This is a genomic window from uncultured Ferrimonas sp. (assembly GCF_947489035.1).
Lineage (GTDB): Bacteria > Pseudomonadota > Gammaproteobacteria > Enterobacterales > Shewanellaceae > Ferrimonas.
The window spans coordinates 56,870-112,622 of record NZ_CANLCI010000005.1 but is presented as its reverse complement, the minus strand read 5'-3'; the positions used below and the strand labels follow the sequence as shown (position 1 = coordinate 112,622).

The 55,753-nt window shown below is 52.0% G+C and carries 57 protein-coding genes (1 of these 57 only partly in view); 26 read left to right on the top strand and 31 right to left on the bottom strand.

Going from position 1 to position 55,753, the window contains the following annotated elements; all coding sequences use genetic code 11:
• From glnL to glnA, 3 genes are all read right to left on the bottom strand, one after another.
• Positions 1-970: the 5' portion of a nitrogen regulation protein NR(II) gene (glnL, locus tag Q0796_RS04995; RefSeq protein ID WP_298440772.1), read on the bottom strand. The gene continues 77 nt to the left of window position 1, outside the view; the window shows 970 of its 1,047 coding nt (coding positions 1-970); its start codon is at positions 968-970; its stop codon lies off the left edge, out of view.
• Positions 971-1,069: 99 nt separating this feature from the next.
• Entirely contained in the window at positions 1,070-1,600 is a 531-nt protein-coding gene (locus tag Q0796_RS04990; protein WP_298440770.1) for a DUF4124 domain-containing protein, read from the bottom strand.
• Between the two features lie 149 nt (positions 1,601-1,749).
• The gene (glnA, locus tag Q0796_RS04985) at positions 1,750-3,159 is read right to left on the bottom strand and encodes a glutamate--ammonia ligase (protein WP_298440768.1); all 1,410 of its coding nucleotides are present in this window, start codon (positions 3,157-3,159) and stop codon (positions 1,750-1,752) included.
• 473 nt (positions 3,160-3,632) lie between these two features.
• Between glnA and typA the strand changes: the two genes are divergently transcribed.
• Both typA and Q0796_RS04975 read left to right on the top strand, forming a co-directional pair.
• Positions 3,633-5,492, top strand: a complete 1,860-nt coding sequence (gene typA, locus Q0796_RS04980; protein WP_298440766.1) for a translational GTPase TypA — start codon at positions 3,633-3,635, stop codon at positions 5,490-5,492.
• A gap of 242 nt (positions 5,493-5,734) precedes the next feature.
• Positions 5,735-5,995 carry a hypothetical protein gene (locus Q0796_RS04975; RefSeq protein WP_298440764.1) on the top strand — a complete coding sequence of 87 codons (261 nt, stop codon included), beginning with the start codon at positions 5,735-5,737 and terminating at the stop codon, positions 5,993-5,995.
• Between the two features lie 236 nt (positions 5,996-6,231).
• On the opposite strand, the gene rluF is transcribed toward Q0796_RS04975, so the two are convergent.
• From rluF to Q0796_RS04960, 3 genes are all read right to left on the bottom strand, one after another.
• Positions 6,232-7,239 carry a 23S rRNA pseudouridine(2604) synthase RluF gene (gene rluF / locus Q0796_RS04970; RefSeq protein ID WP_298440873.1) on the bottom strand — a complete coding sequence of 336 codons (1,008 nt, stop codon included), beginning with the start codon at positions 7,237-7,239 and terminating at the stop codon, positions 6,232-6,234.
• 122 nt (positions 7,240-7,361) lie between these two features.
• A complete protein-coding gene (locus tag Q0796_RS04965) occupies positions 7,362-7,991 on the bottom strand; it encodes a DUF2959 domain-containing protein (protein WP_298440762.1) in 630 nt (209 codons plus the stop codon).
• Between the two features lie 10 nt (positions 7,992-8,001).
• The gene (locus Q0796_RS04960; protein ID WP_298440760.1) at positions 8,002-8,226 is read right to left on the bottom strand and encodes a hypothetical protein; all 225 of its coding nucleotides are present in this window, start codon (positions 8,224-8,226) and stop codon (positions 8,002-8,004) included.
• A 91-nt stretch (positions 8,227-8,317) separates the two neighbouring features.
• Between Q0796_RS04960 and Q0796_RS04955 the strand changes: the two genes are divergently transcribed.
• From Q0796_RS04955 to Q0796_RS04945, 3 genes are read left to right on the top strand one after another with little or no spacing between them, the layout of a single operon-like run.
• Positions 8,318-9,211, top strand: a complete 894-nt coding sequence (locus Q0796_RS04955) for a virulence factor BrkB family protein (protein WP_298440758.1) — start codon at positions 8,318-8,320, stop codon at positions 9,209-9,211.
• 32 nt (positions 9,212-9,243) lie between these two features.
• On the top strand, positions 9,244-9,681 hold the full coding sequence (dtd, locus tag Q0796_RS04950; protein ID WP_298440756.1) for a D-aminoacyl-tRNA deacylase: 438 nt from the start codon (positions 9,244-9,246) through the stop codon (positions 9,679-9,681).
• 2 nt (positions 9,682-9,683) lie between these two features.
• The gene (locus tag Q0796_RS04945) at positions 9,684-10,112 is read left to right on the top strand and encodes a YiiD C-terminal domain-containing protein (RefSeq protein WP_298440755.1); all 429 of its coding nucleotides are present in this window, start codon (positions 9,684-9,686) and stop codon (positions 10,110-10,112) included.
• A gap of 84 nt (positions 10,113-10,196) precedes the next feature.
• Here the strand turns inward: Q0796_RS04945 and Q0796_RS04940 are convergent, their stop codons facing one another.
• The 8 genes from Q0796_RS04940 to gmk all read right to left on the bottom strand — a co-directional run bounded on the left by Q0796_RS04940 (position 10,197) and on the right by gmk (position 19,499).
• The gene (locus tag Q0796_RS04940; RefSeq protein ID WP_298440754.1) at positions 10,197-11,072 is read right to left on the bottom strand and encodes a DUF3014 domain-containing protein; all 876 of its coding nucleotides are present in this window, start codon (positions 11,070-11,072) and stop codon (positions 10,197-10,199) included.
• Between the two features lie 89 nt (positions 11,073-11,161).
• Positions 11,162-13,249 carry an ATP-dependent DNA helicase RecG gene (recG, locus tag Q0796_RS04935; protein WP_298440752.1) on the bottom strand — a complete coding sequence of 696 codons (2,088 nt, stop codon included), beginning with the start codon at positions 13,247-13,249 and terminating at the stop codon, positions 11,162-11,164.
• Positions 13,250-13,332: 83 nt separating this feature from the next.
• Positions 13,333-14,982, bottom strand: a complete 1,650-nt coding sequence (locus Q0796_RS04930; RefSeq protein WP_298440751.1) for an AMP-binding protein — start codon at positions 14,980-14,982, stop codon at positions 13,333-13,335.
• Between the two features lie 182 nt (positions 14,983-15,164).
• Positions 15,165-15,893, bottom strand: coding sequence for a tRNA (guanosine(18)-2'-O)-methyltransferase TrmH (gene trmH, locus Q0796_RS04925; RefSeq protein ID WP_298440750.1), 729 nt, complete (start codon positions 15,891-15,893; stop codon positions 15,165-15,167).
• Between the two features lie 131 nt (positions 15,894-16,024).
• Positions 16,025-16,408, bottom strand: coding sequence for a RidA family protein (locus Q0796_RS04920; RefSeq protein ID WP_298440749.1), 384 nt, complete (start codon positions 16,406-16,408; stop codon positions 16,025-16,027).
• A gap of 9 nt (positions 16,409-16,417) precedes the next feature.
• Entirely contained in the window at positions 16,418-18,520 is a 2,103-nt protein-coding gene (spoT, locus tag Q0796_RS04915) for a bifunctional GTP diphosphokinase/guanosine-3',5'-bis pyrophosphate 3'-pyrophosphohydrolase (protein WP_298440747.1), read from the bottom strand.
• Positions 18,521-18,535: 15 nt separating this feature from the next.
• The gene (rpoZ, locus tag Q0796_RS04910; protein WP_298440745.1) at positions 18,536-18,814 is read right to left on the bottom strand and encodes a DNA-directed RNA polymerase subunit omega; all 279 of its coding nucleotides are present in this window, start codon (positions 18,812-18,814) and stop codon (positions 18,536-18,538) included.
• Positions 18,815-18,875: 61 nt separating this feature from the next.
• The gene (gene gmk, locus Q0796_RS04905; protein ID WP_298440743.1) at positions 18,876-19,499 is read right to left on the bottom strand and encodes a guanylate kinase; all 624 of its coding nucleotides are present in this window, start codon (positions 19,497-19,499) and stop codon (positions 18,876-18,878) included.
• 862 nt (positions 19,500-20,361) lie between these two features.
• On the opposite strand from gmk, the gene Q0796_RS04900 reads away from it, so the two are divergent.
• Positions 20,362-20,844 (top strand): Dps family protein, encoded by a 483-nt coding sequence (locus tag Q0796_RS04900; protein WP_298440741.1) that lies wholly within the window; start codon positions 20,362-20,364, stop codon positions 20,842-20,844.
• A gap of 61 nt (positions 20,845-20,905) precedes the next feature.
• Here the strand turns inward: Q0796_RS04900 and rmuC are convergent, their stop codons facing one another.
• From rmuC to Q0796_RS04875, 5 genes are all read right to left on the bottom strand, one after another.
• Positions 20,906-22,585: a DNA recombination protein RmuC gene (gene rmuC / locus Q0796_RS04895; RefSeq protein ID WP_298440739.1), complete on the bottom strand. Its 1,680-nt coding sequence runs from the start codon at positions 22,583-22,585 to the stop codon at positions 20,906-20,908.
• A 383-nt stretch (positions 22,586-22,968) separates the two neighbouring features.
• Positions 22,969-24,537, bottom strand: a complete 1,569-nt coding sequence (locus Q0796_RS04890; RefSeq protein WP_298440737.1) for a hypothetical protein — start codon at positions 24,535-24,537, stop codon at positions 22,969-22,971.
• Positions 24,538-24,559: 22 nt separating this feature from the next.
• On the bottom strand, positions 24,560-25,156 hold the full coding sequence (locus tag Q0796_RS04885; protein ID WP_298440735.1) for a class I SAM-dependent methyltransferase: 597 nt from the start codon (positions 25,154-25,156) through the stop codon (positions 24,560-24,562).
• On the bottom strand, positions 25,150-26,160 hold the full coding sequence (locus tag Q0796_RS04880; protein ID WP_298440733.1) for an HNH endonuclease domain-containing protein: 1,011 nt from the start codon (positions 26,158-26,160) through the stop codon (positions 25,150-25,152). Before Q0796_RS04880 ends, Q0796_RS04885 begins: the two co-directional genes overlap by 7 nt.
• Positions 26,161-26,501: 341 nt before the next feature.
• Entirely contained in the window at positions 26,502-27,362 is an 861-nt protein-coding gene (locus tag Q0796_RS04875) for a YicC/YloC family endoribonuclease (protein WP_298440731.1), read from the bottom strand.
• 199 nt (positions 27,363-27,561) lie between these two features.
• Here Q0796_RS04875 and Q0796_RS04870 point away from each other — a divergent pair, with 199 nt between their 5' ends.
• From Q0796_RS04870 to pyrE, 4 genes are all read left to right on the top strand, one after another.
• The gene (locus tag Q0796_RS04870; RefSeq protein ID WP_298440730.1) at positions 27,562-28,734 is read left to right on the top strand and encodes a M48 family metallopeptidase; all 1,173 of its coding nucleotides are present in this window, start codon (positions 27,562-27,564) and stop codon (positions 28,732-28,734) included.
• Between the two features lie 12 nt (positions 28,735-28,746).
• A complete protein-coding gene (locus Q0796_RS04865) occupies positions 28,747-29,526 on the top strand; it encodes a hypothetical protein (protein ID WP_298440729.1) in 780 nt (259 codons plus the stop codon).
• A 90-nt stretch (positions 29,527-29,616) separates the two neighbouring features.
• Positions 29,617-30,336 (top strand): ribonuclease PH, encoded by a 720-nt coding sequence (gene rph / locus Q0796_RS04860; RefSeq protein ID WP_298440728.1) that lies wholly within the window; start codon positions 29,617-29,619, stop codon positions 30,334-30,336.
• A gap of 68 nt (positions 30,337-30,404) precedes the next feature.
• The gene (gene pyrE / locus Q0796_RS04855; RefSeq protein WP_298440871.1) at positions 30,405-31,049 is read left to right on the top strand and encodes an orotate phosphoribosyltransferase; all 645 of its coding nucleotides are present in this window, start codon (positions 30,405-30,407) and stop codon (positions 31,047-31,049) included.
• A gap of 74 nt (positions 31,050-31,123) precedes the next feature.
• Here the strand turns inward: pyrE and slmA are convergent, their stop codons facing one another.
• From slmA to coaBC, 3 genes are read right to left on the bottom strand one after another with little or no spacing between them, the layout of a single operon-like run.
• Positions 31,124-31,720 (bottom strand): nucleoid occlusion factor SlmA, encoded by a 597-nt coding sequence (gene slmA, locus Q0796_RS04850; protein ID WP_298440726.1) that lies wholly within the window; start codon positions 31,718-31,720, stop codon positions 31,124-31,126.
• Between the two features lie 14 nt (positions 31,721-31,734).
• Positions 31,735-32,193 carry a dUTP diphosphatase gene (gene dut / locus Q0796_RS04845; RefSeq protein ID WP_298440725.1) on the bottom strand — a complete coding sequence of 153 codons (459 nt, stop codon included), beginning with the start codon at positions 32,191-32,193 and terminating at the stop codon, positions 31,735-31,737.
• Positions 32,177-33,388 carry a bifunctional phosphopantothenoylcysteine decarboxylase/phosphopantothenate--cysteine ligase CoaBC gene (gene coaBC / locus Q0796_RS04840; protein WP_298440724.1) on the bottom strand — a complete coding sequence of 404 codons (1,212 nt, stop codon included), beginning with the start codon at positions 33,386-33,388 and terminating at the stop codon, positions 32,177-32,179. The genes dut and coaBC overlap by 17 nt, the downstream gene beginning before the upstream one ends.
• 79 nt (positions 33,389-33,467) lie before the next feature.
• Here coaBC and radC point away from each other — a divergent pair, with 79 nt between their 5' ends.
• From radC to mutM, 5 genes are all read left to right on the top strand, one after another.
• Entirely contained in the window at positions 33,468-34,142 is a 675-nt protein-coding gene (radC, locus tag Q0796_RS04835; RefSeq protein ID WP_298440723.1) for a DNA repair protein RadC, read from the top strand.
• A 130-nt stretch (positions 34,143-34,272) separates the two neighbouring features.
• Entirely contained in the window at positions 34,273-34,509 is a 237-nt protein-coding gene (gene rpmB, locus Q0796_RS04830) for a 50S ribosomal protein L28 (RefSeq protein WP_168662216.1), read from the top strand.
• A gap of 11 nt (positions 34,510-34,520) precedes the next feature.
• On the top strand, positions 34,521-34,691 hold the full coding sequence (gene rpmG / locus Q0796_RS04825; protein WP_168662218.1) for a 50S ribosomal protein L33: 171 nt from the start codon (positions 34,521-34,523) through the stop codon (positions 34,689-34,691).
• A gap of 136 nt (positions 34,692-34,827) precedes the next feature.
• The gene (locus tag Q0796_RS04820; protein ID WP_298440720.1) at positions 34,828-35,274 is read left to right on the top strand and encodes a hypothetical protein; all 447 of its coding nucleotides are present in this window, start codon (positions 34,828-34,830) and stop codon (positions 35,272-35,274) included.
• Positions 35,275-36,087, top strand: a complete 813-nt coding sequence (mutM, locus tag Q0796_RS04815; RefSeq protein ID WP_298440719.1) for a bifunctional DNA-formamidopyrimidine glycosylase/DNA-(apurinic or apyrimidinic site) lyase — start codon at positions 35,275-35,277, stop codon at positions 36,085-36,087. It abuts the gene before it with no gap.
• On the opposite strand, the gene coaD is transcribed toward mutM, so the two are convergent.
• The gene (gene coaD / locus Q0796_RS04810) at positions 36,084-36,572 is read right to left on the bottom strand and encodes a pantetheine-phosphate adenylyltransferase (RefSeq protein ID WP_298440718.1); all 489 of its coding nucleotides are present in this window, start codon (positions 36,570-36,572) and stop codon (positions 36,084-36,086) included. The two genes, mutM and coaD, sit on opposite strands and share 4 nt — an antisense overlap.
• Before the next feature lie 358 nt (positions 36,573-36,930).
• Here coaD and Q0796_RS04805 point away from each other — a divergent pair, with 358 nt between their 5' ends.
• Together Q0796_RS04805 and Q0796_RS04800 are read left to right on the top strand one after the other, a co-directional pair.
• On the top strand, positions 36,931-38,565 hold the full coding sequence (locus tag Q0796_RS04805) for a glycosyltransferase (protein ID WP_298440716.1): 1,635 nt from the start codon (positions 36,931-36,933) through the stop codon (positions 38,563-38,565).
• Positions 38,566-38,576: 11 nt separating this feature from the next.
• The gene (locus tag Q0796_RS04800) at positions 38,577-39,635 is read left to right on the top strand and encodes an N-acetylneuraminate synthase family protein (RefSeq protein ID WP_298440714.1); all 1,059 of its coding nucleotides are present in this window, start codon (positions 38,577-38,579) and stop codon (positions 39,633-39,635) included.
• Between the two features lie 59 nt (positions 39,636-39,694).
• Here the strand turns inward: Q0796_RS04800 and Q0796_RS04795 are convergent, their stop codons facing one another.
• The 3 genes from Q0796_RS04795 to Q0796_RS04785 are packed head-to-tail and all read right to left on the bottom strand — an operon-like array spanning position 39,695 to position 42,919.
• Positions 39,695-40,762 carry a polysialyltransferase family glycosyltransferase gene (locus Q0796_RS04795; RefSeq protein WP_298440712.1) on the bottom strand — a complete coding sequence of 356 codons (1,068 nt, stop codon included), beginning with the start codon at positions 40,760-40,762 and terminating at the stop codon, positions 39,695-39,697.
• Between the two features lie 6 nt (positions 40,763-40,768).
• Positions 40,769-41,875, bottom strand: a complete 1,107-nt coding sequence (locus Q0796_RS04790; protein WP_298440710.1) for a glycosyltransferase — start codon at positions 41,873-41,875, stop codon at positions 40,769-40,771.
• Between the two features lie 9 nt (positions 41,876-41,884).
• A complete protein-coding gene (locus tag Q0796_RS04785) occupies positions 41,885-42,919 on the bottom strand; it encodes a CDP-glycerol glycerophosphotransferase family protein (RefSeq protein WP_298440869.1) in 1,035 nt (344 codons plus the stop codon).
• Between the two features lie 150 nt (positions 42,920-43,069).
• On the opposite strand from Q0796_RS04785, the gene lpcA reads away from it, so the two are divergent.
• Positions 43,070-43,696 (top strand): D-sedoheptulose 7-phosphate isomerase, encoded by a 627-nt coding sequence (gene lpcA / locus Q0796_RS04780; protein WP_298440709.1) that lies wholly within the window; start codon positions 43,070-43,072, stop codon positions 43,694-43,696.
• 65 nt (positions 43,697-43,761) lie between these two features.
• On the opposite strand, the gene Q0796_RS04775 is transcribed toward lpcA, so the two are convergent.
• Positions 43,762-45,231 carry a capsule assembly Wzi family protein gene (locus Q0796_RS04775; protein WP_298440707.1) on the bottom strand — a complete coding sequence of 490 codons (1,470 nt, stop codon included), beginning with the start codon at positions 45,229-45,231 and terminating at the stop codon, positions 43,762-43,764.
• A gap of 87 nt (positions 45,232-45,318) precedes the next feature.
• Entirely contained in the window at positions 45,319-46,347 is a 1,029-nt protein-coding gene (locus Q0796_RS04770) for a glycosyltransferase family 9 protein (protein WP_298440706.1), read from the bottom strand.
• A gap of 136 nt (positions 46,348-46,483) precedes the next feature.
• Here Q0796_RS04770 and Q0796_RS04765 point away from each other — a divergent pair, with 136 nt between their 5' ends.
• Positions 46,484-47,188, top strand: coding sequence for a 3-deoxy-D-manno-octulosonic acid kinase (locus Q0796_RS04765; protein WP_298440705.1), 705 nt, complete (start codon positions 46,484-46,486; stop codon positions 47,186-47,188).
• Here Q0796_RS04765 and waaA read toward each other — a convergent pair.
• Together waaA and Q0796_RS04755 are read right to left on the bottom strand one after the other, a co-directional pair.
• Positions 47,185-48,450 carry a lipid IV(A) 3-deoxy-D-manno-octulosonic acid transferase gene (gene waaA / locus Q0796_RS04760; RefSeq protein WP_298440704.1) on the bottom strand — a complete coding sequence of 422 codons (1,266 nt, stop codon included), beginning with the start codon at positions 48,448-48,450 and terminating at the stop codon, positions 47,185-47,187. The two genes, Q0796_RS04765 and waaA, sit on opposite strands and share 4 nt — an antisense overlap.
• Before the next feature lie 60 nt (positions 48,451-48,510).
• Complete coding sequence (locus Q0796_RS04755) at positions 48,511-49,503, bottom strand: NAD-dependent epimerase (protein ID WP_298440703.1); 993 nt, start codon at positions 49,501-49,503, stop codon at positions 48,511-48,513.
• Between the two features lie 416 nt (positions 49,504-49,919).
• Here Q0796_RS04755 and Q0796_RS04750 point away from each other — a divergent pair, with 416 nt between their 5' ends.
• The 5 genes from Q0796_RS04750 (at position 49,920) to glpG (ending at position 54,188) form a co-directional block, all read left to right on the top strand.
• Positions 49,920-50,573: a TetR/AcrR family transcriptional regulator gene (locus Q0796_RS04750; protein WP_298440701.1), complete on the top strand. Its 654-nt coding sequence runs from the start codon at positions 49,920-49,922 to the stop codon at positions 50,571-50,573.
• Positions 50,574-50,697: 124 nt separating this feature from the next.
• Positions 50,698-51,894 (top strand): glycine C-acetyltransferase, encoded by a 1,197-nt coding sequence (locus tag Q0796_RS04745; RefSeq protein ID WP_298440699.1) that lies wholly within the window; start codon positions 50,698-50,700, stop codon positions 51,892-51,894.
• A 9-nt stretch (positions 51,895-51,903) separates the two neighbouring features.
• Complete coding sequence (gene tdh / locus Q0796_RS04740; RefSeq protein WP_298440697.1) at positions 51,904-52,929, top strand: L-threonine 3-dehydrogenase; 1,026 nt, start codon at positions 51,904-51,906, stop codon at positions 52,927-52,929.
• Positions 52,930-53,034: 105 nt separating this feature from the next.
• On the top strand, positions 53,035-53,355 hold the full coding sequence (glpE, locus tag Q0796_RS04735) for a thiosulfate sulfurtransferase GlpE (RefSeq protein WP_298440696.1): 321 nt from the start codon (positions 53,035-53,037) through the stop codon (positions 53,353-53,355).
• A complete protein-coding gene (gene glpG, locus Q0796_RS04730) occupies positions 53,352-54,188 on the top strand; it encodes a rhomboid family intramembrane serine protease GlpG (RefSeq protein WP_298440694.1) in 837 nt (278 codons plus the stop codon). The genes glpE and glpG overlap by 4 nt, the downstream gene beginning before the upstream one ends.
• Before the next feature lie 38 nt (positions 54,189-54,226).
• Here glpG and Q0796_RS04725 read toward each other — a convergent pair whose 3' ends face one another.
• Positions 54,227-54,628 (bottom strand): flagellar basal body-associated protein FliL, encoded by a 402-nt coding sequence (locus Q0796_RS04725; RefSeq protein ID WP_298440692.1) that lies wholly within the window; start codon positions 54,626-54,628, stop codon positions 54,227-54,229.
• Positions 54,629-54,754: 126 nt separating this feature from the next.
• Here Q0796_RS04725 and Q0796_RS04720 point away from each other — a divergent pair, with 126 nt between their 5' ends.
• Both Q0796_RS04720 and Q0796_RS04715 read left to right on the top strand, forming a co-directional pair.
• On the top strand, positions 54,755-55,276 hold the full coding sequence (locus tag Q0796_RS04720; RefSeq protein ID WP_298440690.1) for a chorismate lyase: 522 nt from the start codon (positions 54,755-54,757) through the stop codon (positions 55,274-55,276).
• 109 nt (positions 55,277-55,385) lie between these two features.
• Positions 55,386-55,742, top strand: coding sequence for a hypothetical protein (locus Q0796_RS04715; RefSeq protein WP_298440688.1), 357 nt, complete (start codon positions 55,386-55,388; stop codon positions 55,740-55,742).
• The last annotated feature ends 11 nt before the right edge of the window (positions 55,743-55,753 follow it).

Below are 55,753 nucleotides of genomic sequence, written 5' to 3'. Positions count from 1 at the left end.
GACCTTGATGCTGGCTGACGATGTTCTGGGCGATGGACAGCCCCAGCCCGCTGCCGTCGGCTTTGTCGGTCACCATCGGGTAGAACAGGGTGTCGCGGATCTCGCGGGCGATGCCGGGGCCGCTGTCGCGAATCGACAGCGCTACCACTTGGCGGTGGCGAGTGCCAGCGATGGTCATGGCACCGTGGCTGCGGCTGCGTAACCGCAGCGTGCCCTGTTGTTGCATCGCTTGGCAGCCGTTACGCATGATGTTCAGCAGGGCTTGTTCCAGCTGGGCGGGATCCATCAAAAAATCGGGGATGGAGGGATCGTAATCGCGCTCAATCTCGATCTGGCCGTGGCTTTCGAGTTGGCACAATTGGCTGCTGGATTCTAACAGGCGGTGCACGTTGCCCAGCTGCCACTGCCCCGGATACTGCGGCCCCAGCAGCCGATCGACCAAATTACGCAGCCGATCCGCTTGCTCAATGATGATCTGGGTGAACTCGGTCAGTTCGTTGTCTTGCAGCTCCATCTGCAACAGCTGCGCTGCGCCACGCAGGCCGCCCAGTGGGTTTTTGATCTCGTGGGCCAGGCCGCGCACCAGCAGTTGCGCCGCATGGTGTTGGGCGTACTGCTGCAGCTCTTCGCTGATCCGTTGCTGCTGATCAATGGCACGGGCTTCAATCAAGATCTGCTGTTGCGGCAGCGGACTGATGCTGAGATCGATGGTGTGGTGTTGACCGTCGTGGGTGGCCAATGCCAGCGCGTACAAGGTTTGCAGCTGATTGCTGCCTAAGGCGCTGTTGAGGGTGTGGGCATCAACCGACAGATGCTGATAAAGCTCGCTTAAGGTGCAGCCACGCATGCGCCGCTGCCCCAAGCCAAACAGCTGTTCGGCGGCGCTGTTGGCGTAGGCCACTTGGCGACTGGGATCGAGCATCAATACCGCGGTGGCAAGATGATCGACGATGGGCGCAGAGAGTTCCATGCTGGTGTCCTTACAACGGGCTGACGCAGCCCAATCATTGCGTTAGTGCACCACCATAGACATTGCACCAGTTTGGTGCAATGACCGATCCGGTTGGATCTACTGAATGGAGCCGCTAGGCTGCGGCCCAGTAGGAAACAGCTGCGAATGGCGATGCAAAAAAACCGTCCTGCTCGGACTGGATGCAAGGACTTTGCCGTTTTTGTCGATCACCTGCGCTTGCAGCTGATGTTCGCCGCGATCGAGGTTATCCAAGGCGAAACTGCCGCCACTGCCAAGGGTGCGTACCGGCTTACCGTCCAGCAGCAGTTGCACCTTGTGCTGGCGGGCGAGCTCGGGCTCTAGGGCAATGGTCAGCGCTAACTGGCCACTGTTATTGCGTACGGTGGCGTTATCACTGGGGGCGCTGAAATCGATCTGGTAGGGCTGGCGGATGGGATCTTGCCGCGGTGGGGCTGGTGGATGGTTGCGGGCGGGAAGACTGACGGTGCTGGACTCTTTCGGCACCACGGCTTCGGCTCCGCTGACCGGTTTGTCGGAGTAATGCACCTTGCCATTGGCATCAACCCATTTGTAGATCTCGGCGCTGGCGGGTAGGGCCAACAGTAGAAGTAGCAACAGTGGCCGCATGGCAGGCTCCAATCAAAGATGAACCTTCAGTGTAGTGGTTTTAATGGTCAAAAAAAACCCACTCAATTAGGAGTGGGTTTTCCAAAGTTGCTCTTATGTTTTTGTTTTTATTAAGGGTACAGAGCGTTTCGTTAACTCAGTTGGCGCCTTTAGACGCTGTAGTACATTTCGAACTCTACCGGGTGAGTGGTCATGTTCAACCGCTCGATTTCAGCGTTTTTCAGCTCGATGTAGGAATCGATAAAGTCGTTGGAGAAGACGCCACCGGCCAGTAAGAATTCGCGGTCAGCATCCAAACAATCCAGTGCCTGCTCTAAGCTGGCGGCCACGGTTGGGATCTCGGCGGCTTCTTCGGCAGGCAAGTCGTACAAGTCTTTGTCCATCGCTTCGCCCGGGTGGATCTTGTTCTGAATGCCGTCAAGGCCGGCCATCAGCATGGCCGAGAACGCCAAGTATGGGTTGGCGGTTGGATCAGGGAAGCGCACTTCAATGCGGCGACCCTTAGGGTTTGGTACCACTGGGATGCGGATAGAAGCAGAGCGGTTACGGGCTGAGTAAGCCAGCATCACTGGGGCTTCGAAGCCAGGAACCAAGCGCTTGTAAGAGTTGGTTGAGGCGTTAGCGAAGGCGTTGATGGCGCGGGCGTGCTTGATGATGCCACCGATGTAGTGCAGTGCCATTTCAGACAGGCCGCCGTACTTATCGCCAGCAAACAGGTTAACGCCGTCTTTGCTTAGGCTCTGGTGACAGTGCATGCCGCTGCCGTTATCGCCAACCACGGGCTTAGGCATAAAGGTGGCGGACTTACCGTAAACGTGGGCAACGTTGTGGATCACGTACTTCATCACCTGAATTTCATCGGCCTTTTCAACAATGCTGTTGAACTGACAAGCGATTTCGTTCTGGCCGGCGGTGGCCACTTCGTGGTGGTGGGCTTCAACCACCTGACCCATCTCTTCCAATACCAAGCACATGGCCGAGCGGATGTCTTGGGCGGAATCGACAGGGGATACTGGGAAGTAACCGCCTTTCACGCCTGGGCGGTGGCCTTTGTTGCCGCCTTCGTAATGCTTGTCGCTGTTCCAAGCGGCTTCTTCTGCGTCGATGGAGTACATCGAACCGGACATGTCGGTTTTGTACTTCACGTCGTCAAACAGGAAGAACTCTGGCTCTGGGCCGAAGAAGACGTCGTCGGCGATGCCGGTAGACTGCATGAAGGCTTTGGCGCGCTTGGCGATGGAGCGCGGATCGCGGTCGTAGCCTTCCATGGTGGCGGGCTCGATGATGTCACAACGCACGTTTAACGTGGCTTCGTCGGTGAATGGGCACAGTACCGCGGTGGTGGCATCGGGCATCAGGATCATGTCGGACTCGTTGATCCCTTTCCAACCTTGGATAGAGGAGCCATCGAACATTTTGCCTTCTTCAAAAAAGTCAGCGTCAATCTGATTGGTCGGGATAGAGACGTGTTGCTCTTTACCCTTGGTATCGGTAAAGCGCAGATCAACAAACTTTACTTCGTTTTCTTCAATGAGTTGCAGTACGTTTTCGACAGACATCCTGTGTGCCTCCAATGGCATAATTCGTTAGGCAAACCAACTTGTTGGCCAGCATAAAGCGATAACCGTGCCAACAAGTTAAGTTATTGATATCGCATTGTTTGTCTTTTGGTGGAGGCGTCATAGCAGGGGTGGTTGCACTTGAATGGGGCATTCAACGGGGCGATTGCACCAAGATGGTGCGATAACTGGACCGTACAACGACTCATCCTATGAGCTCAACGTGACCAAAGACCGAGCATTCCTACTCGCGCCGCCAGTGTAGCACTGTGACTGATTAAACAATAATCGCGAATTGACGGTAAATTGTCGCAGTTTGGCCGCCATTCCAGTACACTTGCCGCCCAAAATAGCCAGCCACTTAAATCCCTTATCTTAAATTCAGTCTTTTGACTGCGATAGGGGAGGGTAAGTAGTGGCTGATTCTGTTGCCCCGCGAAGGGGTTGTCTTGTCGCGATAGCCTAAACTAGGCATGCGAATCCGTTCCCCTTTGCCCGGAGAGAGCACTTTGAGCATCCAAAATCTACGTAACGTGGCGATCATCGCCCACGTTGACCACGGTAAAACGACCTTGGTTGATAAACTGTTGGCCCAGTCTGGCACCCTCGACGATCGCGTTGATCTTGACGAACGTGTAATGGACTCCAACGATATTGAAAAAGAGCGTGGCATTACCATTCTGGCGAAAAACACCGCCATCAAATGGAATGACTACCGCATCAACATCGTTGACACCCCGGGACACGCCGACTTCGGTGGTGAAGTAGAGCGCGTACTGTCCATGGTTGACTCGGTTCTGTTGCTGGTTGATGCCCAAGAAGGCCCGATGCCACAAACCCGCTTCGTTACCCAAAAGGCATTTGCTCAGGGTCTGAAGCCAATCGTGGTAATCAACAAGATTGATAAGCCTGGTGCTCGTCCTGATTGGGTGATGGATCAAGTATTCGACCTGTTCGACAACTTGGGTGCCACCGACGAACAGCTGGACTTCAAAGTGGTTTACGCTTCTGCCCTGAACGGTTGGGCGTCGAATGTTGAAGGCGAAACCGCTGAAGACATGACCTCTTTGTTCCAAACCATCGTTGATGAAGTAGAAGCACCAGCGGGCGATCCAGAGGGTTCTTTCCAGATGCAGGTTTCGCAGCTGGACTACAACTCTTACGTTGGCGTTATCGGTGTTGGCCGTGTGTCTCGCGGTAAAGTGAAGGTTGGCCAACAGGTAACCATCGAATGTGCTGCAGGCCACACCCGTAACGGTAAAGTGGGTCAGGTACTGGGTTACATGGGTCTGGAGCGTCACGACGTACCAGAAGCAGAAGCGGGCGACATCATCGCCATCTCTGGTTTGGGCGAACTGAAGATCTCCGACACCATCTGTTGCCCACACGAAGTGGAAGCGTTGCCTGCTCTGTCTGTTGACGAGCCAACCGTAACCATGACCTTCCAGGTAAACACCTCACCGTTCTGTGGCCAAGAAGGCAAGTTCGTTACTTCCCGTAACATCCTTGAGCGTCTGCACAAAGAGCTGGTGCACAACGTGGCATTGCGCGTTGAAGAAACCGACAACCCAGATAAGTTTAAAGTGTCTGGCCGTGGTGAACTGCACCTGGGCATCCTGATTGAAAACATGCGTCGTGAAGGCTTCGAGCTGGCGGTATCCCGCCCAGAAGTGATCATGCGCGAAATCGACGGTGAAATCCAAGAACCGTACGAGACCGTAACCATCGATGTGGAAGAGCAGCATCAGGGTTCGATCATGGAGAAAATGGGTCTGCGTAAAGCCGAGCTGACCGACATGGCACCTGATGGTAAAGGCCGTATCCGTATGGACTTCATCATGCCTTCTCGTGGCCTGATTGGTTTCCAGACTGAGTTCATGACCCTGACCTCTGGTTCTGGTCTGATCTACCACACGTTCCTGCAGTACGGCCCGCACAAGGGTGGCGAAATTGGCCAACGTAGCAACGGTGTACTGATCGCGAATGCGACCGGTAAAGCACTGACCAACGCCATCTTCAACCTGCAAGAGCGCGGTCGTATGATGGTTGGTCACGGTACCGAAGTGTACGAAGGCATGGTTATCGGTATTCACTCTCGTGATAACGATCTGACCGTTAACGCCCTGAAGGGTAAGCAGCTGACCAACGTTCGTGCCTCTGGTACTGATGAAGCGCAGACGCTGACCCCAGCACTGAAGATGACCCTGGAACAAGCACTGGAATTCATCGATAACGATGAGCTGGTGGAAGTAACCCCAGAGAACATCCGCATTCGTAAGAAGTTGCTGACTGAAAACGAGCGTAAGCGCGATAACCGTCTAGCTAAGAAGTAATCACTGCTGACGGCTTATCTAAAAGGCACCTTCGGGTGCCTTTTTTGTTGCTCTGGGATGAAGAAAATTATCGGTAACGGCCAAATTCTGCGATTCGGATTTGTTATAATTGCCGCGTATTGACTCGTTCAATGCCATTAACAAGCTGTCTCAAGGAGCACCTTTGCGGTGCAAGAGAGTGTCCACCCCATGGATTGGGCCAGCCAGTCGGACAAACCTCCTTGCTTGTTACTGAGATCCCTATGCAACATTACCTCGCTGACGCTGTCGGCATGTGCGGCACTTTATTGGTTGTGGGGGCGTTTTTGCTCTTGCAGCTGGAACGTATTGACCCGAAACAACTGCCTTATAACCTACTGAACCTTACTGGCGCGGTGTTACTGCTGATCAGTCTGTGCATCAACTTTAATCTGGCCAGCTTCGTGATTGAGCTGTTTTGGATTGGTGCTTCCCTTGTTGGGTTATATCGCTACCGTTTCCGCACTACCGAATCGCTGGCTTGATATCAGCATACAAAAACGCGCCGAAGGGCGCGTTTTTTAGATCATGGGAACACCCCACACCTCACCCTCACACGCAAGACGCTACTCTAGGTGTTGGCAGCAGCGGGTTTGTACTTGCTTGAGGGCAGTGCTGTCGAAACGCGTGATTGGCCTTGGCGGGGCGAAATAAACACGGGCAGCCAATGGTTGCCCGTGTTGTTGTGGCTCGATGGGTAAACCGAAGCGCCGCCGCTGAGTTATTTGCGCTTCAGCTTTAAGGTGTTGCCGCCGCTTTTTGGCTTGGGTTTGCTGTTGCCTTTTGGGCTGCTGCCTTTAGGCGCGTTCGGGTTTACGTAAACCTTAGGGGCGCTGGGCTTGCTGCGGCCGCTGGCTGGGCGCTGGCCTTGGGGCTTATCCAACACACCGCGGCCTTCGCCTTGGCCGCTTGGGCGCCGAGGGTGACCAGAACGCTGCTCGGCTTGAGGCTTGATCCGGCGTGGTGCGGCGTAATCGGCTTTCGGCTGGGCAGTGCCCACCGCGGTTTTACTGGAGCCCGCCACAGCGTTATTGATGTCGGCCATCTCTTGTTCGGTCAGGTTGCGCCATGCGCCTGGCTTTAAGCCATCGATGCCGACGTTCATGATGCGGGTGCGCTTTAGTTTCACCACTTCATAATCCAAGTGTTCGCACATGCGGCGAATCTGGCGGTTAAGCCCTTGGGTTAAGATGATCTTAAACACAAAGCGGCTAACCACTTCACAGCGGCATGGCTTCGTTACGGTACCAAGGATCGGCACGCCGCGGCTCATGCGCTCTAAAAAGCGTTCGCTGACCGGCTTATCTACGGTCACCACGTACTCTTTGTCGTGGGCGTTTTCGGCACGCAAAATCTTGTTCACGATGTCGCCGTCAGAAGTTAAAAAGATCAGCCCTTCTGATGGCTTATCCAAACGGCCAATGGGGAAGATCCGCTGCTTGTGGCCGATGGCGTCAATGATGTTGCCGTAGACGTCGCGCTCGGTGGTACAGGTGATCCCAATCGGCTTGTTGTACGCAATGTAAACCCGATCGGCCTTGTTGCTGGCGCTGGCTTTAATGGTGCGGCCATCCACGGCAACGCGATCCCCAGGGCCCACCTTAGTGCCCAGCTCGGGGATCTGACCATTGATGGTAACTCGGCTCTGTTCAATCAGTTTGTCCGCTTCACGGCGGGAGCAAAAGCCGGATTCGCTGATAAATTTATTGAGGCGTTTTTCCATGGTCATCACTTCTTGGCTGGAGGTTGCAGGGCGCATTAGGCGGCGCAGTGTAGCGAGAAACCCCACTAAGTACACTTACTAAGTAATAAGGCGCCCTTAGGCGCCTTGGTGGTTACGGCACTCGCGGCTTATTTTAGGGTAGCAATAAACTGATCCGATTCGGCAATGGCACTGTTCATCTCTTTGATCAGGCGATTGATTTCGGTTTGCAAACTGGTGAATTCACCACCGATGGCACTGATGGCTGAGGCGTTCAGGTTGTGCTTTAGGTACAGCTGATTGTCGTTTAAGCGTTTGAGGATCGGTTCCATCTTCGCTTCCGCGCGGCGCATCGCTTTGAGCATGGTGTCGTACCGACGGCGAGTATCGCGCAGTTGCTTTTCGCTGCTGCGACGCAGATTGGCGGATTGATACTGCGCCAGTTCATCTTGCCATTCGTCAAACATCGCTTCGGCCACGCTATCAACCGCATCAATGCGGCTGCTGACCTCGTCGGCGGCGGCTTGGGCGTCGTCGTACTCGCCCTTGACGGTGTCGTACACATTTTCCAGATCGCCGCCATCAAAGGCCACTAAGGTTTTCAGCTGCTCTAGGGCGCTGCTGAACTGTTGCTGCGCTTCTTGCTGGCTCTCTTGGGTGTCTTCCACCCGATCGACCAGAATTTCGCGCTTATGGTAGCCCACCTTTTCGGCGGCGGCGTAGTAGGCGCTTTGGCAACCACTGAGGGTAAGCAACGCGGCTAAGATCAGAATTCGCATGGGGACTCCGTTACGGCTTAAATTTGGCGGCATCGATGATGCACCAGATGTGCAGCGGGATAACCACAATGTAGGGGATAAACAGCAGCCACGGACCAATGGCGTAGCCACCGGCGACGAAGATGAAGAACAGGATGGCGGCTAAAATACGCCCCTGCACCAATTGGCCGAGGCCGGGAAAGAAGAAGCTACAGATGGCGGCAATGACATTACCGGCGGAGCCTTGTTCAGCCATGACGTTGATTTCCTTATGTTCGCACACGCATTTAACGGATATGTTGCCTTAATGTTGTACACTGCGCCAGAGCAAATAAAGAGGTAAGAACATGGATTGGCGAACCCGGATCGGGCAGTGGCGCTGGCAACAACTGTTGGGCTTTGGCCCCTATGTGATTAAGCGCTGCCAAAACCACGGTTTGCAGATAACCGCCGGCCATTTGGCCTACGTTACTCTGCTGAGTTTGGTGCCGTTGTTGTCGGTGGGGTTGTCGATCTTTTCGGCGTTTCCTGGCTTTGCGGGCACTCGGGCGAAACTGGAAGGCTTTGTGTTTAACAACTTCATTCCCGCGGCGGGGGATGTAGTACAACAGTACATGGGCCAGTTTGTTGATAATGCCTCGAAGATGACCGCAGTGGGGGTGTTGTCGTTGGCGGTGATCGCGTTGTTGTTGATCGGCAACATCGATAAATCCCTGAATCGGATCTTTGCCATTAAACAGGCGCGACGCTGGGTGGTGTCGTTTTCGCTGTATTGGATGATCCTAACCATGGGCCCCATTTTGATTGGTGCCAGCATTGCCGCCACCACCTATGTGTTTTCCCTGCAGCTGTTTTTAGATCCGAATGTCTCTGGGCTCTACACCTTTTTGATCTCGAAACTGCCGTTCTTACTGTCGGTTAGCGCCTTCGGTTTGTTGTATCTGTTGGTGCCCAATACGCGGGTGCGGGTGTCGCATGCGGCGGTGGGGGCGGTTGTGGCGGCGTTGTTGTTTGAGGCCGGTAAGAAAGGCTTCGCGTGGTACGTCACGACCTTTCCCTCTTATGAAGCGATCTACGGGGCCCTCGCGGTCATCCCCATTTTATTTGTGTGGGTTTATCTGTCGTGGTTGATTGTGTTGTTTGGTGCCACGGTAACGGCGGCGTTACCGGAGTATTTTGCTAGCCGACCGAAAGATTTTGTTGAAGATCCACAGGCTCCCTCGACAAGCGTGCACCAATAGGCTGAAGATAGGCGCTTTTTAGGGGAAGCCGGATGATTGCGTTGATCCAGCGAGTGCGCCACGCCAAGGTGGAAGTGGCCGATGAAGTGGTGGGGCAAATTGATGGCGGCCTGCTGGTGCTACTGGGGGTAGAGCAGGGCGACGACGACGCCAAGCTGAAAAAGCTGGCGGATAAGGTCATGAAGTACCGGATCTTCGCTGATGCCGACGACAAGATGAACCTGAACGTGCGCCAAGCGGGCGGCAGTTTGTTGGTGGTGAGCCAGTTTACCTTGGCAGCCGACACCGAGCGCGGCCTGCGGCCGAGCTTTTCCTGCGCCGCTCACCCCAGTGACGCGCAGCGGATGTACGATAAGTTTGTTGCCTATTGCCGCAGCACCGACATGGGCGTGGCCACCGGCCAGTTTGGTGCCGACATGCAGGTGTCGCTGCAAAATGATGGCCCCGTAACCTTCAGCTTAAAGGTGTAATGATGGCGTCTGCGTTGCTGACTCAATTAACCCAGTTATGGCACGACGGGATCCCCTTGGCGAAAGCGATGGGGATCCGCGCCGACGCGTTTGAAGATGGCCGCTTTACCACCACGCTGCCGTTTGCGGCCAACCAAAACCACCATCAAAGCCAATTTGCGGGCAGCATCTACAGCCAGTGCACATTAACGGGCTGGGGCCGAGTGTGGTTGGCGCTGCAAGCGCAGGGGTTGGATGGCGCGATTGTGTTGGCCCATGGCGACATTCGTTACCGCAAGCCGGTGCTCAGCGCATTGCCTTGCGTGTGCACTGCTTCAGAGCTGGATCTCAGCGCCCTGCGAGCCGGTAGGAATGCCAAGATCAGCCTAACGGTGCAGATCGGCGATTGTGCCGAGTTTGTTGGTGATTACGTGGTGATGGCACCGCGTTAGTGTCGGCGCCACAGAGCAAACGAAAACGCCCCTTGAGTGATGGCACTCAAGGGGCGTTTTGGGTTTGAGGATCCGACCAAGCGGTTACTCGTTCAACGCGCCTTTAAAGCGGCTGAGCAGTGATTTGATCTTGCGGGTGTTGGTTGGCCCCATGCGGATCATCACTTTTTGCGCGTCGCTGCGGGCTTCCAGATCTTCATCCACAAACTGGTAGTTCACGCTGGGGCTGGTTAAGGCCAGCGGCTGATCCAGCTCTGGCGCATTGAGCACCTGATCCATGGCGCTAAACAGGGTGCTGCGAAATTGCCCTTGGGGGTAGCCCAGCTCTTGATAGGCTTGCTCTAACAGCGGTTCCAGCAGCAAAAACTGATCCCGCAGCTTGGTTTCATCCAATCGATACAGGAAGTCCGCCAGTTGATCGAAGCGGCGGTAGCCTTCGGGATCCAGATAGATGCCGTTGCTCAGCTCCAGCACCGGAAAGGGTTCGGTCATGCGGCTGAGCGGCCCTTGGGCCCGCATCACTTCACCGGCGGTTAAGTTATCGACAAACACCGCAATACGGCGCAGCAGGTTGTCTTGTTTTAGCGCGTTGCCAATTTGCATGCCGTCGGCCACCGCATCGATGGCATCCAGCGTGATGGGATCGGACTCGTTCAGCGAGGGCAGAGGTTCGGGCTCGGGCTCAGGCTCCGCTGCTACTGCGGGTTCGGGGGCGACGATCGCCACCGGTTCGGGCTCAGGCTCCGGTTCCGGTTCAATTACCGGCTCTACTGGCAGCGGTTCGATCGGCAGCGTTGGCTCGGCGATCACCACCGGGGCAATGGGCTCTGGGGTGGGGGCTGGCTCATCTTGGCCACTGAGAAAGTACCAGCCGACGCCACAGGCGATAGCGGTAAGCAGCAGGAAGCCCACTGCGATCTGACTGATGTTGCTGTTGGTGCTGTTGTCGTCTGAATACATACTTGAGGACTACCTGAGCAAAGATGAAGAACCATTGTGGCTAACTGATAGACACTGTCTAGCTGAAAGCGTTGCAAAATTTATCGTGATCACGCTTGAGAATAGATCTCTCGCCCCGCAAGCCAGCGGTCGATGATGGCTGGCACCCGCTCTGGGTGGTGGCTCATGATGTGGGCGGCCAGGCGCTGCACTTGCGGGATCAAGTCGGCATCGCGCACCAAATCGGCAATTTTCATCTCGGCCAAACCGGTTTGGCGCGTTCCCAGCACTTCACCGGGGCCGCGGATTTCCAGATCTCGCTGGGCGATCAGGAAGCCATCGTTACTTTGGCGCAGCACCCCTAAGCGCGCCTGAGCGGTTTTAGACAGCGGTGCGTGATACAGCAGCACGCAGTGGCTGGCGACACTGCCACGGCCTACGCGCCCCCGCAGCTGGTGCAGTTGCGCCAAGCCGAGCCGCTCTGGGTTTTCGATGATCATTAAGCTGGAGTTTGGCACATCCACCCCCACTTCAATCACGGTGGTGGCCACCAACAGGTGCAGTTCACCGGCTTTGAAGCGCTGCATCACCGCCTGTTTTTCATCGGCTTTCATGCGGCCGTGCACTAAGCCGATGTTGAGTTCACTCAGTCGTTCGGCCAGTTCGGTGGCGGTGTCTTCGGCGGCTTGGCATTGCAGCACGTCGGATTCGTCAATCAAGGTGCAAACCCAGTAGGCTTGGCGCCCGGCCACGCACGCTTGGCGCACCCGCTCGATGACGTCGTCGCGGCGGGTATCGCCAATGGCAACGGTGGTGATGGGGGTACGCCCCGGCGGCAGTTCATCGATCACCGACACATCCAGATCGGCGTAGGCGGTCATGGCAAGGGTGCGCGGAATGGGGGTGGCGGTCATGATCAGCTGATGGGGGTAACGCCCCTCTTTGTGGCCTTTCTCGCGCAGCTCAAGCCGCTGGTGCACCCCAAAACGGTGTTGTTCATCCACAATCGCCAGCGCGAGGTGATCAAACTCAACCTGCGCTTGGAAGATGGCGTGGGTGCCCACCACCATTTTGGCGCTGCCGGATTGGATCGCCTCCAATGCCGCTTGCCGCGCTTTGCCTTTCAACTTGCCCGCCAACCACGCCACTTCGATCCCAAGGGGTTCAAACCAATGACGAAAGGCGATGGCGTGTTGCTCGGCCAGCAGCTCGGTGGGCGCCATCAGTGCCACTTGATGGCCATTGCCGATCACCGTCAGCGCCGCTAAGGCCGCCACCAAGGTTTTGCCCGAGCCGACATCCCCTTGCACCAAGCGCATCATTGGTTCGGCAAGGCCAAGATCGGCACGAATGTCGGTCAGCACCCGCGCTTGAGCGCCGGTTGGGCTAAAGGGCAGCTGCGCTAAAAAGGCTTGCTCTAACTGGGGATCGAGCCGTTGTGGCAGCGCATGCTGGCCGCCACATTGTTGCCGCAGTTGCAGCATCGACAGGTTTTGCGCCAGTAACTCTTCCAAGGCCAAGCGTTGCTGCGCTGGGTGTTGGCCATCCAGCAGCAACTGCTGATCGGCGTCGGGATCTGGGCGGTGCACGTATTGCAGGGCTTGCGACAACGACAGTTGATCCGGATAGAGCCCTGCGGGCAGCAATTCGGGCAACGGGTGGTGTTTTAGCAGCAACAGCGCTTCGGTGGTGAGTTTACGCAGCCCCGCTTGCTTCAGCCCTTCGGTGCTGGGGTAGATCGGGGTTAGGGCGTCTTCCAACAGTGGGTGGGTGCGTTCGCCCAGAATGTGGTATTCCGGATGGACAATTTCAGCGCCCTTTTGGCCGGCGCGAATTTCGCCAAAGGCGCGCACCCGTGCGCCCACTTTAAAGCCCTCTTTTTGGGCGGCGGCAAAGTTAAAAAAGCGCAGGGTGATGCTGCCGCTGTCTTCCACCAACGTGACCGTAAGCATGCGCTTACGGCCGTAGCTGATGTGGGCATCCACCACGTCGCCTTCAACGGTGGAATGTTGCCCGGGCAGTACCGAGGCCACCGGCCACACTTGGGTGCGATCTTCGTAACGCAGCGGCAGATGGAACAGCAGATCCTGAACGGTACGCACCCCAAGGCGAGCCAGTTTTTCAGCCAGTTTGTCGCCCACGCCTTTTAAGGTGGTGATGGGCAGTTCCGCCAAGGCGTCGCTGGTGGCAGTGGTCACGGTGCGGTTCCAAATGTACTGTGTATTTATCCAGATAGTACCACTGCCGCTCAGTCAGATCAGCCCCTTATCTGAAGGTGCTGTTACTGTGTTTGCCAGCAGATCTGTTCTTGGCGAATGTCGCCAATCAAATCGGTAAAGCGCTGCTCCAGCACATGCCGTTTGATTTTTAGGGTGGGGGTAAGCACCTCGTTTTCGACTGTCCAAGGATCGGTGACCAGCAACGCGCCGCCTAAGGTGGCGTGGCTTTCCATCACTTGGTTGACTTGACGGATGGTGGCTTGCAGTGAGTTTTCGACCTCGGTTGGTGCCAGCAACTGCGCCCCTTCGGTTAATTGGATCAACGCCACGGGGTAGGGTTGGCCAGAGCCAATCACGCACACCAGCTCGATGTTGGGATCCTGCGCCAGCTGCCGCTCGATTGGCACTGGTGCAACGTATTTGCCCTTGGCGGTTTTGAAGTTGTCTTTAATGCGGCCGGTGATCGACATATAGCCATCGGCGTCGATCTGGGCTTGATCGCCGGTGCGAAAGAAGCCGTCGTCGTCAAAGGCCTCGGCGGTGGCAGCGTCGTTTTGGTAATAGCCGCTGAACAGTGCTGGGCTTTTAAACAGCAGTTCTTGATTGTCCCCCAGTTTGATTTCGCAGTGGCGCGGTGGCTTGCCCACGGTGCCAATTTTGTCTGCCCGAAAGGGGGCACTGAGGGTGCCAAGACCGGCGTTTTCGGTCATGCCCCAGGCTTCCGAGATGTCCATGCCGATGCGGCGATACCAATTCAGCAGTGCCGGCGAGACCGGCGCCGAGCCACAACCGAGCAAGCGCGCTTGATCCAGCCCCAGTTCTTTGCGAATTTTGGCCGCCACCAAGCCCTTGATCAGCGGCAGCGAAAGCGCCAGCTTTAACTTGCTGTGGCCCACCTTGTCGATGATGTTTTGGCGGAACACCGTCCATAACCGTGGTACCGACAGGAACAGTGTTGGGGTGGCGATCTGCACGTCTTCGACAAAGGTTTGCAGGCTTTCGACAAAAAATACGGTGGCGCCGCTGGCCAGGGCGCTGCCTTCGATGTAACTGCGCTCGGTGATGTGCGCTAACGGCAGGTAGCTGATCACTCGGTCGGTGCTGGTGGCTCCCAGCTCGGTGGCGATGATGTCGATGGCAAAGCTGTAAGCGCCGTAAGTGAGCAGGGCGCCTTTGGGGTTGCCGGTGCTGCCAGAGGTATAGATGATGGTCATCAGATCGGCGGGCATGGCGATGTCGGCGGTCATCGGCTCGGCCATGGTCAGCAGCTGCGACCATTGGTATTGGCATGGCAGCGTGGGGTGGTTCATGTCGAACCGCAGCATGCTGTCGGGGATCGCCGCTTGCAGGGCATCTGGGTTATCCAGCTTGCCCAAAAAAATCGCCTTGGCGCCGGAGTGATTCAACACATAACGAACGGTGTCGGCGCTGGCGGTGGGGTAGATCGGCACGCTGATGAAGCCACCGGCTTGTAAGGCCAGATCGGTAATAAACCATTCGGCGCAATTCTTCGACAGGATCGCCACTTTGTCGCCGGGCTGCAGCCCCAGTTGCTGCAGCGCCGCGGCCAGTGCGTTGACTTGCTGTTGGGCTTGGCCCCAAGTGGTGTCGTGCAGTTGGCGATCTCGGGGTTGGCGTAGCCAGATCTGATCCGGTTGTTGGGCAGCCCAATGGGCCAAACGTTGCAAAGGCAGTTGCGGTTGTGTGGTCATAAACCCTATCCGTGCTGATGTCGCCGCCATCGATGCATCATCGATAACACTGCCTAGCGAAAGTGAGTGGAGCCTTGTTGTACAACTAAAGTGCTACATCCACAGTCGCTTTGGCAATGGTTTCAGCCAGATAGATTAAAAAAGCGGCCATTTAGGCCGCTGTGTAAAGGGGTGAGCTTGGCTTAACGGTCGCCCTCGCTGGATTCGTCATCCAGGTGCTGCCACGCGTCTTTGTTCATCTGCACCTTTTGCCACCATTGCTCATCTGCCTCGATCTGCCCTTGTTCATCAATGCGTGGGTAGGGCAGCTGTTTTTGGCGACAGATCTTGGCAAAAATGGGGTGGCCGCCTTCAAACAAAATGCGCTGACAGCGGTCGTTATCGATGGTGCGCTTGCCGTATTGGCCGTTGTCGCTGCGCTGGCGTTGGGCTTCATACAAGATCAACGCCGCGGCCACAGACACGTTCAGCGATTGCACCATGCCCACCATCGGCACTATTACTTCGTGATCCGCGAGGCTCAGTGCTTCATCGCTGATGCCATCGCGTTCGTTGCCCATCATCAGCACCGTGGGTTTGGTGTAATCGATCTGGCGGTAATCCACGGCAGAGTCAGACAGGTTGGTTACCACCACCTGCATGCCTTGGGCTTTAAATTGCGCTACTGCAGCGGCGGTGCTGTGGTGGCTGTGGATGTCGATCCACTGACCCGAGCCCGAGGCTTTGTGGTTGGAGATCCGCTGGTACTCTTCGGCCCAGATGGCGTGCACATCGCTGATCCCAACCGCATCGGCGGTGCGAATGACTGCGGATAGGTTATGGGGTTTATGGATCTGCTCTAAGCATAGGGTTAGATCGATTTGGCGATTGTCGAGCATCGCGTTGATGCGGGCGAGGCGTTCTGGGCTCATGGTTTTTCCGTTGCGAGAGCCGATGCCGATAAGTCAGCGTGGGCTTCTTATGGGGATCGGTAACTGGGTTGCGAGAGTAAATACAATAACGGGGGCCGAAGCCCCCGTTATGCGCTGGATCGGGTGCGAAATTACAGCACCATTACGCCATCCATTTCGACCAATACGTCTTTTGGCAGCTGCTTTACGCCAATCGCGGCGCGAGCGGGGTAGGGCTGCTGGAAGTATTGGCTCATTACGTCGTTTACTTTGGCAAAGTTGGCCAAGTCCAACATGAAGATGTTCAGCTTAACGATGTCTTGCAAGGAACCGCCGGCGGCTTCACATACCGCTTTTAAGTTCTCGAATACCTGTACCACTTGGCTGTCAAAATCTTCACCGGCTTTTTCCATGGTCTTTGGATCCAAAGGGATCTGACCCGACAGGTAAACGGTGTCGTCTACCCGTACTGCTTGGGAGTAAGTACCAATCGCCGCAGGGGCGTTGTCGGTGGCGATAATCACTTTTTCTGCCATGTTGCTTCCTTAATTTCGGCTTCGAGACGCCTTGAGTACATCCGGCATCACCCGGATTTTACGCAATACGTTGGCCAAATGATCACGACCAGAAACGGTCAAGACCATGTTGATGGCGTAGGTACGGCCGTCTCGATCTTCAGTATTGAGATTTTGAATGTTGGCGTCGGTGCTGGCCACAACCGAGGTTAACTTGGCTAACACACCTTGGTGGTTGATGATCTCCACCCGCAGTTCCGTAAGATATTCTGCTTCTACGTCGTCCGTCCACTCTACCGGTAGGAATTTCTCCGGTTCGGTTTCCAGGTTTTTGACGATATTGCGACAGGTATCAATATGAACCACCAATCCTTTGCCGGGGCTGACGTGTGCCACGACGTCATCGCCTTCAATTGGGCGGCAACATTTGGCAAAGGTTACCAGCATCCCTTCGGCGCCTTTGATCGGCAGCTTATCTTTGCCGTTGGTGAGCATTTCGGTTTCGCCGCGCAATCGCTGCGCCACAACCAAGCTCATCACATCGCCTAAACCGATGGCCGACAGCAGATCGTCTTGGCTGCGATAGTTGTATTCGGCCAACACCGCATTGAGCTTATCGGGATCGATCTCGTCTAAGCGCACATCGCCCAAGGCGTGATTGAGCAGCCGCCGACCCAAGGTGACCGATTCGGTTTGTTCCACGCTTTTCAGTACATGGCGGATCTTGGCGCGGGCTTTACCGGTAACGGCAAAGTTAAGCCAAGCGGCGTTAGGACGAGCCCCAGGCGCGGTAATGATCTCAACGGTTTGGCCAGAGATCAGCGCCTTGGAAAGCGGGTAGGCTTGGCGGTTAACGCGCGCCCCCACGCATTCGTTGCCAACGTCGGTGTGGACCGCATAGGCAAAGTCGACCGCGGTGGCACCGGCAGGCAGTTCCAGAATTCGGCCTTTCGGGCTGAACACGTAGATCTCGTCTGGGAACATGTCGTTCTTAACGCTTTCGATGAATTCAAACGAGTTACCGGCGCTTTGTTGCAGCTCCAGCAGGGTTTGCATCCATTTGCGGGCGCGGATCTGGGCGGTGGTACCGGCGTTGTCTTCGTCGCTTTTGTACATCCAGTGGGCGGCAACGCCTCGATCGGCCATTTGATCCATGTCATCGGTACGGATCTGCACCTCGACTGGCACCTGATGGGGGCCAAATAATGAGGTGTGCAGGCTTTGGTAGCCGTTGGCTTTGGGGATGGCGATGTAATCTTTAAAGCGGCCCGGGCGCGGTTTGTAGAGGGTATGCATGGCACCTAAGACGCGATAACAGGTATCGATGTCGTCCACGGTGATCCGAAACGCGTAGATGTCCATCACGTCTTGGAACTGCAGCTCTTTGTTGACCATCTTGTTGTAGATGGAGAACAGGTTTTTTTCGCGGCCTTGCACGGTGGCGTTGATGGAAGCGTCTTCAAGGCGGCCACTGATGGCAGACTCGATGATGTTCATCAACTCTTTGCGATTACCCCGAGCGGCGGAAACCACCTCTTTAAGAACGCGGTAACGCATTGGGTAAAGTGCACGAAAACCCAGATCTTCCAGTTCGTTTTTAACGTTATGGATGCCGAGGCGATTGGCCAAGGGCACGTAGATCTCGAGGGTTTCACGGGCGATGCGGCGTTTTTTATCCGGGCGTAACGAGCCCAGCGTGCGCATGTTGTGTGTGCGGTCGGCGAGTTTGATCAAGATAACCCGAATGTCCTGCACCATGGCCATGACCATTTTGCGGAAGTTTTCGGCTTGAGCTTCTTCGCGATCGCGAAATTTGAGTTTATCGAGCTTGGATACCCCTTCCACCAATTCCGCTACGGCATCGCCAAACAGCGCGGCCAAATCTTCTTTGGTGGCGGGTGTATCTTCGATGACGTCGTGCAGCAAGGCCGCCATCAGCGTTTCGTGGTCTAAACGCATTTCACCCAGTATGCGGGCAACCGCAACTGGGTGAGTGATGTAGGGATCGCCACTGGAGCGCATCTGCCCATCGTGAGCGTCCCGGGCGGTGATGTAAGCTTGGGTAAGCTGCTCCACCTGCTCGGGTTCAAGATAACTGGCGGCCAGTTCCTTTAGGCTTTCAAACAGGTACAACGGCGACCTCCCAAATTACAGAGTACGACCCTCTGCAATTGCAGCTACGGCAGCCAGTTCAGCGGCTTCTTTTTCGCGCTCAGCTTGGCGCTCTTGTTCGTCCAGAGTGCTGGAGGTGATCAAGCCTTGCTCGATCTCACGCAGTGCCACCACGGTGGACTTGTCGTTTTCCTCATCAACCAACGCTTCTTTGCCTTGTACAGACAGTTGGCGGGCGCGGCGAGCAGCGACCAGGATCAGGTCAAAACGGTTGCCGATTTGATTTACGGCGTCTTCTACAGTAACCCGTGCCATTACGAGGAACTCCTGTGTCTAAACGATTAAAAAAATGACGCAAAAGTGTACATGAAAAGCGTTATTGCGACAATAACTCTGCAAGCATAACACTGTGCGCTTCCGCCTGCCTAGCCAAGCGGTTACGTTGGGTTTGAACGATGGCCTGCAGTTCGGTCAGGGCCACGTCAAAATCTTCGTTGACGATGACGTAATCAAACTCATCGAAGTGGGACATCTCTGCCACCGCTTCTGCCATCCGTCCTGCAATCACTTCGGCGCTGTCTTGGCCGCGGCTGTTCAGCCGACGTTCCAACTCAACGCGTGATGGTGGCAGAATAAACACCCCAACCGCATCCGGTAGCAGCGTTGTTACTTGGCGGGCACCCTGCCAATCAATGTCTAAAAACACATCAATGCCATTGTCCAGTGTCTGTTCAATGGTGACTTTAGAGGTGCCGTAATAGTTGCCAAATACTTCGGCGTATTCGAAGAAGTTACCCTGTTCGATCTGCGCTTTAAACTGCTCTACCGAAACAAAATGGTAGTGCACGCCGTCAACTTCACCGGGGCGTGGGGCACGAGTGGTGTGCGACACGGACACTTGCATGTCGGCGGGTTGGTCTTTCAGCAATGCGCTGATCAGTGATGATTTGCCTGCGCCACTGGGGGCGGCAAGAATAAACAGGTTGCCACGACGAGCCATGGTGAATGCGATCCTGACGTTTTGGGCTTAAGAGTAAGCCGTGCAAAGTCCCATTCCGAGCGCTTGGTGCTTGGAATAAAATAAAGCGCGCAACTTTACCACGGGCGGCGGCATTGACCAACCGCTGTGGTGGGCTTTCGTGCTGAGAATGCGCGCCCGCCGTTGTGTTATCAGTATATGTGCCCTAACGGCGGTTGCTGCGTGGTGCCTGCAACGAAGAGCAAACCGTTGGCTGGTCTGGCTATGGTTACTGGGAGTTGCGCTGCCGAGCGAGGCTGAAAAAAGCTCGAACCGGAATGCATGGCTTTATCGATAACGGCGATTGAAATTGTCGGTTTTATCAGCAGCGCGCAAGCCGGTTATGATGGCGCCATTGAACAGCATTAATCGGTTTCAGTGCATGCGCCGAGTCTGTATCAACAGCCATCCCTTGGTAAAAGAGCTGCGTTTTTCGCGGCTCTTTTTTTGGTTATGGGCTGAGGCTAATTCGAATTAGTTGGCAGTGAAAAGTCGATAACCGTGATTGATATTGTTGATTTTACCAACAATCAAAGTTTGAGTACTCTGCCGTTATCGAAGCAAACGCGGTCAACGTCAGCAGCGTAGTTACCTTGTTTAGTTAAGATCATCATCTCCGTGTCGAAGAAAATACCAGCCATTGTGCTGGTATTTTTTTGCCTGATTTTTAGCTTCAGGGGGCAATTTGCGGTGACGTTAGCAGTAAAGGCGCTGCCATGATCTAAATCATGTTTTGGGGTTAAGAGTGGCAGTGTAAATCGATTATGGTGATTCAAAGCCTCCGTTATCGTCTGCGACCCCCCTTGGGTAAGCTAGCGACCATTCAAAATGAGCAACGGAACCGATGATGACCACTAACTTAATTGGCCTTGACCAACAAGGCGCGACCCAACTGGCCACCAACCTCAACCAGCTGCTGGCAAACTACCAAGTGTTGTATATGAACGTGCGTGGTTTCCATTGGAATGTGCGCGGTGCAAACTTCTTTGAACTGCACGCCAAGTTTGAAGAGATCTACGATCAGTTGCTGCTAAAAGTGGATGAACTGGCGGAGCGGATTTTGACCTTGGGGGGCGAGCCACTGCATGGCTTCTCTGACTACTTGGTGTTGGCGCAGATTGCGGAAAGCAAAGACGTGTCCGATGGCCACGTGGCGATTGAACACATCTTGGCGGCCTATCAGTTGCTGCTGACCCAGCAGCGACGGTTGTTGGCGCAAGCGGGAGAATTAGGCGATGAAGGCACCGCGGCTCTGCTGGGGGATTACGTGAGCCAGCAAGAGAAAGAGATCTGGATGCTGGCTGCTTACCAGGGGCGCCGTGCCTAAGCGCGGCGGTTGAACCGAGCGGCAATCAAAAACGCCCCAGCATGCTGGGGCGCTTTGCGGGTTAACTAACGCTGGCAGGCAGTGCGGCGGGATCGCTGCTGGCCAACTCCAGTTGGGCTTTATCCACCATCTCCGCAGGCAACTCTTTGCTGACCGATACGCCCAGATCCTTAAACTCCGCCGCTTGTTTGATCAGGTTGCCACGGCCGTGATACAGCTGCCCCAACGCTTTATCGTAACTGCTGCGGGCGTTGTCCATCTGCTTGCCAACTTGCTCCATCGACACCAAGAATGTGCGCAGTTTGTCGTAGAACTTCTCGGCGCGATTGGCCAATTCGGCGGTGTGTTTGTTTTGATCTTCAAAGCGCCACAACTGCCGCACAATGTTAAGGCTGGTCAGCAAGGTGGTTGGGGTCGCCACCAAGATGTTTTGCTCCAGCGCCCGCTGGAACAGGGTTTCATCGGCTTTGAGCGCTTCGACGTAGGCCGATTCCACCGGAATAAACATGATCACCACCTCGGGCGAATTCAGCCCCGGCAGCTTGCAGTAGTTTTTGCTGGCCAGTTCGCTGATCCGATCTTGCACCGCTTCCGCATGCTGCTTCAGCGCAGTGCTGCGCGCCAGCTCATCTTCGGTGTTGACGTAGCGGGTGTAGGCGTTAAGCGAGGTTTTGGCGTCGATCACCAGATGCTTATCTTGCGGCAGGTACACCACCGCATCTGGGCGCAGGCGGCCTTCGTCGGTATTGAAGCTTTGCTCGCGTTGATAATCGGTGCCCAACCGCAGCCCGGCGTTATCAAGCACGTTTTCCAGCATCAGCTCGCCCCAGTTGCCCTGCACCTTCTTTTGCCCTTGCAGTGCCGTGGTGAGTCGATCCGCCTGTTGGTTGATCGCTTGGTTGAGCTGCTGCAGGTTTTCCAGTTCGGTGCGCAGCTTGGTGCGTTGCTCGGTTTCTTGGGTGTGGATGGTTTCCACTTTCTCTTTAAAGCCTTTTAGCTCGGCGTGGATCGGCGACAAGATATTGGCCATGCTCTCTTTGTTCATGGCGCTAAAGGCTTGGCCTTTTCGGTCTAAGATCTCGCTCGCCAGCTGCTCAAATTGCTTGGTCAGCTGCGCTTTGCTCTGCTCCAGCAGCTGCATCTGCTCGGTAAAGTGGTGTTGTTTCTCTTGCAGCGAGGTTTTGATCTCTTGGTTGTCGCTGGTGAGGCTTAATACCCGCGCATGGGCGCTTTCCAGTTTCTCGGTGGCGCTGGCCAGCTCGGATTTCAGTTCCTGTTCACGCTGCTGCCATTGCTGCTGCTGGGTGTTGAAGCTCAGCTGCTTCTCTTCCAATGCGGTTTGGCCCTGCTTCACCTGACCTTCTAACAAGCTGCTTAAACGACTCTGCTTGTCTAACCGCGCCGATAGTTCTTGTTCTTGTTGGCGCAAGCGGTGCAGTTGTTCGGTGCTGTGCTTCAATTCGATATCGGCACTGGCCACCACGGTTTTTAGCCGAGCGTGTTCATCCTGCGCGTCTTGCCACTGCAACTCAATATCCATTAGCCGATCGCACTGTTGCTGCAACAACGCCAATTGTTGGCGCTGATCGCTCAGATCGTCCTGCGCCTCGTCAAGATGTTGTTGCAGCTGCGCTAGGGGGCGTCGACCAAGGTAATAACCTAAGCCGGTGACGCTGGCGGCAATGGCAGCCAGCAGTAATTTCAGTTCGATGGTGGCGGCCAGTAGGGGAGTGAAGTCCATAAGGATCTCGATATTAATTGAAAGGGTTACGCTGTCTGCCCACCTTACTCAATCTGGATCCGCTGGCCAAACGGCAGCGCAACAAAAGGGCCAATCGCAGCAAGGTGTTAGTGTTTTCCTAACGCGCAGGCAATAAAAAGCCCCGTTGGATAACAGGGCTTAGTGCTGTGCGAAAGCGGGGTTACTCGATGTTTTGGATCTGCTTATGGGGTAGCTTGATTTTCGCGTTGTTTAACGTGCTTTTGGCGGTGATTTGGATTGTTAAGGTGACTTCCAGTAACCCATTTAGTAACCACAAGTGTAGTGAGTCCACATGCCCTTGGGCACTCATGCTAAGCTCACAGACTGCATTTTCATCAGCACTAATCTTGAGTGCTGGAAGGTCATGGGTGGCATTCATGTTGGATGGCTTTGTGCACATCAGAGTAAAGGCTCAAAAACTCATATACCTGACCATTCCAAAGTTTTTCGCTCTGCTTAAACTGCAGCTTTATTTCATCAAAGATAACATCTGACACTGAATTTATAGGTGTCAGCTGAGGAGATTTTTTATTCGGGTACAACTCTACAAGATAGCTGCTTAAATCACCTCTTGAGCCAAATTTATCTTTAGACATTGTTGAAACTTCATCAAGTATTTCAGAAATGCTTTTGTTGGTGGCTTTTGCGATATCCAATAGATGTTCTAATTCCGATATTGATGCATAAAATACACGGTCTAAGCTAATAGGCATGTGGCATGTTTCGTCGAGGATGAGATTTTCCAGATCACTGTTTATGCTTCCGTCTAAATCTCGTGCTGTACAGATCATGAAATTTTGATGGGTTACTATTATTGAGTATATGTTAGCATTAAGGGTTACTAATTCTGACATTTTTGATGCACATTCCTGCGCTTGGATTATTCCCTTGATGAAACTACCTTTTAGTCTATCTTCAACATCTTTTTTATTGTCTGTTGTTTTGATCAAGATAGTAGGTTCAATTGCTTTTGAGTCTATAAAAACATGGCCATTAGGTTCATTGATTATAAAATCAACCACTTTTCCACTAGTTGAGTTTGAGCGGTACTTATTAATTATATCCTTTTCGATAATGTAACTTAAATTATGAATATTAAATAAATTATCGACATAAACTTCTAGAGCGCTGCCAAACTCCGTCTTGAAATCCTCATTCATCTCATACTTCAGGGTGTTAACTAGTAGATTGGCTACCCCAAGAGAAAAAACATTACGACTAAATGTGATCGCATGATGATTGCTATAGATGAAGGGCTTGAGAGCTAAAGGACTGTCTTCAAAGTACTCCCACCTTGGATGATGAGCTTGTTTGTATCTTTCAAAAAAATCCTCGCAGCCCTCTAATGGCATACCAATGAACTTGAGGTAAGAAGATATCTTGTCATTGCAATAGTGAGGGCTTAATCTAATTAGAATGTCTCCTATAGATACATGGGAGGATTCTTTCTGCTCGTTTTGATTAATCCATATTATTAACAAAAAGGATATTTTTATATAGTCATCTATGGAGACGCCAGATATCGAGGTAAATTTTTCATTTAGGATTTCGTTGTCGTTAAACCATATGTGCTGACGGCAAAGCTGAGACAAGTACATTTCTTTAGTCTGCTGGTAAGATAACTGTTGTCTCAAAAACGGCTTTATCGAAAATAAAGCATCGTCGCCTCTATTTAACTTCAGGGCATGTGACTGCAAATTCCATATTTTGTTAATGATTCGTCTGAATTCATCAGTCGTAATTTCTGTTTGCGATTGTTTTTTTTGTGAGGTGAATTTCCACTTTAAGGCAAGCAATATAACCCACGGCATACTAGATGCGGGATGTTCTGTCTTTGATGATAAATAGTTAAATGCGGCATTGACAAAAGAAATATCAGTATATCTTCCTAAGTCATCAATTATGCTTGCTGCTCTTGTTTGATAGCTCATGGTCATCCCTTATCTAGCATTGCTAGCTGAAACTGTCTTTCTTGAGTATTGCATTCAGCCATTGCTCCGTTCTGTCTGGACGGGCATCTTCGGTTACCCAGAATTCGATTAGCTCTAAGTCTTCTAGGGGCTGGATTAAGTCTGCCAGCATACCCTCATTAAGATCAGTGAAGTGACGCCCATCTTTGAATCGCTCTGATTCGCCATACTTGAAGGACACGTACCAGATACCTTGGGGCTTTAGAGCTGTGGCTAGGCGTTCGAGTGAAGCTGCCAGTTCGGCATGTGGCACATGGAGTAGAGATGCGCATGTCCAGATCCCGTCATATTCTTCTTGGCTGTAGATCTCATTAAACAGCTTGAGCTGAACGGGTAGTCCAGTTAGCTCCGTAGCCATCTCAACCATCTTGGGAGATGCATCTAGAGCATCAACTTCGTAGCCCATCTCTAAGAATGCTTTGCTATCGCGACCGGAGCCGCCCCCAGCATCCAGTAGGCGAGCACCTTTAGGCAAGTGCTTGGTGAACCTCTGGTAAAGGGCGGACATATCTACATTGACCGTATTTTCAAAGAAACTGGCGGCGTTTTCATCGTAGAAGTTGGTGGTCATGGTTAGCATTTGTTGTTCAATACGGTGATTAATCGACGGAAGAATGGATCAGTTGCTGGGTTGTAGCTTTCGCTACCTCCCCAGTAGTTGCTGCCGAGCACGAGCTTTACGTTGTCATAGTGCTTTGTGAGTGCCTTGGCTCGTCTAGTTGGGGTCGTGCCGAGAGCTGTTGCTATCTTCTGTTTCCACGGATGATTGCTGCCCATAATATTCTCGTTACGAGCAATCAGCTTCTGTATGAAATGAGCGCCTACTAGCTTGTCGGACTTGAGTAGGTTGCAGTCAGCATGACTCAACACCAGATTCCAGATTTCGTCATGACAAAGCACTTGGCGAGGCAAGACGTGGTCAACGTGAATATCATCCCCTAGTGGTTCTCCGCAGTAGAAACAGGTGTTGCCTTGGTAGCCATTTAAGAACGGGATATTGGAGGTAAGGGCTTGCCGCTCGTATCCGCCCTCCAGATAGATATCACGGATATCGTTGGCAAGATGGAACTGACTCTGGCTGATTGAGAAGGCTCCTTCCAGTAAGCTCCAACGCGCCACGATTTCGCTATCGAGCTCATTGATAAGGTTGTGGTCAAAAGCCAGCAACGAGTCTTTGAGCTCTAGTTTTTGGCCTTTGTGGAAGTCGTAGAAGTGGCCTTTGACCAACTCTTTGTTAGTGCCAATGGTTTGGAAACGGGGGATAACGTCATCAAACGCTTTCTCGGCCACACGCTCAACCGCTTCGGCATGGGTTAGCTTGCCGATGCGATGCTCTTTGACGATACGCTCCATAACCGTCATTCGAGATGGATTGGCCTGTTGAGGCATTGGATTGTTGCTGAGTCTTTCTAGGTATTGGCCGAAGTAGGCATGTGCTAGTTCATGCCAATCTACGGTTGTCTTACCTTGCTTTGCAAAATCGAGCAGGGTGCGAGCAAGCCCCATTTTATATGTGGCAGCATTCAAACCAAACAGGATAATCCCTTTCCAGTAATCCGCGTCTTCGAACTGTTTTTGAACCATTGCACCCTCACTTAACTGAGGGGGTATCTTCGTCCGTTTATGTGCAAGGATCAATTAGGCTATGCATAGGGGCGCTCTGTAGGTGATTCAGACAGTTGCCTACTCGTTTCCTTACACACTCGCCAGACCTTAAGAAAGCCTTTATCTGCTTGTCGTTCATAAGTCATCCCTAGACTTGTGACTAGAGCTGCGAAACTTTCTTTGTGCTGCGCTCAGATATGGTTCTAGTCACTGTTTATTGCCTGACTGTAGCAATAACTTACGAACAATCACAAACAATAAAGCCATCAAAAAATGATGGCTTTCAGTGACTTGTTACAACATTCTGGCGCTGGCGAACATCACTCGATGTTCTGGATCTGCTCGCGCATTTGCTCAATCAGTACTTTCAGTTCTACCGCGGCGGCGGTGATGTCGGCGCTGATGGATTTGGACGCTAAGGTGTTCGCTTCGCGGTTGAACTCTTGCATCATAAAGTCCAAACGACGGCCACAGGCGCCGCCTTTTTTCAGCACTTTTTTGGTTTCAGTAACGTGGGCGTCGAGGCGGTCGAGCTCTTCCGCTACGTCTAACTTTTGCGCCAGTAAAATCATCTCTTGTTCTATGCGAGCCGGATCGAGGCTGTCTTTTACTTCCGCCAATTTGTCGGTCAGGCGCTGACGCTGCCATGCCATCACTTCGGGCATCCGTTCGCGCACGTAGGCGGCTTGAGTAGTGATCGCATCAAGACGCTGCTGGATCATGGTTTCCAGTGCTTCGCCTTCGCGGCCACGGGCGGCTAAAAATTCGCTAACCACATCATCAAACTTAACCAGCAACTCTTTGCTGATCTCGTCCATATCTTGGCTGCTGCCTTCCAGTACGCCAGGCCACTTCAGCAGATCCACCAACTGGATCTGGCCGATACCGGCCATGGTGTGCAGTTCGTTGGCTTTATCCACCAGCTGCTGCGCCAGAGAGTGATTCATCTGCAGGGTGTCGGTTTTCTGGGCCAGATCAAAACGCAGGTTTACTTCGACTTTACCGCGTGCCAAGCGCTTACGCAGGCGCTCGCGCAAAACCGGCTCTAGGCTGCGCAGCTGCTCTGGCAGGCGCAGGTAGGTTTCAAGGTAACGTTGGTTTACGGAGCGAATTTCCCACGAGGCGGAGCCCCAATCGGCTTTTACTTCACCGCGGCCGTAGGCGGTCATTGAATGGATCATTGTCGATACGCTCTGGCAAAAAAGATGCCCTGAGTATATCGGGCTGAACCGAGCTGGGGTAGTCGGGGCGCCAAACCGCCGCGGTTGGCATCAAAAAATAAACGATAAATTAGCGGCTTGGCTGCGATTAAGTGCTCGCCTTGATTGCAATTGTTAATGAATGGTCGCTATCTTGTTGAAAAAATAAAGTGCGGGACAAATGATGAGGGTGTTTTTTTTACTGCTGGCGCTCTGCTTGAGTGGCTGTCAGTCAACGCCGAAGCTGACGAAGGCGGAGAAGATCGCGCAGCAACAAGCCGAGGCCGTTGCCTTGGCGGACAAAGCCAGTGCTGAGCTCAATGATCGGGGTCACCGCTACCGAGACATTACCTACCAAGCCTATTTGCAGTCGTTAATGCAGCGGTTAACCACTGCGGAGGAGCGGCAGCAGTACTCATTGCAGCTGTTTCTTTCCAGCAACCCGTTGGTGAACGCGTTTGCGTTCCCTAATGGCGACATCTACATCCAGCTGGGTCTGTTAACCATCACCGATAACGAAGCCGAGTTGGCGTTTGTGTTGGCCCATGAAATTGAGCATGTGTTGCAAGAGCATGGCCGGATCACCCGTACCCAGCGCAGCAAAACCATGGTCTCGGCCCACATTCTTGATCTGCTGACCTTTGGCACCGGTTTGGCGTACTTACCGGCGATTTCAGAGTTGTCGTCCCACAGCAAAGAGATGGAGTTCCAAGCGGATAAAGCCGGACTGGAGCGCTGGCAGCGGGCGGGGTTTAGTCACCCACAAATTACCGAGGTGTTGGCCCGTTTGAATAACGGCGAAGTGCCGCGCGACGATTGGTTTGCTTATCGCACCCATCCGGAGAACAGCGAGCGGGTGTTGGCCTTAGCGCCATTACTTAAGCCAGCTGAGCTGAGCCCTAATCCTGAGGGCTTTGACACTGAAATGCAGCGGATCCGCCTGCAAGCCACCGGCATGAAGTTAAAGCGGCGTTTGTATTTCTCGGCCCTGCGCGATGCGGCTCAGCTTTCTTCACCGTGGCGCGAGCTGTTTGAAGCCGAAGCGTGGCTGGGATTGGCGCAATACCCTCGGCCCGCGGCTCGAGAAAAAGCGTGGTTAATGGATGAAGATGCAGAGGATTGGCAAGCGCAGATAGAGGCCAAAAAAGAGCAATATTTGCAGCAAGCCCAAGCGCACGTGACGGCGGTCGGGGCAGAGAGTCCAGTGTATGCCCGCAGCCAGCGAGTGCGAGGCGATGTGGAGCGACTGCTGGGCAATAACGACGCGGCGCGAACCGCCTACCAACGTTTTTTAACGCTGAGTGAAAGCCCAGCAGAACAAGCTTATGTACGCACGTTAATAGAAAAACTATAAGGATATTTAAGGATGAAGATGTTCTCTCAGATGCGCGTTGCGTTGACTGCGCTGGTGGCGATAGCGCTGCTTAGCGGTTGTTCGGTAACGTCGGTACGCATGCACGAAGATCATGCCCAACACACGCAAGACTACCAACGGATCGCCATTGTGCCGCCGGTGGTTGAGATGAAGTTGGTGAACTTTGACGGCGAAGGCGAACGCCTTACCCCCCAAGAAGATGCGATCCGCAGCCAATTGATTGCCGAGGCGAGCAGCAAATTAACCGCTCGGGGCTTTACCCCAGTCGTGGTTGAGCGCGAACGCATGCTGGCCCAGTTTGCTGACTTTAATGTGGACGTGGCGAACCTGCGTGAAAGCTACCAAAGCATTGCCGCGAACTTGTACACCGGCAAAGCGGTGAATGAGAAAAAGGTTGCGAGCTTTCGCCAGTCGGTTGGTGAAGCGGCCAGTGTGGTGGCGCACAGCACCAACAGCGACGCCATCTTGTTGTTGAAGTACACCGGCTGGGAGAAATCCAAAGGCTCGGTTGCGAAAGACATGGCGGCCTCGATCTTGGTTGGGGTGCTGACCGCAGGGGCTGTGGTGCCAGTGCAGGCGATGAGCGGCGAAAGCGTGGAAGCGGCGCTGATTGATGGCGACAGCGGCGATGTGGTTTGGGCCAATGTTTTTGCCGGTGCGGATAATAGCGGCGGCGCGGTTTCGGCTAATTTAACCGAACTGCAGCGGCTGCAAACGGAAGCGCAACCCGTAGCAGAAATCGCCGAAACCGAAGCGAAAAAGAAGCTTTGATCCGGTAAGTTTTGCACAGGAAAAGGCGGCGCATCTGCGCCGCCTTTTCCGTTATAATGCCAGCCAATTTCCCCAATCAGGTTAAATCTTATGCGCTCTAACGGCAGAACGGCGGCTCAAGCTCGCCCGGTAACCATCACCCGCAATTTCACTGCTCACGCCGAAGGTTCGGTGCTGATCGAATTTGGCAACACCAAGGTGATCTGTACTGCCAGCGTGGAAGAGGGCGTGCCGCGCTTCTTACGTGGTCAGGGCCAAGGTTGGATCACCGCCGAATACGGCATGCTGCCGCGCGCAACCCACAGCCGTAATGGCCGTGAAGCCGCCCGTGGTAAACAGTCTGGCCGCACCCAAGAGATCCAGCGCTTGATTGGTCGCAGCTTGCGTACTGCGGTTGATCTGAAGGCATTGGGCGAATACACCATCACCATTGATTGTGACGTGATCCAAGCCGATGGCGGCACCCGCACCGCGTCCATTACCGGCGCTTGTGTGGCGTTGATGGATGCCATCGATAGCTTAAAAGCCAAAGGTAAGCTGAAAGTCTCGCCACTGAAGCAGCAGATCGCCGCGGTATCGGTGGGCATTGTGAATGGCCAGCCGGTGTGTGATTTGGATTACAAAGAAGATTCCAGCGCCGAAACCGACATGAACGTCGTGATGGCGGAAGATGGCCGCTTCATTGAAGTGCAGGGCACCGCCGAAGGCGAACCGTTTAGCTTTGATGAGATGAACGCGATGATGGCGTTGGCGAAAGAGGGCATTGAGCAATTAATTGCCGCCCAGAAGGCCGCCTACAACGGCCACTAATTCTAATAATGAAGCGGCCAATGAGCCGCTTTTTTTTGCTTAAAAATAGCGATAAAACAGGAGCGAAAGTGAAACCCTACCAACAACAATTTATTGAATTCGCACTGAACCGTAATGTACTGCGCTTTGGCGAGTTCACTTTGAAATCCGGGCGCACCAGCCCCTATTTCTTTAATGCCGGTTTATTCAATCGCGGCAGCGATCTGGCCCAACTGGGGCGCTTTTATGCCGCCGCGTTGATGGACGCGGGCATCGATTTTGATCTGCTGTTTGGCCCGGCTTATAAGGGCATCCCTATCGCCACCACCACCGCAGTGGCACTGGCGGATCAGCACAACTTGGATCTGCCGTACTGCTTTAACCGCAAAGAGAAAAAAGATCACGGTGAAGGCGGTAACTTGGTGGGCGCCGAGCTAAGCGGCAAGGTGATGCTGGTGGATGATGTGATCACCGCCGGTACCGCCATTCGCGAATCGATGCAGATCATTCAAGCCAATAACGCCGAGCTGGCAGGGGTGCTGATTGCGCTGGATCGGCAAGAGAAAGGCCAAGGCGAGTTGTCGGCCATTCAAGAAGTGGAGCGCGACTTTGGCTGCGCGGTGGTGTCGATCATCACCTTAGGCGATCTGATCGCTTACTTAGAGACCCAGCCGGGCCGCGAAGCAGAGCTGGCGTCGGTCAGTGCCTACCGCGAACAGTACGGCATCGCCTAACTGGCCACCGGCTGCACAGCAAAAAGGGCGCTCAAATGAGCGCCCTTTTTAATGGATTGTACCGGCAGCGGCAGTTAACTTTGCAGCAACTGCTTGCGGATAAAGGCCCACTGCTCGGAAAAGTTGGCGGTAGGCAGATCTTGAAAATCACTGCGAACAAACTGCGCGATGCGGCCTTCGGCCCACGCCAGCAGCAAGTTGGCCAACATCCCTTCTTCTAAGTAAAAGCCTTGGCCTTCGCGCAGGCTTTTTTCCCGCAGGGCCTGCTTCAGCTGAGTTTCAATCTTGTTGAACAGCAGATGAATGCGTTCGCGTAGGCGCTCTTGCTCATTCACCAGCGCATCGCCGGTTAAAATGCGGGTGATGCCGGGGTTGCGTTCAGCAAAGGTCAGCAGCAGCTGCAAGATCAACTGGATGCGGTTCATGGTGTCTTTTTCATCCACCAAGATCAGGTTGATCCGCGACAGCAGCGAGTCTTCAATAAACTCGATTAAGCCTTCAAACATGCGCGCTTTGGAAGGAAAGTGGCGGTACAGCGCCGCTTCCGATACGCCTACCTCTTTGGCCAAAGCAGCGGTGGTGATGCGCTTGCCCGGTGAGGTTTCCAGCATCCGCGCGAGGCTTTCTAGAATGTGGTCGCGGCGATTTTTTTTGTTATTGGTGGTGGCCATGATGGATCTCGTTATTACTTGGTACCGGAGTGGCCAAAGCCACCTTCGCCACGATCTGAGGCGTCAAATTCGTCAACAATATTAAATTGCGCTTGCACCACTGGCACAAACATCAGCTGGGCGATGCGCTCGCCGGGTTCCATGGTGAAGCTGTCGGTGCCGCGGTTCCAGCAAGATACGAACAGCTGCCCTTGGTAATCGGAGTCGATTAAGCCAACCAAGTTACCCAGCACAATGCCTTTTTTATGGCCCAGGCCAGAGCGCGGCAAAATGGTGGCGGCTAAACCAGGATCGCCAATGTGGATTGCCATGCCGGTTGGGACTAACTCAGTTTGACCCGGCTCTAGGGTGAGCGGTGCGTCTAACATGGCGCGCAGATCCATGCCGGCTGAGCCCGGTGTTGCGTAGTCAGGCAGCGGCCATTCGGTACCCAAACGAGGGTCGAGAATCTTCAGTTCAATTGGCGTTTTCATTGGCAGGCAGTCGGTCCGCGATGGTGGTAAGTAATAATCGGGCTTGTTCAGCTTTACTGCTGTGGCCCAAGCTGCGTTCGCCGTTGTGCCAGTAGAGGATCAGGGCATTGTTGTCGGCATTGAAGCCTTGGCCTGATTTAGACACATCGTTAGCGGCGATCAGATCAAGCTTTTTGCGGCTCAATTTATCGCGGGCGTATTGTTCCACATTGTGGGTTTCAGCGGCAAATCCAACGGTGTAAGGGCGGGCGCTGTGGCTGGCAACGGTGGCCAAAATGTCGGGATTTCGCACTAACTCAATGGTCATGCTGTCTTTCGACTTTTTGATCTTACCTTCAGCCACGGTGGCGGCGCGGTAATCTGCTACGGCAGCGCAGCCGATAAAAATATCCTGCTGTTCTACCTGTGCCAGCACCGCATCCAACATTTGTTGGGCGGATTCCACGTTAATGCGCGTTACGCCAGCGGGGGTTGGCAGGGCAACTGGCCCAGCAATCACGGTGACTTCTGCCCCTAACTGGGTGGCTTGCTCTGCCAAGGCAAAGCCCATTTTTCCGGAGCTGTGGTTGGAGATATAACGCACCGGATCCAGTGCCTCACGGGTGGGACCGGCCGTGAGTAACAGTTTCTTGCCCGCCAACAACTGCGGTTGCTGCTGTTGCTGCGCCCAATGGGCGGCAATCTCTTCCGCTTCTGGCATTCGGCCGGGGCCGACGTCGCCACAGGCTTGATCGCCACTGGCGGGGCCGTACAGTTCTACCCCACGCTGCGCCAACAGCGTCAGATTGGCTTGGGTCGCTGGGTGCTGGTACATCACCTTGTTCATTGCTGGGCACACCATGACCGGCGCTTCAGTGGCCAACACGCAGGTGGTCAGCAGATCGTCGGCCATCCCGTGGGCTAAGCGCGCAATCAGGTTGGCACTGGCGGGGGCGATGATCACTTGATCCGCCCAGCGGGCTAAATCGATGTGGCCCATGGCGGATTCCGTGGCGGGATCCAGCACATCGTGCACCACCGGATAACCCGACACCGCCTGCAGCGACATCTCGGTAACAAAGGCTTTGGCGCCTTGGGTGAGAACCACACGAACGTCGGCGCCTTGATCGCGCAGGCGTCGGACTAAATTAGGGGCTTTATAGGCGGCGATGCCACCACTGATCCCAAGCAGGATCTTAGGCTTGGATTGACTCATGTTGATGCCGGTTTGCGTTTAGTGGGAGTAACATACCACAGCGCTGAAGGCAGTCGGCAGCCAAGCATAAGGATTTGCGATGAGCATTACTCAGTGGCCACAGCATGAACGCCCACGGGAACGATTACTGCAACAGGGGCCTGCGGCTTTAAGCGACGCAGAATTATTGGCGATCTTTTTACGCACTGGGGTGCCCGGCTGCAGCGCAGTGCAATTGGCGCGGGATCTGTTGGTTCATTTTGGTGGCCTACCGCAACTATTGAACGCTTCCATGAAGGAATTTTGCGCGTATCGTGGCCTTGGGCAGGCTAAATACGTACAATTGCAGGCCACATTGGAGTTGGCACGTAGAAACTTGGCCAGTGAGGTGGCTCGTAGCTCAGTTTTGAGCTCGCCCCAAGCTGTTCAAGATTACCTTCAAATCCATTTGCAAGGTCTTGAACAAGAACGGTTTTTACTGCTTTTGTTAGACAGTCAGCATCGCGTTATCGCGTTGGAAACGCTGTCTATCGGGACCATCAATGCAGCGACGGTTTACCCACGTGAAGTGGTGAAAACCACCCTCGCTGCAAATGCGGCTGCAGTGATTTTGGCTCATAATCACCCTTCTGGGGTGGCTGAGCCGAGCAATGCAGATCGTCAGATCACTGGTCGTATCCAACAAGCGCTCGCGCTGATTGATGTGCCGGTTTTAGATCATTTGGTAGTGGGCAGCGGTCAAAACTGCTCATTTGCCGAACGAGGTTGGTTGTAATCCTGAGGCTATTTGCTTCGGGTGGCTTGATCTTTGCCTATCAATCTTGTATAAAATGCGCCCTTCGTGTGTCCTCGGGCGACGGCCATACGAGGCACAATGATGCTCGAGCTAAGAATTGGAGACTGAAATGTCTAAAGTATGTCAAGTTACCGGCAAACGTCCGGTAACCGGGAACAACGTTTCCCACGCAAAGAACCACACCAAGCGTCGTTTCCTGCCTAACCTGCACACCCATCGTTTTTGGGTTGAAGGCGAAAAACGTTTCGTTAAGCTGCGCCTGTCTGCTAAAGGCATGCGTATCATTGATAAAAAGGGTATCGAAGTAGTTCTGCAAGAACTGCGTGCCCGTGGCGAAAAGGTTTAAGGAGCTAAACGATGGCTAAAAAAGGCGTACGTGAGAAGATCCGCTTAGTATCCTCTGCTGGTACTGGTCACTTCTACACCACCGACAAAAACAAGCGTGAAATGCCAGAAAAATTTGAGATCAAGAAATTTGATCCAGTTGTTCGTCAGCACGTTTTGTACAAAGAAGCCAAAATCAAGTAATTGCTTTTGGACTCTGAGAAAACCGGCCCTAGTGGCCGGTTTTTTTATGGCTGTGATTTGGTGAAGCGGTTCCGCTCAATTGGTTTATGCCCAGGAAGTTCGTACACTGAAGGCATTGGCTGCTAAGGACGTCGCGATGACTGCAAAGCGCAAAAAATACAACAATATGCTTATCTTGCTGGTGGTTGGCTTGGGGTTCTTGTTGCTGGCAACGGGACGGTTAAGTCAACACCACAACAGCTTGCCACTGTTGCCGGCTGAGGCGAAGCTGCAGTCGTTGGTGTTCGCGGCATTGGTGTTGGAGTTTGATGATGGGGTTTGGCGCAGCAACCCCAGCCTGAGCGACGCCAAGCAGCAATCGCTGCTGCAAGCGTGGCGTAACGCGCAGATGGTGCCGATTGAGGTGCCCAGCCCGAAGCCGGTAGCGCCGGTATTAGTGGACGTATACCTGCAAGATGGCACCTACCCGCAAACCGCTTTGCTGTACCCACATTTAGCGGCCATTAAGATCCATGGGCAACCGCAATGGTGGCGCTTGGTGAATCAAGAGATGGCCACACTATTACCGCAAGGAGAGCAGTAAGTGCCTGAGTTACCAGAAGTTGAAGTGACCCGCCAAGGGATAAGTCCGCATTTAACCGGTGCCGTGGTGCAGCAAGTGGTTGTGCGTAATCCTAAGCTGCGCTGGCCGATTGATCCCAGCATCAGCCACATGGAAGGGCAAACCATTCGCACGGTCACTCGACGGGCAAAATACCTGTTACTCGACACTGCGGCAGGCACCTTGATCCTGCATTTGGGCATGTCGGGAAGCCTACGCGTACTTAATCCGGCCCCTGCGCCCGCCAAGCATGATCACCTGGATTTGGTGTTAAGCAGCGGCGCGGTGTTACGCCTGAACGATCCACGCCGCTTTGGTGCCGCCATTTGGTGGTCGCTGCCGTTGGATGGCCAGCCATTATTGAATCAATTGGGGCCCGAGCCGCTGACCGATGATTTTAATGTCGCGCAGTTACAACAGGCACTGAAAGGCAAAAGTCGCGCCATTAAGCTGGCGTTGATGGACAACAAAATAGTGGTTGGGGTGGGGAACATCTACGCCAATGAAGCGCTATTTTCGGCAGGAATTCACCCGAAATGCAGCTGTGGCAGCGTCAGTAAGGCGCGATTAGTCCGATTGGTGGAAGAGGTGAAGTTGGTGCTGGCGCGCGCCATTGAACAAGGCGGCACCACCTTAAAAGACTTCACCAATGCCGACGGCAAGCCGGGCTACTTTGTGCAGCAGTTGCATGTGTATGGCCGCGGTGGTGAGCCGTGTACGGGGTGCGGCAGCGCGCTGCAAGAGATCAAACTTGGGCAACGCGCCACGGTGTTTTGCGGTAAGTGCCAGCGTTAACCGGTTTTGCCTAGCTTAGCGAGCAACTGTTGCCGCACTTGCGTTGGTAAGAACTGACTAACGTCCCCATCGTGTCGCGCCACCTCTTTCACCAAGGTGGAAGAGATAAAGCTGAACTCCTCCGCAGGGGTTAAGAACACGCTTTCTAAGTTGGGATCAAGGCGGCGGTTCATGTTGGCCAACTGAAACTCATACTCAAAATCCGACACCGCTCGTAACCCCCGCACCAACACCCGCGCTTGATGCTGCTTGGCAAAGTCCACCAGCAGGCCAGAAAAGCCCACCACGGTGATGTTATTCAGCCCACTGCAGGCTTGCTCTACCAGGGCTACTCGTTCCTCTAGCGTAAACAGCGGCTGCTTCGATGGGCTGGCGGCGATGCCAACAATCACTTCATCAAACATCTTGCTGGCACGGCAGATCAGATCAAGGTGGCCGTTGGTGATGGGATCAAAGGTTCCGGGGTAGATCGCTTTTTGGGTCATGGGTTTGTCGTTGATTGGATATTTGATGTAAATCTTAACCTTAACGACTGTGTTGAAGAAACTAGTGAGACAAACGTGGCCAATGTTGGCTATAAATATTTGATATTTAAATATTTATTTATAATTGGTTGTCCTGTTGATTACGAGTTGTATTGATACCTGTCATGATTATGTTTCATAAATCACATGGTGCTCTACGTCAAATTTTTGGTGTGATTCTGGGCTGAAAGCGGACTTTATTGATATATTTGTGAATACAAATTGTTTTTAGATCAAAGTTAACGGGTCATAGATTGCACGATTTTTCTGAAATCAGGAATTTCCGTGGCACGTACTGCTTGCATTTAGGTTAATAAATATGTCAGAGCCAATAAAAACCATTGCAGTCATACCTGCTCGAGGTGGATCGAAGGGAATACCAAGAAAAAACCTCAGGCCAATAAATGATAAGCCTTTGATTTTTTATAGTATAAAAGCATGTCTTGATGCTAAAACTATAGACCGAGTAGTGGTATCAACTGATGATGAAGAAATTGCATTAATAGCAAAGCGATTCGGTGCACAAGTGATCCTGCGTGATAACTCTTTATCCGATGATTTAGCAACCCTTGACCCAGTGATCGAACATGCTGCAGATGCTGCAGAAAAGCTATTTTCTGAAAGCTATTCTCATGTTGTTACGGTTCAGCCTACTTCTCCTTTAGTAACTGCTGAAGATATTAATTCTGTAGTTTCAATTTTATTGGAAAGTTCAGCTAATACTGTGTTGACAGCTGTGGACGATCGCCATTTGTGCTGGACAAAGGAAGGAGAGCGATATGTTCCTGTGTATAAGAATCGTGTAAATAGGCAGCAGCTGGCTGAAAATTATAAAGAAACTGGTTCTGTGCTGGCATGTACGCGAGAGCAATGCAGATCGGGGACTCGAATTGGCAAAAATATTGAACTATCAATTGTTCCTCATGAAAGAAGCTTTGATATAGATACATTTGCAGATCTATATTTATGTGAAGCGCTTTTAAAAAGAAAGCATATTGTATTTGTTGTTACCGGTTATAGTGAAGTTGGCTTAGGTCATGCTTATAGGTCTCTGTTATTGGCAAATGAAATGGTTACTAGTCGAGTCACATTCTTGCTGGAGAAGCGAAGTGAACTGGCTGCGAAATATATAAACAATTATAACTATCAAGTCGTAATGTGTGAAAATGGTGAATTATTAAGAACTCTATCTTCTATGAATCCAGATCTGATCGTAAATGATATTCTCGACACAAGTGAAGAGTATATGACAGAGCTGTCTAAATTAGGATGCAAGATAGTAAACTTCGAAGATTCATCATTGGCTAGTAAAAAAGCCGATCTAGTTATAAATGCACTATACCCACAACAAAACTCAACAGGAACAGTTCTTACTGGAGAAAAGTACTTTTGTCTTAGAGATGAGTTTATTTATCTAGATAAAGTAAAAAGAAAAAATAGGGTCGAGCGAGTTTTAATTACTTTTGGTGGTGTCGATGAAGGTAATGTTACTCATAGAGTTCTTGAAATAATATCTTCTTATTGCAAAAGTAAAAACATTGAAGTGGACGTTGTTATCGGCCCTGGTTATAAATATAAAGATTCAATAGACTTTATAAGAGATACCCATATTAATATAGTTAGTCAAACTAATTCAATATCAGAGTATATGTCAAATGCCGACTTAGCAATTACTTCAGGTGGGAGAACAGTACTTGAGCTAGCTTCGATAGAGATTCCTACGATAGTTATCTGTCAAAACCAGAGAGAAACGACTCATACTTTTGCTTCAGAAAAGAATGGGGTTTTAAACTTAGGTCACCGAGATAGTGTGTCAGATAGTAATATACTTAGTTGTTTCATTGAATTAGTTGAAAACTCTGATAAGAGACAAGAAATTAGTAACCTTTTGTCTCAATTAGATCTTAGAAATGGTAAAAAAAGAGTTATTAAACTTCTCAAGAGTTTTTTATAAAAGGCAACGTTATGAATAAGTTTAACATTAATGGTTTTGAAGTTGGTAATAACTTAAGTCCATATATTATTGCTGAGATCGGCGTGAACCACGAAGGCTCAATGGATACAGCAAAAAGGCTAATATTAGAGGCAAAACAAGGCGGTGCACATGCAGCAAAGTTTCAGTCATATAAAGCCGGTAAGATAGCATCAAAAAACAGTCCAGCATATTGGGATCAATCGAAAGAACCGACTGATAGCCAATTTAAGCTATTTCAGAAATATGATTCATTTGGTGAGGATGAATATAAAGAACTGGCTGATTATTGCAATTCTATAGGGATTGATTTTATGTCAACGCCGTTTGATTTGGAAGCTGTTGACTTTTTAGATAATCTAATGCCAGCATTTAAAATTGCCTCTGCGGACATTACTAATGTGCCATTAATCCGGAAGTGTGCAAGCAAAGGTAAGCCTCTAATTCTTTCTACAGGTGCTGCGACATTGCCAGAAATAGAATTTTCTTTGCAGATTGCTAAAGAAGCAGGAGCAAAAGAAATATCTATACTTCATTGCGTTTTGAATTATCCTACTCCTGATGAAAATGCTCAACTTGGTATGATAAACGTTTTAAAGCGTACTTTTCCTGAAGTTATAGTTGGTTATTCCGACCACGTTTGTCCTGATGAAACTATAAGTGCTTTAGAGGTTGCATCTATGTTAGGAGCAACGATTTTAGAGAAGCACTTTACTCATGATAAGTCCTTGCCAGGAAATGATCATTATCATGCTATGAATAAAGATGATTTGGCCAATTTTGTTAAAAAGTGTGATAGGTACAAATTGCTAACATCAGGTGATAATAAAGATATTTCAAAGGAAAGGGCGGCAAGAAAGCATGCTCGTCGTAGTATTGTTGCTGCTCGTAAAATTATTTCAGGCGAGATCATCACCGAAGATATGGTAATCGCAAAAAGACCTGCACATGGGATTTCTCCTATACACTGGGACACTATTGTTGGCAGCAAAGCGATGATTGACATTGATGAAGATGAATTGCTTCAATGGAATAATATTGATATAGAATAGTAATATAAATAGAACGTGGTGATTTAATAAACCATCACGTTCTATAAAAAGAACGGCACTTATATATCTTTTAATTTTTTTTCAATTGAAGAAAAATTGTTTTGGTTGAATTTTTTTATTTCAACCTCTAACGTTCCTTCAAAAATTTTAATAATATTACAATACTCTTCAAATCCAAGTCCAGATGTAGAGTTGAGTGAAATAATATAAGGTTTTTCCTCACCATCGCCGCCTAACAGTAGTGCTTCTACTGGTAACTTGCTTTCCATAAGGTTAATATTATATTTAGAAATTATATCTAAATAATCACCTTGAGGTTCTCTTGGGTGAATTTTTAACCAAATTGAATTTTGTTTTAAATTTAATTTGGATAGTAGAGTGTCATATATTAATTCCTTCACTGCCCTACTGCTACCAGGAATAGTCTCAATTGGCTGAGTCGCAACAATAATCGTCTTGTTACTTTGATTACTTTTGGAGATTCTAAAAAAATCCCTTATTATTGATTTTGATTTTTTATTGATAAAACCTATGCTTTTAGCTTTATCTACTACGCCAACTGGAACTCTTTCTGGGTTAAATACATTTATAAATCTACAATTATTGCTTTCACCCCATGATGATTCATTTACCTTTAGACCGCGGATTATTCTTATTGGACGTTGAATTGTCTTTGTTCTAAAAGTTTTATAATTAGCTTCACCATCTTCGATAATGGAATATTCACTGCTAAACAAGCGGAATAATCGAGATACTTTACTTCTCTCGTTGAAGAGATACATTTCTTCAAGCGGTCTACCATTTAGCTCTTGATATAAATCTGTGTTATATTTTTTTAAGAATTTGAGTAGATTATTTTTGAGCCACCCATTGCTTTTTATCTCTCTCATTGCTGCGAAGAATGTGATTTTACCCGATACCACACTATTTATTTTTTTAGTCAGTTCTCTTCGCTTTAAAAAATGTATTTTTATATTTTGTGGTAACGATGATGTATCATAGCTATCAGGTTCAGCATTTTGGTAGTCATAAAAAAATACGATGTTAGCCACTATGTTGGGAGTGTTAGTAGCCTTCATGATAGACAAAAGAAGATGTCTAACTGTTGTGCAAATATACAATTCCATACTATTTTACTTTTCTGATATTAATTCATTGTAAATTGATAGTGTTGACTCTACGCCTTGCTCTACATCAAATAGTTCAATTACTCTAGTGCGTGCAGCCTTGCCATATTGAATGCACTTTTCGCGGTCTTGATAGAGTTCAATAATAGCTCCTGCTAGTGCTTTTGCGTCTCCTGGTGGCACCACGATTCCTGTTTCGCCATGTGCAACCAATTCAGCGTTGCCGCCTGTATCAGAGACAACTGCAGGAGTGCCATAGGAGTTAGCTTCTAAGACTGCGCGGCATAATCCTTCTCGTTTTGTTGTTGGAAGAACGGTTAGATCACTTGCTGCAGCCACTTCAGGGGCATCAGTTCGGTATCCCAGTGGAAAAATATTTTCCGGGCAACCGCTTTCAGAAATTATTTTCTTAATTTTTTCATTTTTAGGATCTGCACCAACCAAAAGTATTTTTATACTAGAACCCTTAGGAAGATAGTGTGTTGCATCCATGAGAACGTGCAAGCCTTTTCGTGGCCTAAGGTTGGCTACAAGTGAAATGATGAAGTCATTATTAGAAAAATTCAGCGAACTTAAATCAGCCTTTGGTTTGGTATACCAGCTTTGATCATGCCCTTTGTATACTGTTTTTAATTTTTTTTCTGGATTATAAACATATTTAGCTAAGTCATCTTCAACCGCTTTAGCAACACAAATGATCCTATCCAACCTTGGGTGTAGCATTGTTAAATAACAGGTAGGGTCAAAACGGCTAACATTACCGGTTTGGCCCCGATAAGCAATTACTTTAACGGGTAGTCCTAGAGCTGCAGTTGCTCCATTACTGCAAGCGATGTTGTTATATAAATGTAATATGTCAATATTCTTTAATTTTATTTCTTTTCTTATTCTTTTTATTGTTCTTAATGATAATTTTTTATCAAGAGGATCGGTGATAACTTCGATACCATGATTGGAAAAATACTGGATTAATTGAGATCCAGGGTTACACATAACAGTAATTTTTACTTTTCCGGAATTGTGCATGCTAATAATTTGTGAAGCTTCAGGCCTAATCGGATTTATATTGGTCCTATCATGATGCGTCACAGCTAAAACTTTAATTTTATTCATTGTTAATCTCTATACTTTCCAATAGTTAAGCTTACGGCGCATCTTTAAGTTTCGAATAATATTTAAAGGCTTTTTTCCTAAGTGAGAAGTGCCAGTTTCTATAATTTTGTTAGTTGCATTAACAACTCGTTCTGCACTTTTCCCATCACAGTAAGGATGAAGTTGCTGACGATATGATTCAATTTCATTCATTAGCACTGTTGGTTTTGATAGCACCTCAGAAATTGCATCATTCAAGTCGGATTCATCTTGAATATCTAGTAGGTATGGCATGGGAAACTGAGTTCTAAATGTTACTACCGGCTTTTTTGCCAGGAGGAACATTTGAACCGCTGATGATGTATCACATAACATGACATCTGCAATTTTTATTAATGGGATTAAGTTGTTTGTTTCTACAAACATTAAGCTTTCATCCTCTAATTTTTTATAGGACAATACAGTTTCTTCATCCATTTTGGGGTGAAACTGGACCAGTATCCTATATTTTTTGCTATCTCTTAGTTCTTTTATTCTACTCTTTAGTTTGGGTGCACAAGAGTATTTATGGGAAAATGTAGAACAAAATAATAATACTGGCCTTTTATCTTCGGAACGATATGGATTGATACCCTCTTCTGTGAACATCGGGTCAAGAGTTGGCCAACCAGTTTCTACTACATCAAAAAAACCGTATTGTTTCGATAGTTTAACAAATTCTGATGTTGTATTCGGCCCTTGGGTGCAGTACAGATCGAAACAGCCTCTTATTTCGAAATGATCTAGGCGCCCTCGTCGATTTAGCTTACCTGAGTTGAACCCATGAAAAACTGCGACCTTGACGCCCGGAATAAATGAAGGAACGACATTGCCGGGCACAAAGGTAGCGTTGGGTTTCCATTGCTGGATATCTTTTATGCTGCACAATTGGTGTTCATGGCGTTCGAGTAAGTCGTGATCCACTTCATTGCCTTCTAAGAACCAGGCTACTTTTCCACCATTTTCAATGATATAGCGTTGAATAGGGCGAAGAATGGCGAATGAATAATTTTGATGGACGTACATTAAATAGCGTCGATTCTCACAAGTGGTCACAATTTGCTCGATATTTAGTTCTGCTAAGTTAATCTAATTTTACCTGATTCGTTGTTGCAATCACTAGCGTTGAGTGTTGATGATGCGAGGTAAGGCTAAGCCTAGTAAGCACATCGACTAATGCCAGTATGGTATGCTGGTGAAAAATTTTATTCGGACAATTCTATGAAAGATCTTATTTTTCAGGAGCTGGCAGAGGCTGCAGATGTACTTAATCGTTTTTTGAGCGACGAACTGCAGATAACTGCCATCGAATCTGCTGCAGATTTGATAGTCGGCTCACTGCAGCACCAAGGTAAAGTGCTTGCTTGCGGTAATGGTGGGTCCCATTGTGATGCGATGCATTTTGCGGAGGAGCTGACTGGTCGTTATCGCGATAATCGCCCTGCTTATGGGGCTATCGCCATCTCAGATCCAAGCCACTTATCCTGTGTCAGCAACGACTTCGGCTTTGATCATGTGTTCTCGCGCTATATCGAAGGTGTGGGGCGTCAAGGTGACGTGCTTGTTGGGATCAGCACCAGCGGCAATTCGCAAAACATCCTCAATGCGATTGACGCGGCGAAGGCTCAGGGGATGAAAACCGTGGTGTTGACCGGCAAAGATGGCGGTAAGATGGCCAACCTTGCCGATGTTGAGATCCGAGTGCCGCACTTTGGTTTCGCTGATAGGATCCAAGAGGTGCACATCAAGGTGATCCACATTTTGATTATGTTGATTGAAAATAAGATGGCCGCATCCGCCTAAGTGGCAATGGGTGGCGCATAAAAAAGGAGCTCAGATGAGCTCCTTTTGTGTTTCTGCTCGCCGTGCTAGAAGCGATATTGCCAGTTGCTCCACAATTCAGCATCGGTGCTCGATGACTGATCGCTTGGATCTGAGTGGCTTACTTCTGCGGTCATCTCTAAGCGGCCACCAAACAGCGGCATGATGTAAGCGCCATCCAGTTGAATGTTAGTTTCCGCCTGCGGCGCGACAGGATTACCACCTGGCTCTGCGCGATTAGAGTCGTCGCGGTTGAGATCGAGCCAGCGCAGGTTGAGCTTCCACATGTTGCCATTAGGGCTGAAGCCGATATTGCCAACAGTCAGAGTGTGGGCATCGTTATCGTAGGTGCTACCAAGGGCGCGCTGGTTATAGCGCATGCCAGAGCGATAAACGCTGTGTTCATAAGTGCAGTTTTGCTGCAGCTGACAATCGGTTTCGGTGTCGCTGTACTCAACAAAGGTGGTAACTTGCTGCCCCGCAACAGAGTAGGAAAAATCAAACCCAAACAGTCGACTTACTTTGCGAAATGGCGGAAAACGCGACAGAGTGAAGGAGTCTTCGCCCATGGTTTCAACATAGATGCTGTATGGCACGCCAGCGACAATACTGCTCCACTTAGCATCTACCCCAGCGGTTTGGTTGCCGGGTTGATTTTCAGGGGTAATGCCATCGACACCGGTGTTATCTTTACCGGTGAACATGTTTTTCCACACATCAAAATCGCAGGGTCTGCCCTCGCCACACAACTGAGCTGCTCGGGATACGCCGATTTCGAGCTGAGGCAGAGGTTTCGCTGTGATCCGTATGTCGTAGACCAAGGCATCTTGGACATGGCGGTCTTCATCATTCATCCAGTTGACGCCGGTAGTAAGGTGCCACGGGCCAATCCAAGCTAACCATTTGCTTTCAAAAGGCTGAGACTGATTTCGAGTAAGGTGCACACCGGGCATTGGTCGAGCATTGGTGCTCATTAACAATGCGGAATCCATACCGGGGCCGTACCACTGCGCCACTTGCCCTGCGGATACCACCCAGTTGCCCATTACCACGGCCAAATAGGTATCGTCTAGGCGGAATGATTCATCATCGCGAGGATCGGCGGCATATTGCACGCTGAGGTTACCGGCAAAGCGATCAGAGAGAAACTCAGCTGAGACTTGGCTGCCTAATTTATCGCGATTGACACTGCCAAAGTGTTGAAAGCGAGCATTGGCGCTACCTGCACTCATGGAAACTGAGGTGCTGGCGCCATTGTGGATCTCTTGCATCATTCGATGGCGTACCCGCCGCAAAGATTCAGCCGCCGCCGCACTGAGCTGGTGCTGCGACACATCGTGTAGATCATTAGCAATACCAGACCACATCAGTGGGTATGTGGTTAGTGGAACGCTGATCACCCCTTCGGCACCGAGTCGTTGTAGATCGGCACGAAGATGCAGGTCATCGGGGCTGATCCACGGTGCTGCTGTTAATGGCGACGCGAGCGCAACCAGAGCGAAAATAATTTTCTTCATCTATTTCAGTCGAATTCAATAGGCTGCGAGCAGCTCAATAAGGGGCGGTTACCTGTACGTAAATAACGTGCGGTGCGAATGCGGGCATCATACTACGGAGTCAAGCAGCGCGGTTACCTCTTCCACACTGATGTCCGCCATTAAATCGCTGCCTTTGGCGCGGGTTCCGAATGGGATCTGTGCCAGTGGTTTGGCGTGCTGCTGCTCGATGTGTTGCTGATAAGCTGAGGCCACCAGCTGCTGGCTTAAATAGGGGCCGGTGCGCTTGGGGTTGGAATGGGCATACAGCCCAATCACTGGGGTGCCTTGGGTGGTGGCCATGTGAGCGGGGCCAGTATCTGGCGCTAATACCACGCTAGCGCGACCCAGCAAGGCCAATAACTGTTTCAGCGAGGTTTGCCCAACCAAATTATGGATTGGCGCTTGGGCATGCTGGCAGATCTGGCTGGCCAGCTGCTGTTCACTGGCCGTGGGGCCACCACACAACATCACGCTTAACCCGTGTTGCTGGGCGTGATCGGCCACGGCGGCGTAGCGTTCTGGCAGCCAATTGCGTTCGGCTTTGCTGGCTGCGGGGCAGATGACCAAGGTGGGCGCAGTAATTTGCTGGGCAGCAAACTGCTGTTCTTGTTCTGATAGGGCAAACTGCCAGCGTGGATTGGTGTCGGTTACCCCTAGGGCCTTAGCGAAATTCATGAAGCCGTCCAGTACATGAGGCTCAGTTTGAGCTTCGATGGCGGCATTGGTAAATAACCACTGGCCCTCTTTGGCGCGGGCTTTATCAAAGCCGATCTTTACTTGCGCGCGAATGCCAAGGGTGGCGACCGACGCCCGCAGCGCCACCTGCATGTGCAGTAACACATCAAAGCGGCGGCCTTTCAGCTGTCGCCATAAGGCGCGGTAACCGGCCCAGCCTTGGCGCTTATCAAAGATCACCAATTCCACTCCGGCCAATCCGGCGAGCAACTGCGCCTCTACCTTGCCGACAACCCAAGTGATGCTGGCCTGTGGATGCTGCCGCTGAATGGCTTGCACCATGGCCACCGCATGGCAAACGTCGCCGATGGCAGAGAGGCGCATAATGCAGATGGAGCGGATTTTTGCTGGGATCGACATACTTAAGCTTCGTGGCGGTTAAAGCGGCAAGTGTAAATAAATTTGAGCAACTGACCAAGCGTATTGCGTTCGCTGCAGGCTAACGCCACAATGGCGACACTTTTCTGCTCAATCGCCCCGCGTTACAGGAACCCTCATGCAACAAAGCGAACACGCCGACGCCACTCTGTTGTTGGCCGAAAATAGCCCCGCAAGCCTAGAATGGTTTGATCGCGATTGGCTAAAGCGTGGCAATAAACTCTGCGGCAATTCCGATGCCAGTGGCCGTAATCCTGCGCTGTTTTTTAAAGTGGATGGAACCGACTACGTGTTGCGTCATTACTATCGCGGCGGTTTACCGGGCAAAGTGATTGAAGACGTTTACCTTTGGTCTGGGTTGGAAAGCACTCGCGCTTACAAAGAGTTGCAGCTGTTAGAGCAGATGCAGCAGTTGGGTTTGCCCATCTGCGAGCCCGTGGCGGCCAAGTTGGATCGGCAAGGCTTCAGCTATCGCGCCGATCTGATCACCAAACGCTTAGTGGGTTGCATCGATCTGGTGGCGGCACTGCGCCAAGGGCCATTATCGGCCCAGCGGTGGCAGCAGTTGGGGCAGGTGATTGCTCAGTTTCATCAGGCTGGGGTGTGTCACGCTGATCTGAATGCGCGCAACATCATGCTGAACGACCAGCAGTTCTACCTGATTGACTTTGATCAGGGCAAGATCCGCCAGCCAGACAGCAAATGGCAACAGGCCAATTTGGCGCGATTACAACGGTCGCTGCAAAAAGAGCTGCTGCGAGTTAAAGGCTTACAGTGGCAAGAAAGCGACTGGCAACAATTGCTTAAAGGGTACCAAGCCTAACGCGGGATCGCCGCGCTGATCACATTCAGTTGGCGCTCGGTGGCGCCGCTGTTGTGTTCCACAAAGGCCAAAGCGGCGCTGCCGATGGCATCACGTCGTTGACGGTTGTCCAATAACCGCTGTAATTGGCGGGCCAAAGCGTGTTGATCGTTCACTTCGATCAGCGCGCTTTTTTGTTTTAACGCATCGCCGATGGGCTGAAAATTAAAATAGTGTGGCCCCATCAATACCGGTTTGCCAAAGGCCGCGGGCTCCAGAGGGTTGTGGCCGCCGCGTTGGATCAAGCTGCCGCCAACAAAGGCGATGTCGGTGGCGCCATACAGGGTTTTCATCTCGCCCATGGTGTCGCCAATCAGCACTTGGGTGCTGGGTTTGACCCTATCGCCACTGCTGCGTTGCTGCACCGTCAATCCCGCTTGCTGGGCTAACTGCTTCGCCTGTTCAAACTGCTCGGGGTGGCGTGGTACCAACAGCAGCAGCAGTTCAGGGTAACTCGCCAGCAGTTGCTGATGGGCGGCGATGGCTTGCTCAAACTCACCCGGGTGGGTTGAGGCGGCGATCCAGCTGGGGCGTTGACCCCACAACTGCCCCCCAAACTGCTGCGCCTGTTGGCGCTCACTGGCACCAATCTGAATATCAAACTTCAAGCTGCCGCACTCGGTTAATGCCTTGGCTGGCACGCCTAAATGCATCAAACGTTCGCCATCGGCACTGTGCTGTACCGCAACGGCATTGAGCTGCTGCAACATGGGGGTGATCACCCGAGCAAAGCGGGCATACCCTTTGGCTGAGCGTGCTGATAAGCGGGCGTTAGCGACAATCACCGGCACCTGTTGCTGGTGGCAGTGGTGAACTAAATTGGGCCACAGTTCGGTTTCCAGCAACACCACGGCTTTGGGGTTCAAATGGGCGACAAAGCGGCGCATCACCCCATTCAGATCCAGCGGTAAATAACAGTGGTGCACGCTGTCGCCCAACTGTTGTTTGACCTGCTGCGAGCCGGTAGGGGTGGTGGTGGTGACCAAAAGTGGGGTCGTGGGGTAGCGCCGCTGCAGGGCGCGGATCAACGGCAGTGCCGCTAAGGTTTCCCCCATCGACGCGCAGTGCACCACAATGGGGGCGCTCAGTTGGGGCAGCCCCATGCCAAGGCGCTCGCCAAGGCGACCGCGATAAGCGCTGCTTTTGATGGCGCGATAGCCAAGATAAAGCATTACCGCGGGGGTAAGCAGGAGCAGAAGTAAACTGTAGCTAAATCGGTTCATGAGCGGGCAATTAACACTGAATTACCCGCATCATAGTGGAGCCGCGCCCTAAGTTAAACGCTAGTGATAGGCTTTGTACCAATCGGCAAATTGCTGCAAGCCTTGGGCTAGGCTGGTGTTGGGCTTAAAGCCAACGGCTTGCTGCAGTTGTTCGGTGTCGGCGTAGGTGGTGTACACGTCGCCAGGCTGCATTGGCATCATGTTGAGCTTGGCTTTTACCCCTAAGGCGTGTTCTAGGGTCTGGATAAAGTCCAACAGCTTCACTGGCTGATGGTTGCCAATGTTGTACAGAGCGTACGGCGTGGTTGCTTCGTTATCGTAGGCGGCATTCCCTTGGCCGGCGCTTGGTACGTGCTCCAGCGTACGCAGTACCCCTTCTACGATGTCATCGATGTAGGTGAAGTCGCGGCTGAGATCGCCGTAGTTGTACACATCGATTGCTTCGCCAGCTAACAGCTTTTTAGCGAACTTAAATACCGCCATATCCGGTCGACCCCAAGGGCCATACACCGTAAAGAAGCGCAAACCGGTGATCGGCATCTGATACAGGTGGCTGTATGAATGCGCCATCAGCTCGTTGGCTTTTTTGGTGGCGGCATACAGGCTTACGGGGTGATCGACGCGATCGCCTTCGGCAAAGGGCACCTTTTTGTTCATGCCGTACACCGACGATGAGCTGGCGTACACAAGGTGCTCGACCTTGTGGTGGCGACAGCCCTCGAGGATGGTCATCATGCCGGTTAGGTTGGAATCGTTGTACGCCATCGGGTTATCAATGGAGTAACGCACCCCCGCTTGGGCGGCAAGGTGAACGACCCGTTGAAACTGATGTTGGGCAAACAGGGTAGCGATGCCGTCGCGATCGGCCAAATCCATCTCAACAAACTCAAACCGGGGCTGATCCTGAATGCGGGCTAAGCGATCGTGCTTTAAGCTCACTTGGTAATAGTCGTTCAGGTTATCCAAGCCAACCACCTCGTGGCCTTGCTCCAGTAAGCGCTCGGCAACAAAATTGCCAATAAAACCGGCAGCGCCAGTAACCAAGATTTTCATAAGTGCGATCCCAACAACAGTGACGACAGGGCGTGCCCTATCAAAAGCTTAAGAGCGGTGATGATACGCCGATGCCTAAATGAATTTAATAAGCATGGTTGATTTGTTGCGATCAGTGGCCAATAAATGCCCCACACCAGCCCCAGAGGCCAGCAGCGGCAGTGACTGATCCCGTGGCGGTTCTGGTGGCTTCCATGCTGAGTTTTTCTCACACCGCCGCATTTGGTTTTAACTTGTTGCTTTATAAGAGTATGTTTTATTTTTGAACGGCACTGATGGCCAAGCCGCTTGGTCGCGGTCGGCGCTGGCAACCGTGGCAAGGGCGGTGCTACTCTAGCGCCCATTAACTCAACTTTATGCAGTAACCCTGTAACCAACCCGCGCGGGGCGAATGGCTTGCGACAAGGATGACTACCATGAAAACCAAAGACCGCATCATCGCTGCCAGCTGCGAGCTGTTTAACGAACACGGCGAACGTGCCATCACCACCAATCACATTGCGGCGCATTTGGGGATCAGCCCCGGCAACCTGTATTACTATTTCCGCAATAAAGAGCAGATCATTCGTGCCATTTTTGATGAGTACGAAGAGTTTGTGGCGCAGGCTTACAGCAGCGAAGCGGCAAGCGATGTGCTGATGCAAGACTACCTCGACAAGATGTTTCAAGGGATGTGGCGTTTCCGCTTTGTCTACGCCAGCTTGGCCGACATTTTGGCGCGGGATCCCGAGCTGCATAAGCGTTATTTGCGTTCGCACAAGCAGGTGTTAAGCGTAGCCATTGGCAACCTGCAGCGGCTGGTTGATAACGGCACCATGCAGATGGACGCCGATATGCTGACCCCATTTGCTGAAGGCATAAAAATGGTGGTTACCTTTTGGATCAGCCACTTGTATACCCAAAACTTGGATAAGCCGATCACCGAATCGATGGTCTATCAAGGGGTGGTGCAGATCTTGGCGCTGTTTCATGGCTACATCAGCCCCGGCTTTAAGCCCGAATTTGATCGTCTGGTTGCCCACTACAGTGAGCTGGCCACCGCCCCAACCAGCGCTGCCCCCGCCGCCTGATCTGACCCAGTAAGCAAAGCAATACAGTCTGTACAGCCACCGTGAAAAATCGGTGGCTGCATTGAGCGATGCTCGGCGTTATGATGTTGCCAATTTTCGTCCCCTCGACGGTGTAAGGAATATCATGTCGACCTCAGCATTCTACCAACAGATCCGCGGCCAACTGGAGCAAGTTAAAGCGGATGGCTTGTACAAACAGGAACGGGTTATCACTACCGCCCAACAAGCGGCCATCGCGGTTACCTCTGGCGAGCAAGTGGTTAACTTCTGTGCCAACAACTACTTAGGGTTGGCTAACCACCCAGAGCTGCTGCAAGCGGCGCACGCGGGCTTAGACAGTCACGGTTTTGGCATGGCCTCAGTGCGGTTTATCTGTGGCACCCAAGATAATCACAAGGTGCTGGAAGCTAAGTTGTCGGCATTTTTGGGTACCGAAGACACCATCCTCTACTCCTCCTGTTTTGATGCCAATGCGGGCCTGTTTGAAACCCTGTTGAGCGCCGAAGACGCCATTATTTCCGACGCCTTGAACCACGCCTCCATCATTGATGGGGTGCGCCTATGTAAGGCCAAGCGTTTCCGTTACGCCAACAACAATATGGCTGAATTGGAAAGCTGCCTGCAGCAAGCCCGTGATGCCGGCGCCCGTAACATCATGATCGCCACCGATGGCGTGTTCTCGATGGATGGGGTGATTGCCAACCTGAGCGCGATCTGCGATTTGGCCGATAAGTACCATGCCTTGGTGATGGTGGATGATTCCCATGCCGTTGGCTTTGTGGGGGCGGGTGGCCGTGGTACTCACGAATACTGCCAAGTGATGGATCGGGTTGATATCATCACCGGCACCTTGGGCAAAGCCTTGGGGGGGGCTTCCGGTGGCTTTACCGCCGGCAAGAAAGAGGTGATCGACTGGTTGCGTCAGCGTTCCCGCCCATACCTGTTCTCTAACTCCTTGGCTCCGGCCATCGTCAGCGCGTCCATCCGCGTGATCGATATGATGGCCGATGGCGACGATCTGCGCGCCAAGCTGTGGGATAACGCCAACTACTTCCGCACCAAGATGAGCGCCGCAGGCTTTGAGTTAGCTGGCGCTGATCATGCCATCATCCCAGTGATGATCGGCGATGCGGCCTTGGCATCCGATTTTGCTAACCATCTGCTGGCGGAAGGGATCTACGTGATCGGCTTCTCCTTCCCGGTAGTGCCAAAAGGGGCGGCACGGATCCGTACCCAAATGTCTGCCGCTCACAGCCGTGAGCAATTGGATCATGCCATTGATGCCTTTATCCGCATTGGTCGCGATCTGGACATCATCTAAGGGGTTCTAATGAAAGCGTTATCTAAGCTGCATCCAGAACAAGGTATTTGGCAGGTCGAGGTGCCAATGCCAGAGGTAGGTCATAATGATCTGCTGATCAAAATTCGCAAAACCGCCATCTGTGGCACCGACATGCACATCTACCACTGGGATGAATGGTCGCAAAAGACCATTCCCGTGCCGATGGTGGTTGGCCACGAATACGTCGGTGAAGTGGTGGGCATGGGCCAAGAAGTAAAAGGCTTTGAGGTGGGCGATAGGGTGTCTGGCGAAGGCCACATCACCTGTGGCCATTGCCGCAACTGCCGTGGCGGTCGCACCCACTTGTGCCGCAACACCATTGGCGTTGGCGTTAACCGTCAGGGCAGCTTTGCCGAATACTTGGTGATCCCCGCCTTTAACGCTTTTAAGATCCCCGATGACATCTCTGATGAGTTGGCGTCGATCTTCGATCCCTTCGGCAATGCAGTACACACGGCGTTGTCGTTCGATCTGGTGGGCGAAGATGTGCTGATCACCGGCGCTGGCCCCATCGGCATTATGGCGGCGGCGGTGTGCAAACACGTTGGCGCCCGCCATGTGGTGATCACCGACGTCAACGAATACCGCTTGGATCTGGCCAAGAAGATGGGCGCGACCCGCACGGTAAACGTGATGGATGAGAAGCTGGAAGAGGTGATGTCAGAGCTGGGCATGACCGAAGGCTTTGATGTGGGCTTAGAGATGTCTGGGGTGCCATCGGCGTTCAATTCGATGCTGGCGACCATGAACCACGGCGGCAAAATTGCCATGCTGGGCATTCCACCGGGCGACATGGGCGTAGATTGGAACCAAGTGATTTTCAAAGGTCTGATCATCAAAGGGATTTACGGTCGTGAGATGTTTGAAACCTGGTACAAGATGGCCAGCTTGCTGCAATCCGGTTTGGATATCAGCCCAATCATCACCCACGAGTTCCCGATCGATCAGTTCCAACAAGGTTTTGATGCCATGGCATCGGGCTTGTCGGGCAAGGTGATCCTCAGCTGGGATTAATCTTGGGGCCGTTGCACTGAGTCAAAAAGCGCCGTTGCTGGCGCTTTTTTTGTGCCAGTTGCAACACAACACGTACAATGGTGCTTCGTCGTTAAGGAACAACTTATGAGTCAATATCAATGCATCTCACTGGCGCAATTTGCCCAGTTACAGCAACAAGCGATCCCAGTACAGGTGGTCGATATTCGTCAACCGGAGGTGTTTGCGCTGGGGCACATCCCAAGCGCCATCAACCTGCATCAGGGCAACGTTGATCGCTTCTTGCTGGAAGGGGAGTATGACCAGCCGGTGGTGGTGGTGTGTTACCACGGGATCAGCAGTCAAAGCGCGGCACAGTACTTGGTAGAGCAAGGCTTTGAGCAAGTGTACAGCTTGGATGGCGGCCACGACGGCTGGGCTAAACAGCAGGCGGCGAGCCCATTATGATGGTGGTCGGCGTGCTGGCTAACCCGCGTTTAGGACAAGCGCTGGTGGATTATGGCCGCAGCCAACACCTGCCATTAACGATGCAGCCAACGGAACAAGGCTATGCCATCGTCACCGATGCCGAACATTTTGCGGCGGCACAACAAGAGTTTGAACGCTTTATTGCCGAGCCGGAACACGATCGCTATTTAGCGGCGTCGTGGCACAGCGGCGATGAGCGGGTTGGCTTTGATTACGGCAGCAGCGCTGGCGGTTTTTTACAGCAGCTTAAGCACAATGCGGGGCCGTTGACGCTCACCATCTTAGCCCTGTGCATTGCCATCTGGGCTGGTTGGAATCTGGGCTTTGCCCAAACCATTTTCAATTGGGCCCATTTCCCTGCCACTTTAGCCAGCCTCAGCGACGGCCAATATTGGCGTCTGTTCACCCCCAGCTTGATCCACTTTAGCGCCGCCCATGTGGTGTTTAACCTGCTGTGGTGGTGGCAACTCGGTGGCAAGATTGAACGTCATCAAGGGGTTGGCACCCTGCTGACGTTACTGCTGGTGGCTGGCACCTTGCCTAACGTGGCGCAGTATTTCTTAGCGGGGCCGGGGTTTGGTGGCTTGTCTGGGGTGGTGTACGCCTTGGTTGGCTACTGCTGGATCAGCGGTTGGCGCGATCCGGCATCGCCATTGCTGTTGCCGAAAGCCTATATTGGCATGCTGCTGCTGTGGCTGGTGTTGGGCTTTAGCGGCTTTATGGACATGGCGAACGGCGCGCACCTTGGTGGCTTGTTGGTTGGGGTGGTGCAGGGGTTATGGGACCGCCGAGGCGATCCCATCTCGAAGTAGCCGCAGGCTCAGCGTAACGGCGCCTGAGCCGTTCACCCTTAGTCGTACAGATACTTAGTAAATAATAAGTTGGCAATCAATTCTTGGCCGGTCTCTTGCTCTAGCAGCGTATTGACCACGTCGTAGCATTCACGCCGGATCTCCTCGCGGCCAGCCAAGGATTTTATCTTTTCGGCAGATTGCTGGCCTAAGATCTCCACCACCGAGGCGCGGATCAAGGGCGCGTGGTGTTCAACCAGCTCCATGGTATTCACGTCTTTGAGCATCAGCTCTACCCCAACGCGGATGTACCCCAAACGGCGGCCGCTGCTGATGTAGTTGGTGACGATCTCTGGCTCTAGACCATAGTAACCGTAGTTGTCTTGCGTGGTGGCGGTATCCTCTGCTGATACTGAAAAAGTCAGTATTAACAGCAGCAAAGGCCACAAACGGGATTTCATCTTTTTACCCTAAGCAATTGTTTCCGTCGCTATTTTATATGATAAGCAGCAATGCTGACGACTACTCTTTTGGCTCATCGACTGCATTTGGTAGTATAAGCGCCGATGCCGCTGATAAGGACGGGTATGTACGCCTCTGAAATTGCCCAACAACCAATGATGCCAGCGCATCTTGGCCATTGGTTAACAGACAAATCGTCGCTGACACTGCGGTTAAAAACCCTGTGTCGTCGCTTTGATGTGCGCTTATTGCGTGAATGGCAAGACGTGGCCAGCTATAATGGCAACGGCTGGCTGTTGGGGGATCCTATCTGGCAGCGCGAAGTGCTGCTGTGTCTGGACGGGGTGCCGTGGGTATACGCTTTAACGGAGATCCCATTACAGACCTTAACCGACAGCGAAGTGGATTTTTCTGCGTTGGGGACTCGCCCTTTAGGTGAAGTGCTGTTCAGTCACCAAGCGATGCAACCAGGATCGCTGCTGGTAACCTATTTTGATCGGGACAGCCGGCCGGCCAACATTGCCGAACACCAAGGCCAGCCGGTATTGGCAGGGCTGTGGGGGCGCAGTCGAGACTTTACCTTGGGCGGCAACCCGCTGCGAGTCAACGAAGTATTTTTACCTTTGGCGGAACAACGGTTACGTTAGCCCGGTCTGTAGTAGTATTGGATTGACTGCGGGCATCGAGAGTGGGATTTCCCACGGTTTAGGTTCATTTTTTGTAGAGGCATTACGGTTGCTGCGATTACTCGGACTCATGCTGTTAACGCTCACCTTGGTTAGCCAAGGTGCGGTGGCGCGTGTCCATGTTACGGCCACCATGCCAATGCAGATGAGCACACACGCGATGGCTGCCGAGCCAAGTGCTGCAATGGCGCCAGAGATGACCGAAACCGATTGCCATCAGCCCGCGACGGCGAAGATGCCTTGCCACGATGCGACGCGTTTGTGCGATGGTGAATGCGGCCAGTGTTCGGTGATCCACCTGCCGCTGGCAGCGATGTTAACCCCGACGTTTGCCCTGCCTCTACAGCATCACGCTCAACCCTTCGCAGCGCTGCTGCAGCCATACCCGCTTTACCTCTGGGGCGATACCCCACCTCCAACGGCCTGATCTCCTCCACC

Excerpts from the sequence above, each read along its gene's own strand:
- Q0796_RS04945 (WP_298440755.1), top strand. The coding sequence starts at position 9,684 with ATGGCGTCTGCGTTGCTGACTCAATTAACCCAGTTATGGCACGACGGG.
- Q0796_RS04880 (WP_298440733.1), bottom strand. The coding sequence starts at position 26,160 with ATGGTTCAAAAACAGTTCGAAGACGCGGATTACTGGAAAGGGATTATC.
- rph (WP_298440728.1), top strand. The coding sequence starts at position 29,617 with ATGCGCTCTAACGGCAGAACGGCGGCTCAAGCTCGCCCGGTAACCATC.
- rpmB (WP_168662216.1), top strand. The coding sequence starts at position 34,273 with ATGTCTAAAGTATGTCAAGTTACCGGCAAACGTCCGGTAACCGGGAAC.
- Q0796_RS04875 (WP_298440731.1), bottom strand. The coding sequence starts at position 27,362 with ATGATCCATTCAATGACCGCCTACGGCCGCGGTGAAGTAAAAGCCGAT.
- Q0796_RS04770 (WP_298440706.1), bottom strand. The coding sequence starts at position 46,347 with ATGTCGATCCCAGCAAAAATCCGCTCCATCTGCATTATGCGCCTCTCT.
- Q0796_RS04990 (WP_298440770.1), bottom strand. The coding sequence starts at position 1,600 with ATGCGGCCACTGTTGCTACTTCTACTGTTGGCCCTACCCGCCAGCGCC.
- Q0796_RS04785 (WP_298440869.1), bottom strand. The coding sequence starts at position 42,919 with ATGTACGTCCATCAAAATTATTCATTCGCCATTCTTCGCCCTATTCAA.
- typA (WP_298440766.1), top strand. The coding sequence starts at position 3,633 with ATGCGAATCCGTTCCCCTTTGCCCGGAGAGAGCACTTTGAGCATCCAA.
- Q0796_RS04720 (WP_298440690.1), top strand. The coding sequence starts at position 54,755 with ATGTACGCCTCTGAAATTGCCCAACAACCAATGATGCCAGCGCATCTT.
- rpoZ (WP_298440745.1), bottom strand. The coding sequence starts at position 18,814 with ATGGCACGGGTTACTGTAGAAGACGCCGTAAATCAAATCGGCAACCGT.
- Q0796_RS04715 (WP_298440688.1), top strand. The coding sequence starts at position 55,386 with ATGCTGTTAACGCTCACCTTGGTTAGCCAAGGTGCGGTGGCGCGTGTC.
- Q0796_RS04940 (WP_298440754.1), bottom strand. The coding sequence starts at position 11,072 with ATGTATTCAGACGACAACAGCACCAACAGCAACATCAGTCAGATCGCA.
- trmH (WP_298440750.1), bottom strand. The coding sequence starts at position 15,893 with ATGAGCCCAGAACGCCTCGCCCGCATCAACGCGATGCTCGACAATCGC.
- Q0796_RS04920 (WP_298440749.1), bottom strand. The coding sequence starts at position 16,408 with ATGGCAGAAAAAGTGATTATCGCCACCGACAACGCCCCTGCGGCGATT.
- Q0796_RS04725 (WP_298440692.1), bottom strand. The coding sequence starts at position 54,628 with ATGAAATCCCGTTTGTGGCCTTTGCTGCTGTTAATACTGACTTTTTCA.
- dut (WP_298440725.1), bottom strand. The coding sequence starts at position 32,193 with ATGAAAACGCCAATTGAACTGAAGATTCTCGACCCTCGTTTGGGTACC.
- dtd (WP_298440756.1), top strand. The coding sequence starts at position 9,244 with ATGATTGCGTTGATCCAGCGAGTGCGCCACGCCAAGGTGGAAGTGGCC.
- lpcA (WP_298440709.1), top strand. The coding sequence starts at position 43,070 with ATGCCAGTATGGTATGCTGGTGAAAAATTTTATTCGGACAATTCTATG.
- rluF (WP_298440873.1), bottom strand. The coding sequence starts at position 7,239 with ATGACCATGGAAAAACGCCTCAATAAATTTATCAGCGAATCCGGCTTT.
- waaA (WP_298440704.1), bottom strand. The coding sequence starts at position 48,450 with ATGAACCGATTTAGCTACAGTTTACTTCTGCTCCTGCTTACCCCCGCG.
- slmA (WP_298440726.1), bottom strand. The coding sequence starts at position 31,720 with ATGGCCACCACCAATAACAAAAAAAATCGCCGCGACCACATTCTAGAA.
- Q0796_RS04750 (WP_298440701.1), top strand. The coding sequence starts at position 49,920 with ATGAAAACCAAAGACCGCATCATCGCTGCCAGCTGCGAGCTGTTTAAC.
- gmk (WP_298440743.1), bottom strand. The coding sequence starts at position 19,499 with ATGGCTCGTCGTGGCAACCTGTTTATTCTTGCCGCCCCCAGTGGCGCA.
- Q0796_RS04790 (WP_298440710.1), bottom strand. The coding sequence starts at position 41,875 with ATGAATAAAATTAAAGTTTTAGCTGTGACGCATCATGATAGGACCAAT.
- Q0796_RS04965 (WP_298440762.1), bottom strand. The coding sequence starts at position 7,991 with ATGCGAATTCTGATCTTAGCCGCGTTGCTTACCCTCAGTGGTTGCCAA.
- Q0796_RS04890 (WP_298440737.1), bottom strand. The coding sequence starts at position 24,537 with ATGAGCTATCAAACAAGAGCAGCAAGCATAATTGATGACTTAGGAAGA.
- Q0796_RS04755 (WP_298440703.1), bottom strand. The coding sequence starts at position 49,503 with ATGAAAATCTTGGTTACTGGCGCTGCCGGTTTTATTGGCAATTTTGTT.
- Q0796_RS04870 (WP_298440730.1), top strand. The coding sequence starts at position 27,562 with ATGATGAGGGTGTTTTTTTTACTGCTGGCGCTCTGCTTGAGTGGCTGT.
- Q0796_RS04800 (WP_298440714.1), top strand. The coding sequence starts at position 38,577 with ATGAATAAGTTTAACATTAATGGTTTTGAAGTTGGTAATAACTTAAGT.
- tdh (WP_298440697.1), top strand. The coding sequence starts at position 51,904 with ATGAAAGCGTTATCTAAGCTGCATCCAGAACAAGGTATTTGGCAGGTC.
- rpmG (WP_168662218.1), top strand. The coding sequence starts at position 34,521 with ATGGCTAAAAAAGGCGTACGTGAGAAGATCCGCTTAGTATCCTCTGCT.
- Q0796_RS04975 (WP_298440764.1), top strand. The coding sequence starts at position 5,735 with ATGCAACATTACCTCGCTGACGCTGTCGGCATGTGCGGCACTTTATTG.
- Q0796_RS04930 (WP_298440751.1), bottom strand. The coding sequence starts at position 14,982 with ATGACCACACAACCGCAACTGCCTTTGCAACGTTTGGCCCATTGGGCT.
- glnA (WP_298440768.1), bottom strand. The coding sequence starts at position 3,159 with ATGTCTGTCGAAAACGTACTGCAACTCATTGAAGAAAACGAAGTAAAG.
- Q0796_RS04955 (WP_298440758.1), top strand. The coding sequence starts at position 8,318 with ATGGATTGGCGAACCCGGATCGGGCAGTGGCGCTGGCAACAACTGTTG.
- radC (WP_298440723.1), top strand. The coding sequence starts at position 33,468 with ATGAGCATTACTCAGTGGCCACAGCATGAACGCCCACGGGAACGATTA.
- Q0796_RS04865 (WP_298440729.1), top strand. The coding sequence starts at position 28,747 with ATGAAGATGTTCTCTCAGATGCGCGTTGCGTTGACTGCGCTGGTGGCG.
- Q0796_RS04900 (WP_298440741.1), top strand. The coding sequence starts at position 20,362 with ATGATGACCACTAACTTAATTGGCCTTGACCAACAAGGCGCGACCCAA.
- glpG (WP_298440694.1), top strand. The coding sequence starts at position 53,352 with ATGATGGTGGTCGGCGTGCTGGCTAACCCGCGTTTAGGACAAGCGCTG.
- glpE (WP_298440696.1), top strand. The coding sequence starts at position 53,035 with ATGAGTCAATATCAATGCATCTCACTGGCGCAATTTGCCCAGTTACAG.
- Q0796_RS04820 (WP_298440720.1), top strand. The coding sequence starts at position 34,828 with ATGACTGCAAAGCGCAAAAAATACAACAATATGCTTATCTTGCTGGTG.
- Q0796_RS04805 (WP_298440716.1), top strand. The coding sequence starts at position 36,931 with ATGTCAGAGCCAATAAAAACCATTGCAGTCATACCTGCTCGAGGTGGA.
- Q0796_RS04765 (WP_298440705.1), top strand. The coding sequence starts at position 46,484 with ATGCAACAAAGCGAACACGCCGACGCCACTCTGTTGTTGGCCGAAAAT.
- Q0796_RS04795 (WP_298440712.1), bottom strand. The coding sequence starts at position 40,762 with ATGGAATTGTATATTTGCACAACAGTTAGACATCTTCTTTTGTCTATC.
- rmuC (WP_298440739.1), bottom strand. The coding sequence starts at position 22,585 with ATGGACTTCACTCCCCTACTGGCCGCCACCATCGAACTGAAATTACTG.
- Q0796_RS04960 (WP_298440760.1), bottom strand. The coding sequence starts at position 8,226 with ATGGCTGAACAAGGCTCCGCCGGTAATGTCATTGCCGCCATCTGTAGC.
- Q0796_RS04885 (WP_298440735.1), bottom strand. The coding sequence starts at position 25,156 with ATGCTAACCATGACCACCAACTTCTACGATGAAAACGCCGCCAGTTTC.
- coaBC (WP_298440724.1), bottom strand. The coding sequence starts at position 33,388 with ATGAGTCAATCCAAGCCTAAGATCCTGCTTGGGATCAGTGGTGGCATC.
- Q0796_RS04745 (WP_298440699.1), top strand. The coding sequence starts at position 50,698 with ATGTCGACCTCAGCATTCTACCAACAGATCCGCGGCCAACTGGAGCAA.
- coaD (WP_298440718.1), bottom strand. The coding sequence starts at position 36,572 with ATGACCCAAAAAGCGATCTACCCCGGAACCTTTGATCCCATCACCAAC.
- Q0796_RS04775 (WP_298440707.1), bottom strand. The coding sequence starts at position 45,231 with ATGAAGAAAATTATTTTCGCTCTGGTTGCGCTCGCGTCGCCATTAACA.